This window comes from Pedobacter sp. Bi27 (genome assembly GCF_918698255.1).
Lineage (GTDB): Bacteria > Bacteroidota > Bacteroidia > Sphingobacteriales > Sphingobacteriaceae > Pedobacter.
Genome location: NZ_CAKKMW010000005.1, coordinates 461370 through 505133, shown reverse-complemented (window position 1 = coordinate 505133; position 43764 = coordinate 461370). Strand labels below are relative to the sequence as shown.

Below are 43764 nucleotides of genomic sequence, written 5' to 3'. Positions count from 1 at the left end.
TTACCGCGAGTACCCGCACGCATACCGCAAACGGAACGGCAACAACAATAGGCAACCGTTACGAATACGACCATATGGGCCGTAAAATCGCTACTTTTGAAAACATCAACAGCCAGGGAGAGGTGGCGCTGAACCACCTGGAATACAACGAGATCGGGCAGCTGAACAAAAAGAACCTGCATAACGATACCCAGGCGACTACTTTTGCTTATAATGAGCGCGGCTGGATGAAGAACAGTACATCCGATCAGTTCAATATGGAACTGAAATATAACGATGGCACTTTACCACAGTTCAATGGCAATATTTCCGGTCAGAGTTATACCAACGGTGCATCAAATGCTTTCAGTTATAGCTACGATAAGCTGAACAGACTGACAAATGCTACAGCAGGAAATAATCTCGGAGAAGCTATTGCTTATGATGTAATGGGCAATATTACCAGTTTGACCCGAGATAATTTTGGCACGAATAATTATACGGTTTACGAAGGCAACAGGCTTAAAACGATCAGCGGTTTTACCAATAGCAATTATGATTATGATGCCAACGGCAACCTGAAGAGTGACAGTCAAAAGAATATTACTTTAGGTTACAATTTCCTCAACCTGCCACAAACAGTAAGCGGAAGCCAGAACCTGAATTATACCTACAGTGCAGCTGGTGCAAAACTGAAAAAACAGAATGGAGCAACTACTACTGATTATGTTGGGGGCATCCAGTACACCAATGGAAATATAGATTTTATCCAGACGGAAGAGGGGATTGCGCGCAATAGCACAGGAAGTTACAGTTATGAATATAACCTGAGCGACCATCTGGGCAATGTGAGGGCTACTTTCTATAAAAACCCCAATACTGGACAATTAGAGGTACTGCAACGCGACGACTACTATGCATTTGGACTGAGAAAAGACCCAGTTGCAAAAGCGGGGCTTAACAAGTATCTTTATAATGGCAAGGAGTTGCAGGAGGAGTTAGGGCAGTACGATTACGGCGCTAGGTTCTATGATCCGGTAATAGGTAGGTGGAATGTGGTGGATCCTTTGGCGGAGAAGATGCGGAGACATTCCCCTTATAATTATGGTTTCAACAACCCCATAAGGTTTGTGGACCCTGATGGAATGATGGCAGTACCGCCATCTGATTTTTACGATGAAAAATTTAACCTTATTAAACGTGTTGAAGATGGATCAAACGCTATTTATCAGATTGCAGGAACAGGAACAGGAAAATATTATGAGTTTATAGGTGTCAATGGCTCTGAAAATGATCCAGATGCTTCCCCAAATTTGCAGACATTGATTCAAGAAGGACAAAACCTAAATAATTCTAATTCTGCGTTAGAGCCTGGCCCTAATTCAAAACCTACTTACTGTAATTTTGCGACACAAAATATTATGAAATCTGTTGCTTCGGCAACAGACCCTGGGTTTAGTATAAAAATGAACAATGATCAGTTAATAACTGGCAGAGCTAATGATATGGCACCGAAATTAGATGCTTCAGGTGCTTATGTAGCAACAGATAAATCATTTGCAATGGACGTAGCTAAAAATGGAGGGTTGGCTGTTATCTCTTATATAAATCCCAAAGCGGGGCATAGTGGACATGTGGTAACGCTAAGTGTAGGGGATAATTTGGCTAAAGGAGAGGTTGCAAATGTTGGTGTGAGTAATGGGTTTAAATCCATTAAAGAAGTTTTTGGAAATAAGCCAGTAAAATATTTTATCTTAAATCCAAATATCCAACCACAACTGAAAAATCAGAATCAGTTTGGGACATGGCCACCAAGTGGATTTTAATTATTAACAGATGAAAAAAAATATTTTTTATGTAGTATTATCGTTTTTTAGTGTTTTTGTTAGCGATGCTTTTTCGCAAAAAATTACTAACAAGACAATAATTGGCGTTTGGCAAGTTTCAACGCCTAAAACAGGATCAGCTTTGTTGGCTAATTATAATTTTTTTTCCAATGGAAAGTTTATTTATAAATTTGATGGATACGACGATAGGACGAGGATATTAAGTGTCGAGGGTACTTATAAATTATTAGGGAATAGGCTATATCTATACATACAATCTAGAACAGAAATTATTGGAGGTAGTTTGGTTCAAGGGGCTATGGGCTTTCAAAAAGAGGAACTTGTACTGGAGGGGGGGAAGAGTATTAAAGTTCCTCAAACTTCAAAAGAGCCTGTTGAAATAACAATTGAAAAATGTAAAGCAAGCGGTGCCATAGAATGTATGAAACTTCAAAACAATACATATTATCGGGTTTCTAAAGTTCCGGAATAACCTTCGTTATAGTAAAGCAAAGCCCGGCAATTTTTACATTGTAAAAATTGCCGGGCTTTGCTATTTCTTGAGTAGTCCAAGTTTGAGAAGTCTATCTTTAATGGCTCCATAAGTCCGTTAATGTAGTTTGGCAAGTTGTGTAATCTTGATGCCATCGTTGAAACGTTGCGCCAGCAATGCATCTTCTTCTACACTCCAGGCTAAACCCTGGTTTCCTTTTTTGGCTAGGGCTTCGAGTTGATCAATGGCGAAGAATAATGCCCTGATGATTTCGGGCTGGTTGTATGGGCTATCTGCAGAAAACACTTTTCCCGTTATAGGGTCGGTGCCGGCGGCTAAAGCCTGGAGAATCCTACCTGGTTTTATCGTCTCACTAAGACCAAATTTATATGATATCTTGCCGCAGATCAATGGCAAGTGACCACATATTGAATAATCTCAACCATAATGGGGTTGAAAGCAATAAGCGGTTTTACCAATAGCAGTTATGATTATGATGCCAATGGCAACCTGAAAAGTGACAGTCAAAAGAATATTACCTTAGGTTACAATTTCCTCAACCTGCCACAAACAGTAAGTGGAAGCCAGAATCTGAGCTATACTTACAGTGCAGTAGGAAAAAACAGAGCGGAGGAACTGCTACCGATTATGTGGATGGTATTCAATATACCAATGGAAGCATCGATTTTATCCAGACAGAAGAGGGAATTGCGCGTAACAGTAATGGCAGTTACAGCTACGAATATAACCTTAGTGATCATTTAGGCAATGTGCGGGCTACTTTTTATAAAAACCCAACAACAAACCAGTTGGAGGTACTGCAACGTGATGACTATTATGCATTTGGGCTCCGTAAAACAGGACTTGCAGGGGCAAACAATAATAAACATCTTTACAACGGCAGGGAGTTGCAGGAACAACTGGGAAAATACGATTGCGCGGCAAGGTTCTATGATCCTGAAATTGCCAGGTGGACAAGTGTTGATCCGCTGGCGGAGAAGTATCAACTTTTATCACCATACGCTTACGTTGCGAATAATCCATTAAGGTTCATTGATGAAGATGGGCGCGAAATTGTTATTCCAACGATGAAAGGTGATTTGACTTACAGAAATGGTCAGTTGTATCAAGAAAATGGTAAAGTATACAAAGGAAAAGATGCGTTTGTTACAAAAACATTAAGTGCATTACAGACATTAAGCAAGTTGAAAGATCCTACAGTGAAGTCGGTCTTAAAGACGCTTGAAACAAGTAAAGAGAAGGTTTCCTTTGAAGCGGGGTATGATGGGGGTATAACATATCCCGAAGATCCTTCAGCTGTAAACGAAGGTAAAAGCACAGGGTCAATTATTTCTTTAGATTATACTGTTAAAGGAGAAGATGGAAAGACTGTAGAATCCGAAATTCTTGTAGGCCACGAGTTGTCTCATGCATATGATAATTTAAAAGGAAATAATAAAGGTGAGGCGAATACAAAGTCTTCCGCTTCAAAAAAAGGAGAAATACGAGCTGTTAAATTTGAAAATAAGATAAGGAAGGAAGAGGGTAAAAAAGAAAGAACCACTTATGGCGGAGTGCCAATAAAAAACAAATAAATGAAATATTTACTTCTATTTTCATGGCTTATATGCAATGTTCATACTCAAAACCCTTCAAAGGAAAGTTTCGTTAAAGCATTGTATGCTAATCCTAAGGCTCGATTTTATATAGTAATACCTACTCAAAAAAATCAAAATCCTTACGATTATTATTTAGCTACAAATAATGAACTGTATCGATATTACTTAAAAAATAAAAATGCTTTAAGCTATAGGGATTTTATTTATAAGCTAATTGAAAAGAAAATATCATATAGTAATTTGACTTCAAAAGATTATAGCTCTTTTATTAAGGGAAACGTACTCATAATGAAAGAATATCAAAAATATGGACTTAGTCACATTAAGCGGAAATACCTAAAGCGAATAGGCAACGAGTGGAGGAATACCACATCCGACCCAAGTGTGAATAATACTGTGATTAAAATAATGGTTGACAACTATTACATAGCTTATTATTCAGGATACTCAGGATTCTATTCCTTTAAAGAACAAATTGAGTAGAGTGTTAGTGTCACCTCCCGGCTAAGCATTCCGCTTGGCCGAAATAAGGGAATTACTGTAGAAAGCAAAGCCTGGCCATGCGCCGGGCTTTTGTTGTTTAATGAGCGTAAGCCTTACCGGTTTTAGCATCGCGGATAATGGCGTTAGCCAGGAAAATGAGTTTATCTTTAACAGCGGGTTCGAGTTCCTCGATCTCATCAATCAGTTTTAAGGTCTGTTTGTCAAAAGCGGTCTTATCACTACCCCCAGCGAAGTAATCCAAAGATACTTCTAAAGCATCAGCGATCTTTTTAGCCACATCAACAGACGGTGAAACCGCGTTGCGCTCATAGCGCCCGATAATCTCGCGGGAAACGCTCGCCTCCTTAGCCAGGTCTGCTTGTGATATCTTTTTTGCCTTACGTATTTAGGTTTAGGAAATGACTCTTTAACAATGTATTTTACGGGAACAAATTGGAGCGCAACCACATTGAGTGCAACTGCTGCAGTCGCGAGCGTATCACTGAGGCATATACAATGGATTATTATACAAATGAATTCTTAAAACCAAAGAAATAATATGATTTACGAATCTAATATTGCATTAAATAGCTTGATTTTAGATGAGAAAAAAAGATTAAAACGCGGATTGTTCTTTGGTATAATCTTATTTTTGATAAGCGCAATTTATGGCTTTTTAGTAGCTGGGAAAGTTTTTGATCTAGTTTTTGTTTTTTGCGAAATAATTATCCTGATTATTCTGTTATGCTTACAATATTCTCAAATAGTACCTAACGGAAATCTGATCAACATTACTGCCAAAAATATAATGTTTGGAGAGAAGGAAATTGTTGTAGAAACATTTCCTTTTTATGTCCCTTTTTGGATTAATAGAGATTCTAAGAGATTTTCTTTTAGTATGAACGATTTTAAAATTAATAAGACATCATATCCAGTGACCAAAATTTTTGACCTTAAAAATAGAGCTATCAAATTAAGTGATGGTGAAAAGTATGTCCTTATTATAGTTGATTATTTTGAAAAAGAGATTGCTGATAGATTAACCAACTTGTCTTAACGTCTTAAATTTATAAATTAGACACTATCCCCTCGCTGGCGCATGTCTGTGGTGTGAGAAATGAATAAAATTGTAGCAAAGCCAAGTAGAAATGTTGGGCTTTGCTTATTTAGGATGCTCCATCCAATAGGCGCAACAGCTTGATTTCGGAGAATAATAAATACCCCTAATTTGGCCTTAGCGTCTTGCTAAGGCCAAATTATAAATTAAACACTTTCCCTTCCACAAGCAGAGATCAGCTGAATTTGCATATGACATATCGAAACAAACTATTATAACTAATGAATGGACAATAGAATAAATTTGTTCAATCAATTATAAACGCTACAATTGGGGGCAGATAAGATGTAATGGGAATATTTAAACAGCAATTTTGGCAATAATAATTTGTTTAGTTTTTCCTTATGGATTATCAACATTTACTCATGAAAATATTAATTTCTTTTATTGGATTGGAGCACGCATATTCATAATTGTTGCCCTTCCTGCTATATTTGTTCACTTGAATTGCTAGGGGTATCTATAGATTTTAAAGCTATTGTTAGGAAAAGTGTGAATGCTGGTTCAGTTTTTAAAGGCCATTTTAGTTCCGTATTGCTCAATAATTAGACACCAACAGCAAAGAGAAGCTTGGCCGGCAGATATATGAATGATCAATATCCCATTACCTCTGGTCTGGTTAATTACCTTTTAAAATAACGCTATGAAAAACATAATCTATTTTTTAGCAGGACTAATATTTGTATCAATCGGATTGTTTTATTTTAATTGGAATAGAAATAGGTTAAATAGATTAGCTTTTGAAAACTTGAATTTGCAAGTCATAGGGGTTGTATATAAAATTGATAAGGTTAAAGGTTATAATGGTTTTGGTGTTGCAAATTTGAGGGTGTTAAAATCTAACGTTAAAATGTATGACCCACGCTCAAAAAATGAATATTATTATTGTATGCTTAAGAATGATAGGGCCGAAATATATGACATTCACGTCCGCGCTATGTCATTGGGAGATACTATAAAAATTGATACCAAAAAGAAAGTAATTTTTTATGTTAATGAGGGCAGAACAGAAGAAGGGACTATTATTGTCAATACCGACGATAGTTTTTATAATTATATAAAAAAGCATCACCAAAAACTTTAGTATCTGTTGTTTTAGATATCTCACAGGCCCTCGCTGGTGCGCATATGAGCGCATGAAGAATGATAGAATTGTGGCAAAGTCCGGCAAAGATCTTGGAGTTGAAATGGTATTAAAAACTATTGTTTCGTATATGTATTTAATAATAGCATTGCAGCTAAAAAGTATTATGAAAAAAGGTGTGTTATTCGGGAATTCGGATTATAAAACCAGCCCGGATATTGAATAAATGCAGGTTTTTGAACCAAGTTCGAATCCCAGCGATCACAGAAATCCAAAACCATCTTTATTTAGCATAGAGGTGGTTTTCTGTTATACTGTAATTCTGCTATGCTTATAATTAAATAAAAAAACATTTCCTGTTAGAATCCTTTCGTGTCAAACCTATCGAACACATGGTGGCGGTTTCGATAAAACGACCAAAAGGTTTGAAAGATTGTAGAAGAATTCTCCACCTCTATTGCCAAGGTGCTGTTATAGGGCGTTATTAATATTTAAGTTCAAGTTCGTTAACTTCCTTGTTTATCTTTATCCACTCAACTCTTTTTTCTATGTCGTTTGGAACCTCACTTACAATCATAAAGAATGGTGTCAAATAGAGAACTTCAACGGTCCGCTTGTTGTAACCAAAAGATCCAACGTCTAGCATTTGAAATTCTACAGTCTTAAAACCTAGATGCCTATTTTGATATAAGACTGTCTGCGTTCGCCAAGCACTAGCTGGTAGAGATATAAATTTCATGGGACCAACAATCATAATTAAGATAAAAATAGTTGCCGGAAATATCGTTCCAATAATTTTTTGAACTTTGGTCTTAAGGAAAAGGGAGTTTCCTACTAATACCAAAGGTGTTCCAACTAAAAGTCCAAGATAAATGAACGACTTTATGGCTTGACTTTTAATGTCAAAACTGGTCAATTCGTCCAACAGAAAAACAGCAACTATTAATCCGTAGATTATGTTTGATATTTTGATTTTTCTTGTCAAGTTGTTGTTGTTTTATGATGCCCTAAACATTCTTATATCAACCATAAACATTCTCCAATGAAGCTATAAGTTTTGTATAGGAGCTATAGATTTGCTGGTTTTGCATTGCTAATATATTAAATTGTAGATCATCGTAAGGATTTTTTTATTTATTCATAATTTTGGTACTCGTGTGCCAATTTTTGTCGTTTTGCTACCGCTAGTCCTTAACAATATTGTGTATTCCGCAAATAAGTTCCACTTTCCAATAAATGTGTAGCGTAGTTTAGATAATTACGGACACTCTGGCTAGTAAATCAAATGATTGTATGTTTTTTGCTTGTAGAAAAAGCCAAATTTGCACTAATCCGTTTGCCGATTATATCAAATGAAGAAGAATTGAAGTCTTATAAACAATTATTTTGACAGACTGTTGAAAGGCTGGCGCATCAAGGCAAAGCTTTATTTATCCTTTTATCAACGCTTTTAAAAACGTTTGCATCGCTTCAGACCTTCCGAGCGGTTCTAAAAGGAAAATGAATAAATTCACCCCTACGGCGAGCCAGGTAGCTGGATGTTTAAGTTTTTCATACTTCCAGGCGCCCAATAACAGCATACCGATGATTAATATTTGGGTATAATAAATGGGAGTCATGATATTTATATTGGGCCATTCCTTCATATGAATACCAATATATACGCCTTGTATTCCACGCCCAAGGGCGGGCATCATGATGAGGAATACGGTAGTTATTAGCCACCAAGCATGGTTTTCGATATCTTTTCTATGAATAATGCTTTTAATAATCGCAAAGGCGAATGCAGTCATCATTACAATTTCAACCGCTGCTACTCCAAAGAAGAACCATTGTTGAAATGGTCCAAATCGTTCCGGTAATGCCAATGCTTTTTCTGTCGTTACTATATCCCTGTTCATCATACTTAAGGCAGTTAAACATACACCACCAGCGATGAACATACCTATGATTCCGTTTGTTCTATGCCTGCTGATTTGTCCATGCGTTGCATAATACGGTTGGAGTATTAAATAAAGATACCAGATGGTGCCTGTCCAATAATGGATGTGAACTGACCAGGCATTGTCTGAGAAATCGCCCCAGTAGTCTTTAAAAATACCAAGTTGCATGAAAATCATTGGTATAAGCATCCATAGGTATAAGGATTTATACTTATTAATTGCAGTAGCCATGTATTAATAAAGGTTAGTTTGGTTTATTTAGATGGTCATTAAAGCTTTATTGCTTGGCAAATGGGAGGGCACTTATTAAAGGTATCGAAAAAAAAGAAAAAAAGCATGATGTTGATTTATGCAGGATAAGCTTTTTAACCTTTTATATTGGATAATTTATAAGTATATATCAATTAATTAATCATCAGGTAGCAAGAGCGTATTACCTGATGATTTTACATTACCATTTCCTTGTTGTACCGATTTCGATATTCCAATGGAGAAACTCCTGTAATTTTGCGAAATACCTCTCTAAAAGCTTTTACATCCGCATAACCCACCTCATACATTACTTCATTAACGGTTTTTCTGGTGCTTTCTAAAGCCTTTTTAGCCGATTCTATTTTAGCGCGTTGCAAATATTCTATTGGTGTATTTCCCGTTGCCTTGATAAATCTTCTATCAAAACTTCTCCTGCCAACCGCAAACTTGGTAGATAAGTCTTCTACAGATATTTTTTGTTGCAGGTGGTTTTCGATATAATATTGTGCTTCTTTTACCATTTCATCGCCATGCAGTTTTTGCCCTTTAAAAATAATAAAGGTCGATTGGCTTTGCCTGTCCATCTCAATTTGGAAAACCTTTGAACAGAAAATGGCTGTTTGTCTGTCGAAGTATTTTTCAACCAGATAAAGAAGGAGGTTTAAGAAAGAATATGCTCCTCCATTGGTATAAATGCCATTTTCATCAGTAATCAGTTTATCAGGCTGTAAATTTACCTTTGGAAACATTTTACTAAAATTATCAGCTACAATCCAATGAGTAGAACAGGTTTTTCCGTCTAATAAACCAGTTGATGCCAATAGGTATGCACCGGTGCAAACGCTCGCTATTTCGGCGCCGTTTTTATACTGCGCGGCAATCCATCCGATTAGTTCTTTGTTTCCTTCCATTGCCTGTTGGTAGTTGTGATTTAAAGAGGGGATAATCACAAGGTCGGTTTTGGTTATAGTTGAAATATGTCTGTGCGGTTTCACCGAAAACAAACCATCATAAAAATCGACGGCTTTGGAAATACCTGCCAACTCAATTTTGAATAACTGTGTTTTGCCGTTTTCCTGCCAATAGGCATTAGCCCTGCTTAGTATTTTGTACGAACCAACAATACTACTTAAGTTGTTCGGGCCGTCGGGTACAAGGATGGTAATGTGTTTCATCTTAATCGTTTTAAATCAATCTATTTTTCTTATAAAGATAAAACTTAAAGCTGTCCAAATCAACCCGCTACAATGTCTATTTTACACCCTGTTTGCAATGCATATTGCAGTTAACTTTGTTTTATATTAATCAATCTTAAATTAAACAATAGCAGAACCATGGAAAAGCAAGATTTTACAGCCACCATTTTGGTAGATCAAAGTCCGAATGAAGCATTTAATGCAATTACCAATGTTAGCGGATGGTGGTCGGAAGCCATTGAAGGAGCTACCGATATCATTAACGCCGAATCCGTTTATCATTATAGAGATATTCATTACTGTAAAATGAAATTAATAGAAATTATTCCAGATCAAAAAGTAGTATGGCTGATATTGGATAACTATTTTAAGTTTACAACCGATAAAAGCGAATGGATTGGTACGAAGTTGGTTTTTGATATTACTAAAAGAGGCGAACAAACCGCTGTAACATTTACACACGAGGGCTTGGTACCGCAGTACGAATGTTATGAAATTTGCAGGGAAGCCTGGACTAACTACATAAAAGAAAGCTTGTATAAGTTGATTACTACAGGAAAGGGAGAGCCAAATCCTAAGGAAAATGACGGATTTAATACCGAATTGGCAAAAAAGTGGAAACTGGAAGCCTGATAATAACTTCTGCCAGTTCATCAAAACTGAACTGGCAGAAGTTAAAAGCTAAATTAAATTTATTGTTAGTGTTTCCGAAGATTTTCTAGTGTGCCAATAATCTTCTTTTGGCTTTTAATGGTTTCTTCGTAAAGTTCGAGCAATTTATTTTTTTCTTTGATTAAATTTTTAAGCTCATTAAGCTCCTCATCACTTTGGGCAAGGATATCGATTTCAAATTGAGCCAGGTCTTCATCTTTGCGGTAGTATTCGAAAAAATTAATACCAAGCGCAATAGAGGTCCTTGTTAATAAATTGGTATCTACCGAGGTCGATTTAAGTAAAGTATCTACCCGGTGTTTGCTAACACTTATTTTTTCGGCAAGTTGGTCTCTACTCATCGATTTTGCTTTCATCTCTTTCCAGACCAGTAACCCAATATTTATGCCCATGGTTAAATTTATTAGGGTTTCTTTTTAGAAGCAAAACCGTACAAGCCATTTTGGTAGAGGTACGATGCCATCTGGTAATTGGATATAGCCTCATTAATCAATTTCTGATCTGCTGGTATGGCTACAGCATTTCCGTTAGTAAAATCGGGTTTGTAAGTAGTTGCTTTTTTATTCGGATCGAGAATAACCAGTTTATTATTTTTAATGTAGCCTAAACTCTGGTAGGTGCTTATAAATGCCCTTTCTTCGCTATCTCTCATTTTAAATACATCCTGACCGAAAAACTTACTGTCGTAACTGAAATTCAGGTAACCCAAAATGGTTGGGCCGATATCAATCTGTGCGGTAAGTTTTTCAAATTTGCCTGGTGCAATATGCCCTGGGCTATAAAAAATCATTGGGATATGATATTTATCTACCGGTAACTGTACTTTACCGGCACTCGAAGCACAATGATCAGCAACAATAACAAATAAGGTGTTCGAAAACCAAGGTTTCTGTTTTGCTTCCCGTATAAACTTACCAATAGCGTAATCGGTATATTTAACTGCGCCTTCTCTGCCGGTGTGTGATGGAATATCAATCCTCCCCTCGGGGTAAGTGTACGGACGGTGGTTCGAAACCGTCATAATCTGTGCGAAGAAGGTTTTTTTGTCTTTATAATCTTTATCCAGTTCGCGTAACGAAAGTGTAAATAAATCTTCATCAGCAACACCCCAGATATTTGAATAATGGATTTCTGAATCCTGAAGGGAGCTCCTGTCCGTTACCTGGTAACCGTTGTTGGAAAAGAACTCGTTCATATTATCGAAATACCCATAACCGCCATAAATAAACCTGCTATTGTAGCCTTTCGAACGAAATATGCTACCTAAAGTGAATAAGTTTTTATTATCCGGACGTTTAACGATCGATTGCCCAGGGGTAGGTGGGATGCAAAGTGAAAGTGCTTCTAAACCGCGCACCGTACGCGTTCCCGAAGCGTATAAATTGTTAAAGAGCAAGCCTTCTTTTGCAAGCGAATCGAGTTGGGGCGTAATATGCTGTGTATTGCCAAATGCAGATAAGAATTCAGCGCTTAAGCTCTCTACGCTAATCAGCACAACATTCATTTTGTTTTCAATGCCTGCATTATTGATGGTTCTGGATGTATTTTTAAATGCTCCGTTTTTGGCAGTAGAATCTTGTTGAAGCAAATTGCTCAGAATAGATTCGGCATTTTTAATCGGGAGGATTTTGTAAAAAGTATTGTAATCGAGCTGATTGTTCCAAAATGCAAATCCAAAATCGTACATGCCATTGCCCGAAAGCTCATTTACATATTGATTTTTACTGTGGTATTTCCATCTATGGCTCACCCCAAAATAAGTAAGAACAGGCAGGCACAAAAGAATCAAGGCAATTATGGTTCGTTTGCCGAAACTGATTTTATTGGCGGCAGATGTTGTGATAGGTTTTCTTAAAAGATAAACGATTAATGCTGTGATGATGACCAAGCCTACCATAATGCTGTTGATCGGGTACGATTGGCGAATATTTCCAATAACTTCTGTGGTATACACCAGGTAGTCGACAGCTATAAAGTTATAACGCACTGAAAATTCTTCCCAGAAGAACCATTCTGAAATGGCATTGAAAATCAGCGTGAAAACAACAAAGAAAAAATAAATGAACAATAATACTTTATTGAATTTGCTGGCATACCATTTAGAAGGAAGCAACCATAGGTAAATTACAATCGGAATTACCGCAAAAGATGCAGCAGCAAGGTCATAAAACAGACCAATAACCAGGATTTTAAGGAGATTCAGTATCGACCAATCAACACCAGATGCGCTATAAATTAATAAAGCAAGTCTCGTAATCAACGATATGCTGCACAATAGCGCAGTGACTAAAAGAACTGTTCCAAATCTATGACGGAGTAATTTATTTGTTTTTTCTTTAATGCTCATATTAATGATGATTCCAGAGTTTGAAATTAACTTGCCAAACTTTGTAGTTGGCGAATGTAGGTTTCAATTCTGAAGGAATTCTGAAGGTTTGGTTAGTGCCTAAAGGTATCATTTAAGTATTACAGTTAACAATTTATTAATATAATGGAAATAAACAGGTTTCCAGGTCTTGGTAACAGAAATTCATGCTACAGTTTTTCTTCAGAATTGATAAATACCATTGTACTATTTATAAGATTGATAAATGGAAAGAGAGCAGGAAATATTGCTAAAAAAGGTTGAAGCCTTTGTTAAAGAACTTTTTGAAAAGGAGCTGCCAAAAAGCATGTACTTTCATAGCTTTGAGCATACCTTGTTAGTGGTAAAGGGCGTTAAAATTATTGGTAAGCAAAATGGTGTGAGTGAAAATGAATTGCTGACGCTTATTTTGGCTGCCTTTTTACATGATGTGGGCTATACTAAACAATATACCGGCCATGAACTGGCCAGTGTCAAAATTGCTTATGAATTTTTACTGGAAAGTGGTCTTAAACGCGATCAGATAGAAGTGGTAAGCAACTGTATTCTCGCTACAAAATATCCCCAACTACCAAACAACGATTTGGAGAAAATTATATGCGATGCCGATTTCTATCATTTTTCCCTTCCAAACTATATCGCTTTTGCCGCCAGGTTGAAAAGAGAATGGGAAGAAAACCTTCGTTTGGTATATAGTGACATGGAATGGGATGCCATCAATCTCAAAATGCTTGTAGGGCATGAATACTTTACCACCTTTGGTAAACAGACATTGCAGAAGAAAAAAAATCTGAACATAGAAAAATTGATACAGCGGTTTTACCTAACTGGTTTGGAAAGGCATTTTTAATTTTCCGGTTTTAATGATTACTTTATGTCCAACTAAATAACAAAATGATTAAGCAATGAAAATTTTAGTCATTGAAGATGAACAGGCTTTACTAGAGAGTATACTTGCCTATTTTACTGGAGAAGGCAACATTTGCGAGCATGTTTCAGATTTTGCTGCTGCCAACGAGAAAATATCACTTTATAGTTACGATTGTATTCTATTAGATTTGGGCTTGCCTGGTGGCGAAGGACTGGAATTATTAACCAAGCTTAAACAACTGAAAAAAAGAGATGGTGTACTCATTATTTCCGCGCGCCATTCTTTAGATGACAAACTTGCAGGGCTCGATCTTGGTGCTGACGATTATTTGGTTAAGCCTTTTCATTTGTCAGAACTTAAAGCACGTGTAAGTGCTATTATCCGCAGGAAAAATTTTGATGGTGACAATGTTATTCATTTCAACGAGATCACTGTAGATGTTTCAGCAATGAAAATTAATGTAAAAGGCAATCAGGTAATACTCACCAAAAAAGAGTTCGATCTGCTGGTATATTTTCTTTCTAACCGCAATAAAGTGGTTACTAAAAATGCTATGGCCGAGCATCTCTGGGGTGATGAAATGGATTTATCGGATGATTTTGATTTTATTTATACTCATGTAAAGAATCTCCGTAAAAAACTACTCGAAGCTGGATCAGCTGACTATCTTCGTTCTGTTTATGGAATTGGCTATAAATTTGGCGATATATGAAACTCTCCAACCGTTACAACAAGGCAAATATTTTGACCTCTATTGTTGTATTAATCATTACAGGGATTATTTATTATGTCGTAATCCATTTTATTTTAACCGAAAAATTAGATCGCGATTTAGCTGTTGAAGAAAATGAAATTAACCAGTATGTAAACACTTTTCATAAACTTCCGCTGCCTGCAAGTTATCTCGATCAACAGATATCTTATAAAACACTAAGTGGGATTATTTCTGAAAGAGAATTTCTAAATACAATTTATTTTAACCCAAAAGAACGTGAAAACGAACCTGGGAGAAGTCTGATTACGGTTGTACACTTAGGGGGTAAGACCATTGAGGTAACCATAACTAAATCGAGGGTAGAATCAGAAGACCTTATTAGAATCATTCTTTTGATAACACTCGGAATTACGGTTGTTTTACTTTTATCCTTATTGCTGATTAACCGATTTGTACTGAGCAGCCTTTGGCGTCCCTTTTATTCTATTTTGAATCGGATGAAAGCTTTCGAAGTAAGCCGAATGGATACTATTGAACAAGAGCCAACTAAAATTGATGAGTTTAACGAGCTTAATAAGTCTGTAAATGCAATGGCCGAAAGGGTACGGCAAGACTATAAGGAACTTAAAAGCTTTACCGATAACGCCTCGCACGAAATGATGACTCCATTAGCTGTAATTAATTCTAAATTAGATTCTTTGCTGCAAACAGAGTCGTTTACCGAGCAGCAGGGTGCATTATTGGAAGATATTTATCATGCTACAGGCAGACTATCAAGATTGCATCAATCACTGTTATTGTTGGCCAAAATTGAAAACAACCTGATTCCCGATTTTCAGAACATCGAACTCAAAGAAATGGTAGAGGCAAAGACTCGCCAGTTTCAGGAATTATTGGAAAAAGACAGACTGATCCTGACAAAAGATCTTGCCCCGGTTGAGGTTAAAATGAGTCGATACCTTGCTGATGTTTTGCTAAACAATCTCTTTAGCAATGCCGTACGGCACAATGTAAGTGGTGGGCACATTCTTATTAAACTCAATCAGCAGGGCTTAACCATTTCCAATTCAGGAAACCCTGGTCATCTGCAAACCAAAATATTCGATCGTTTTTCAAAATCTGTGGAGTCTGAAGGCATGGGGCTTGGGTTAGCCATAACCAAACAGATCTGTAACCTTTATGGCTTTTGTATTGATTATCACGAAGAAAGTGATGAACATGTTTTTACTGTTTATTTTGGTGATTAACCAGCTCATTTTTTTTGCATCGTCATATTGAAATTGTTTCACTGTGTTAATGGGTGTTACCACCTGTCACTATCGATTACCCATACAGAAAGTCATTACTGAAGAAAGGGGATAAGATAAAGGAGGTGAAGCAATCCTACAGCGCCTAACATTTTCTGCGTAGATCAGCGCTATCTGCGGGAGGCTTAAGATGAAGCATTTTGTCATATTTTTTTATTGCCCGCAGATTTGAGAAGATTCCCGAAGACCTTTAGGTGTGATGCGTATTACCACCTTTCGCTATTGATTACTTCATACAAGCATCCATTTTAAAAAAAATAATTTCATTCACTCATAACTTCAGGATTCCTCCACAATTCGATTATAGTTTTGATTAAAATTTAAACTATGAAAAGGTTTTTAGGGGTGCTGTTGATAATGGGTAGTTACAAAAGTCAAACTTATGCTGCTACAGATATTAAGTACACTCAAAATATAGATTCGGTTAAAAATATCCCTACAGATTCTCTAGGGCGATGGTACACTGGTCATCCGATTCCAAAAAGAAAGTTTCAGGCGGCGGCATTTATTGCACCAGTTTTACTTGCTGGTTATGGTTTTGCCGCTGTTTACGATCATGGTGCATTAAAACAACTTGATGTAAGTACCAAAGCAGAATTACAGGAAGACCATCCTTTATTTGCAGCTCATGTTGATGACTATATCCAATTTGCACCTGCTGCTGCAGTATACGCACTTAATTTGTCGGGTATAAAAGGCAAGCATAACTTATTTGATGCTTCGATGTTATATGTCACCTCCGCTGCAATTATGGGTGTTTCTACTCATTTTGTAAAACAGGGCGTAGGTAGAGCGCGACCAAATGGAAATGGAGAAAATTCTTTTCCCTCCGGGCATACCGCATCTGCATTTATGGCGGCAGAATTTCTACACCAGGAGTATAAAGAGGTTAACCCATGGATTGGCTATGCCGGTTATTTTGTCGCCACCGCCACCGGAACATTGCGGATGTACAACAACAAACACTGGTTTAGTGATGTGGTGGCAGGTGCTGGATTTGGGATTGCTTCTACAAAGATATCCTACCTTGTTTATCCATATATCAAAAGCCTTTTTACCACAAAAAAAGATGGGAATTTTACGTTTATGCCTTTCCATCAACAAGGTAGCACGGGTTTAATGCTTTCGGGCAGATTTTAGTATTGTGCCATATTTTTTGAGTTGAAATCATCCAAAAATGAATATAAAGTTTAAATACCTGATTTTATGCCTGTTTACTTTTTGGGTAATGGGAGCAGCAGCCCAAGTCCCGTCAAAAAGTCTCGATTATTATTTAAAACAGGCTGAATTTACAAGTCCGGTACTTAAAGATTTTCAGAACCAACAACGTTCTGCAGGGATAGATAGTTTGATTGTTCGGGCTACCGGAGGGCCGCAGGTTACAGCCAGTTCTACGGGGATGTATGCGCCAATTGTGCATGGTTATGGTTACGATGAAGTGCTTACCAATGGACAGGCGCTGGAGGCTTTGCTAAACGTAAATTACGACCTGTTGAACAGAAAACGGATCAATAACCAGCTCGAGGGGATTAAAATCCAAAGCGATTCCATTAAATATGCAGGGCAACTTTCACTATATGATTTGCAAAGATCTATTGCCGATCAATATATTCTAGCCTATGCCAGTCAAGAGCAGGTAGATTTTAATCGGGAAGTGGTTACGCTGCTCCAACAAGAAGAAGCACTGCTTAAAAAATTAACCAGAAGCAATATTTACAAACAATCAGAGTATTTAACTTTTCTGGTTACCTTACAACAACAGCAACTGGTAGTAAAACAGGCCGAACTGCAGTTTAAAAATGATTATGCCACGTTAAACTATTTAGCAGGCATTGCCGATACCACACAGGTTAAGTTAGCCGATCCCCAATTACAGACCGCTAGCACCTCAATGGATCGAGGCTTTTTTAACAAACGTTTTGATATCGATAGTTTAAAAAACAGCAATCAAAAAAACGCGATCAACTTCAACTATAAGCCCAAACTTGGGGTGTACGCAAATGGGGGTTATAATTCTTCATTTGTATTGCAGCCATATAAAAATTTTGGGGCAAGTATTGGCTTTACTTTTTCTGTTCCGATTTACGATGGCCATCAGAAAAAAATGCAGTATAATAAACTCAGTCTTTCTGCTAAAACCATATCCGGTTATCGCGATTTTTTTGTCCGCCAGCAACAACAACAGCTAAACCTGATCCGTCAGCAGATTAACCAGACTGAGGCACTCTTTCCAAAAATTGATGAGCAGATCCGTTTTAGCAAGGGTTTGATCGAGGTAGACAGTAAATTGATGCATACCGGCGATTTAAAAGTGGCCGATTTTGTTATTGCAATCAATAACTATATGGCAGCTCAAAATTTATTGCGCCAAACCAATATTAACCGTTTAAAACTGATCAACCAATTTAATTACTGGAACCGATAATCATGAATAGCTATCTAAAATTAATGTGTAGTGGTATTGCCACGCTGTTTGTTTTTTCGGGATGTAATCATTCGGCCCCTGCAGAAACTGTAGATGAGCCTTCGCCAATTACACCTGTTCAGGTGACTACTGTTCGAGATAGTTCTCTTTCAGAATTTGTGGAACTTTCGGCGGTTTCGGCCTATCTGGAGAAAAGTTTTGTAAAGGCAAATATCAACGGTTATGTAGAAAGTACCCAGGCCATATTGGGCAAGCAGGTGGGGAGCCATCAACTGTTGTTTAGTTTAATCACCAAAGAAGCAAAATCGATTGGCAATAGCGTAAATAAGCTAGATGCCGGGTTTAAATTTTCTGGTATATCCAATATCAGGGCAGATCAGGCCGGAACAATTATCCAGGTAAATCATCAGAAAGGAGATTATGTGCAGGATGGGGAAGCTTTGGCTACCATCAGCAACGGCAATAGTCTTGTTTTTCTGCTCGATCTGCCTTACGAATACAATCAGCTGATTAATCAGAATAGAAGCCTGGTTATCCTCCTACCGGATGGAACCAAAATGACCGGAACAGTTTCAGGAACAATGCCTGCTGTAGATTCATCTGCACAGACCCAACGTTATATCCTTAAAGTGGGAGCAGGTAAAGATATTCCTGAAGGTTTGATTGCGAAAGTGAGGTTAACGAAAGTAAACCATGCACGGGCCCAAATATTGCCAAAATCGGCGGTATTGGCCAACGAGACCGAAGATGAGTTTTGGGTAATGAAGCTGATCAACGATTCAACAGCGGTAAGGATAAAAGTGAAAAAAGGCATCGAAAACCAAAATACAATTGAAGTGCTCGATCCTAAATTTTCGAAAACCGACCGGATTATTACGGCTGGCAATTATGGAATAGCCGATACCGCCAAAGTTAAAATCCAGAAGTAGCCATGAACAAGTTTTTCATTTCTCATAAAAACCCAATCCTAGCGGTATTGCTCATTATAATGGTTGGCGGAGTATATGCTTTCAGTCAGCTAAAAACAGGGCTTTTTCCAGAAATTACTTTTCCAAAGATCAAAATTATTGCCGATGCAGAATTACAGCCGGTTGATAAGATGGTGGTTACGGTAACGCGGCCTTTAGAAAATGCGGTAAAACAGGTACCCGATCTTCAATTGGTTAGAAGTACTACCAGTAGGGGCAGTTGCGAGCTTTCAGCATTTATGAACCCCGGTGCCGATATCGATCTGAGTCAGCAGCGCATAGAATCGCAGATTGCCAAAATTAGTGCTTCGTTGCCGACTGGGGTTAATATTTCGGTAGAGAAGATGAATCCGTCTATCCTTCCGGTAAGTGGCTACAGTTTAGAAAGCCACAATTACTCATCTGCTGAACTGAAAAAAATTGCAACCTATACCGTAAAACCCTTTCTTTCGCAGGTTGATGGCGTTTCTGAGATTCGCGTAATTGGCGGTAAGAGCAAAGAGTACTGGCTGGAGTTAGATGTACAGAAAATGCAGGCGCTGGGCATTACCCCAGATCAGATAAGCAATGCACTCAGCCAAACCAATTTTATAAAATCTAACGGCTACCTCACCGATCACAATTACCTGTACCTATCTGTAACCGATGCTACTGTAAAAAACAAAAACGATCTGGAAAATCTGGTGTTGAGCAGAAAGGGTAACCGGATTATTAAGGTAATGGATGTTGCTAAGGTAAATATTCAGCAGAGTGTAGAATATACGCGCATCAATGCCAACGGGAAAGATGGAATCCTGATTGCAGTAATTAAACAGCCCAATGCCAATCTGGTTGATCTTTCTAACGAGATGTTTATCAAAGTAGAACAATTGAAACGCATCCTACCAGCAGGCGTGAGCGTTAAACCTTATTACGTACAGGCCGATTTTGTAAACGAATCGGTAAAAAGTGTACGCGACAGTTTATTAATCGGTTTGGCATTGGCCATTTTGGTGGCTATTGTTTTTCTGAGATCGTTCAAAGCAAGTGTTACCATTTTAATCACCATCCCGGTTACGCTTTGTTTAACCATAATTGCACTATATTTTATTGGGTATTCGCTCAATATCATGACCCTTGGCGCCATTGCAGCAGCCATAGGTTTAATTATAGATGATGCTATAGTGGTGGTAGAGCAGATCCATCGCACACACGAAGAACACCCCGAAGAATTGACCATGAGGTTATTGAGCAAGGCGGTGAGTTATCTTTTTCCGGCCATGTTAGGTTCCTCCATCAGTACCATCGTGATATTCGTCCCCTTTGTACTGATGACGGGTGTTGCAGGTTCTTATTTTCAGGTGATGACCAATACCATGATCATTACCCTGGTCTGTTCCTTCTTTGTTACCTGGATAGGTTTACCTGTGATTTATCTTTTGCTTACCCGTAAAGGGGGCAGTCATGCAGCAACCAGCAAAAAAGTAGTCGTACATGAGGTTAAACCGCAAAACTGGGTGCGTTATTTTATACAACGACCTTATATCTCGATCATATTTATGCTCGGGCTGATCGCATCGATTCTGCTCGTTTTCCCACGTTTAGAAACCGGATTTCTCCCTGAAATGGATGAAGGTAGTATTGTTTTGGATTATGCTTCACCTCCAGGTACGTCGCTTGAAGAAACCGACAGGATGCTTAAACAGGTAGAAAAGGAGATTGTTAAAATTCCAGATGTTCAGGCGTATTCGCGAAGAACGGGAACACAGATGGGTTTTTTTATTACCGAACCAAATACTGGCGATTACCTGATCCAGCTAAAGCATAATAGGACAAAAAGTACAGAAGAAGTGATCTCGGAGATCCGCACGCATATCGAAAATACGCAACCTGCATTGGTAATCGACTTCGGGCAGGTAATTGGTGATATGTTAGGCGATCTAATGAGTTCCACACAACCCGTCGAGGTGAAAATTTTTGGCAATGATCAGGAAAAACTGCAGGTTTTATCTAAAAAGGTAGCTGATCTGGTCTCGCACGTAGGTGGTACAGCAGATGTGTTTGATGGTATTGTACGCTCCGGGCCAACGGTAAATATTCAACCCAATTTTACTATGCTGGCGCAATATGGTGTTAGTCCGGTATCTTTTCAATCGCAGGTCCAAACCGCAATGCAGGGAACTTTAATTGGCGATTTATACGATAAACAACAGCTTTCACCCATCCGCATGGTTTACCCCGGAAGCAGAACTTTCAGCGTGGCCGATATCAACAAGCTTAAAATTTTCTTGCCTGATGGAACAGCGGTGCCCATTCAGCAAATGGCCAGGGTTGATCTTAAAGCAGGAATTGCCGAAGTAGCAAGAGAAAACCTGCAAACCATTGGGGTAGTTACTGCAAGGCTCGATAACCGCGATCTTGGTAGTGTAATGAAAGACCTTCAGAAAACCGTAAATACCAACGTAAACCTGCCTTCGGGTTATCATATCGAATATGGCGGTGCATATAAAGAACAGCAACAATCGTTCTCCGAACTGCTCACCATTCTTATTGCATCGAGTTTGTTGGTGTTTAGTGTAATCTTATTTCTATTCAAAGATTTTAAAATTGCCTTTCTCATTTTATTGATCTCGGTGCTGGGCATTTCAGGGAGTTATTTAGCCTTGTTTTTAACCCATACACCACTCAATGTGGGCAGTTACACCGGGTTAATCATGATTGTGGGTATTATCGGCGAGAATGCCATATTTACTTTTTTACAGTTTAAAAAATCCCTTGCCAAACAAAGTGTTGATGACGCCATAACCTTTGCTATTTCCACCCGCTTACGGCCAAAATTAATGACTGCTCTTGGGGCAATTATCGCCTTAATGCCTTTGGCTTTAGGTATAGGAGCTGGTGCACAATTGCATCAACCGTTAGCCATTGCTGTTATTGGTGGTTTTATAGTGGCCATGCCTTTACTGCTCATTGCTTTACCAAGTTTGATCAGGAGAATTTATAAATAGTAAAGAGAAGCATTGACTATTGGTTAAGCTTTTTGATAATTAATCTTTACTTATATCTATGGAGGGGATAATTGATTTATTAATCTATAAATTCTATAGGATTTATAGAATTAAATATTATATTTGCCTGCCACCTGCAAATAACGATATGAATAAATTTTACTTTCTTTCATTTTCTACCTACGCTATCCATTGTTCGAATGACCATGAATCAATGCGAATGCGTTGTTGTTGCGCGTAATTATAACTCAATGGCTTTCTAAATGGCCAAACGCTCAACAATAAAGCTTTGACTTAACTAGTCAAAAACCAAATTTACACCCTTATTATGAACCTTGCCTTATTTTACAGGACATCTCTTGTAATCATTGCTTTATCTGGTTTTTCAAGCCAGATCCGATATTACTTAACAGATACGCAGTACAAAATTCATTTGGAAAGAAATGAGCAGGCATGGTATTGATAAAGGAAAAACAAACCATTAAACAATAGGAGGATAGCATATAAGAATTTTATAAACTATATAAAAACGGGGAAACACAAATGTATCTCCCCTGGATTAAATCATCGAAACAGGTCTTCAATTGGCGTTGGCACCTGAATCAATTTACCACTTAACCCTAAACAAAAGTATGCAAAAATTTGAAGAAGTCAGGTGGCCCTATGGGTCGGCTTCGCAAGTCTCGTTACCAGTTTTCGGACAGGAAAAGCCTGTTCGGCCCAGATTATCAGTCCGTTCCTTACGCGCCTTGGGCCATTTAGGAATGTTGATTATTGCTCAATTTATTTTTTCAATTGCGGTTAAAGCACAAACCGTACCGCTCATTAACTCTACCCTCAGCGGTTTGGTTACCGATTCGAAAACTAAAGAGCCCATCCCAGGTGTAGTGGTCCGCATTAACGGAACTACCCACTCTGCTGCAACCGATAATGAGGGTAAATTTAGGTTCGTAACCGGACAGAAGTTTCCTTACACCTTAACCGTAAGTTACATTGGTTATAAAACCATCGAAATCATAGCAAGCGGAAGTCCGATTGAAATTAAACTAGAAGAAGCTGCCAACCAACTCGATAATGTGGTGGTAGTGGGTTATGGCACGCAGAAGCGAAGCGACATTACAGGTTCTGTTTCTTCCATTTCTAAATCGGCATTGAAACAACCCTTAAGTTCAATAGATCAATTGTTAAAAGGTGCTGCTGCAGGTGTGCAGGTTACCCAAACATCTGGTCAGCCGGGTGGTGGTGTAAGTATCCGTGTAAGGGGCGGAAGTTCTGTACAAGGTGGAAATGAGCCTTTATATGTGCTTGATGGATTTCCTTTGTACAACAGTTCGGCTTCGGCAGGTACCTTGAGTGGTACGCCACTTAATCCATTAGCCAGTATCAACCCTTCCGATATTGAAACGGTTGATATTCTAAAAGATGCTTCTGCAACGGCGATTTATGGATCGAGGGGAGCCAATGGCGTCGTGATCATCACCACTAAAAAAGGAAAAGCAGATCGTAGTGCGGTTACCTATGAAGGAAGTTATGGCACGCAATCGTTAAGAAAGAAGTTAGACCTCCTAAATGCACACGATTTTGCTTTGCTCCGGAACGATGCTTTGTACGATACCGATCCAGCCAAAGGCCGTTTCCAGTATTTGAGTCAGGCACAGATTGGCCAGTTAGGAGCAGGAACAGACTGGCAGGCTGAAGCATTCGAACGTGCACCAACGCAGAACCATCAACTCACCATAAGTGGTGGTAACCCAAAAACACGTTACCTCATTTCGGGGAACTACTTTGATCAGGATGGTATTTTAAAGAACACCGATTATTCGAGGATCAGTATCAGGGCCAATGTAGATGCCCAGCCTTTCGAAAAATTTAAAGTAAGTGCAAGTATTACCGGAAGCAAGGCCGATGCCAATGTATCTCCCTCGGGGATCATTAATGGCCTGTTGATTATGCCAGCTACCGCTTCTATTTACGATGCTTCTGGTGCTTATACGCTTCGTAATCCTTTCGAAAATATATTTGCCAACCCAATTGCCTCATTAAAAGAGCAGATCAATAAATCAACCACCAATAAATTTTTGGGAACGGCCTTTGGAGAATACACTATTATTGAAGGACTGAATTTAAAAGTATTGCTTGGTGCTGATGTAAACAGTGTGAATGAAAAGAATTATATTCCATCAACCATTTATGAAGGAAGTACCATTGGTGGTTCTGCCGGAAAGGGAACTTATAATTCTTATTCCTGGTTAAATGAGAATACCCTTTCGTACAATAAAGCTTTTGGTAAACATGCTTTGGATGCTGTAATCGGTTTTACACAACAGGAGTTTTCCAGTGAAACCACCAGGGCAAATGCCCAGAAGTTTGTAACCGACGATTTAACCTTTAACAGCCTGCAAAGCGGTGCAACTTTGGTAGCGCCTTATTCTGATGCCACCAGATGGGTGTTACACTCTTACCTGGCCAGGGTAAATTACAGTTTCGATAACCGTTATTTCCTAACCTCGAGTATCCGTGCCGATGGTTCTTCCCGTTTTGGGAAAGGAAACAAATGGGGGTACTTCCCTTCGGCAGCGGCTTCATGGAAAATCAGTAACGAGAAATTTTTCGAGTCCGTACAAAAAACAATCAATGAGTTAAAGGTACGTGCCAGTTTCGGTACAACAGGAAACCTGGAGATTGGTCAATACCAGTCTTTGGCAACCCTGTACAGTCTCAACTATGTTTTTGGAGGCACTACCGCCACGGGTTTTGCACCTAACCGCATTGCGAACGATAAACTGGGCTGGGAAACTACCCATCAATACGATGCTGGCTTAGATGTTGGCTTTTTTAACAACCGCATCCAATTAACGTTAGATGGTTATTACAAGAAGACCAAAGATTTATTGTTAAATGTAGAGATCCCCTGGACAACAGGTTATGGTACATCGCTACAGAATTATGGATCGGTATTAAATAAAGGATTCGAAATTGGCCTGAATACCCGCAACCTCACCGGCGCATTTATCTGGAATACCAATTTAAACTTTTCTGTTAACCGGAATGAAGTGTTGAGCATTGGTAACGGCGCGCAATCGTATATCAGCGGAAACTACATTGTAAAAGTTGGCGAACCCTTAGGCAGCTTTTATGGCAATGTAACCGATGGAATTTTACAAACCGGGGAAGAAGCGACTAAAGGTAAATATACGGGGAGTGCCGTGCCAAAACCTGGCGATAGATTGTACAAGGATATTAATGGAGATGGTTTATTTACCACAGCTGCAGATAAAGCCATTATCGGCAATGCACAACCCGATTTTATTTTTGGCATAACCAACAATTTCGAGTACAAAGGTTTCGATCTGTTAATATTTATACAAGGCTCGTATGGCAACAGTATTTTGAACTCGAATATGCAAACCCTGGAGCTGTTTACCGGGCAGCAAAATGCCTCGGCTACCGCTTTAAACCGGTGGACACCAAGTAATCCCAGTCAGACCATTCCAAGGGCCAAATTAGATCCTGCACCTGTATTTTCCGATCGTTTTATCGAAAGCGGTTCTTTCTTAAGGTTAAAAGATGTATCACTGGGTTACACTTTGCCAAAAAAGATCGCTGCTAAGGCAAAGTTATCAAATGTATATTTCTATGTAGCCGGGCAGAATTTGCTTACCTGGACAAATTATTCAGGCTTCGATCCCGAAATTACCTCTGGAAGTAATGTATCGCCAGGAACTGATGCCGGGATTTATCCCATCGCCAGATCGGTTAGGGCTGGTTTAAGGTTAACATTTTAATCTATATCGCAATGAAAAAGATAAACTTAATATATGCATCCATTTTAGCCGTAGCACTCTCGGCCTGCTCCAAGCTAGAAGAAGATCCCGATGCTGTGCTTGTTACTGCACAGTTTTACCAAAACGAAGGTCAGGCGGTTTCTGCTGTTACAGCCAATTACCGTAAACTTTACGAAAGTGGCCAATCGCTTTACAACAGTTTGATGCAGATTGGGGTAGAAATGGCTACCGACGATTATGAAGCAGGCCCAAGGGCCAGAAATGCACACGTTAGGGCCATATCTGGCTTAACCCACGACTCATCTAACGATAGGATGGAGCAGCTGTGGAAACAAAGTTACGATGCCATTAACGCTTCGAATATTGCCATCGATAAAATTGCTTTGATTGATGAGGGCAAGATTGGGTCGGCCATTAGAAAACGTTTAATCAACGAATCGAAGTTTTTAAGGGCTTTACATTACTTTAATCTGGTACGCTGGTTTGGCGATGTACCCATTGTACTGCACGAAAATACTTCTTTAGCGCCCGACGATCTATATGTACCCAACGCGCCCGAGGCTGCGGTATATGCACAGATCATTCAGGATTTAAAAGATGCAGAATCGCTACCTGCACCTGCAGAATATAGCAGCAAAGATTTAGGAAGGGCAACTTCAGGCGCAGCCAAAAGTCTGTTGGCAAAAGTATACCTTACCCATAAAGAATGGGCAAATGCAGTACAAAAAAGTAAAGAGGTAATCGATAGCAAATACTATTCGCTGTTTGCAAACTTTGCCGATGTGTTTAATGTAGCCACCAAAAATGGTAAAGAACATATCTTCTCGGCACAGTTTGTAGGTAACGCTGGCTTTCAGGGCAATAGTTTGGCCAGCCGTTCGGCCCCGGCAGATGTACCCGGCATTAATGGCGATTATGCTGATGCCCTGCATACCGCTGGCGGTTTGTATAACAGTTTTGCCGATAACGATACCCGAAAGGCCATCACCTTTGTTACGCAGATGGTGAGCCCTACAAATGGTCAGTTATACACCTTTTCGCCACAGTTTAATAAATATTACGATCCGGCCGTGGTAGGGAATCAATCGCAGTCTTCTAAAAATTTACCCATTATCCGTTATGCAGAAGTGCTTTTGATTTATGCTGAAGCCTTAAACGAAGTAAATAATGGGCCAAATGCAGCGGCCTATGCCACAATAGATGAAGTACGCCAGCGTGCGGGCATAGCCAAACTGGCCGATATTTCTCCGGCATTAACTGTAGATCAGTTTAGGGATGCTGTTTTTCAGGAGCGCAGAAAGGAATTGGTTTTCGAATACCAGCGCTGGTTCGACTTGGCCAGAAGAGGAGCAGATTATTATGTGGCTACACTCAAAGCAGCCGGAAAAACTTTAGCGGCTAAGCGCCACATTCATTTCCCTATTCCGCAACGCGAGCTTAACCTTAACCCTAAATTAAAACAGAACCCAGATTGGGTAAACTATTAATCATCTTACTCGGATAATAAATTTAATCGCATGAATTTTAAACAAAAACATTCCACTTTGCCCATAGCAAAAGCATGCCTGTTGGCTTTTGGCTTATTGGCTGTGCAGGTTGCTTCGGCGCAGAAAAAGCAAAAGCCCAATATCGTGCTGGTATTGGTAGATGATCTTGGCTTTTCAGATACCGGTCCTTACGGCGCAACTGAAATAGAAACACCCAATTTAGATAAACTGGCTGCAGGTGGTTTAAGGCTGAAAGAATTTTACAACAATTCGATCTGTGCACCAACCAGGGCATCGCTACTTACCGGGCAGTACCAGCATAAGGCGGGTGTTGGCTTTTTTAACAATAACCTTGGGCTGGCGGCCTATCAGGGTTTTCTGAACCGCGAATCGCTCACCCTGGCCGAGGTGCTTAAATCAGGTGGTTATACCACACTCATGGCAGGTAAATGGCATGTGGGCGACGATCGGAACCAATGGCCAAACCAACGCGGTTTCGATCATTTCTTTGGCTTTATTGGTGGCGCCAGCAATTATTACGAAATCGGAGGAAAAGGAACTGAAACTGTACCCTTGGTTAAAGATAACGAACCATATTTTCTGGAACCAGGTAAATATTTAACCGAAGAAATTACCAATAATGCATTGGGTTTCTTAGACGATCAGCAAAAAGCTAAAAAGCCTTTCTTTTTATACCTGGCCTATAATGCACCGCATTGGCCACTTCAGGCACTTCCTGCCGATATTGCCAAATATAAGGGCAAATATAAATTGGGCTGGGATTCGCTACGTGTACAGCGTTACCGCAATGCCATTAAAAAAGGCCTTATCGGTAGTGATCAGAAAATTGGCGTGCACGATGACCAGGTAAAACCCTGGAACAAGTTAACTTATGATGAACAGGAATATTGGCAAAGCCGCCAGGAAGTTTACGCCGCCATGATCGATCATGTAGATCAGGGTGTTGGCCGTTTGCTTGCTAAATTAAAGGAACTTAAACAGGACGAAAATACCCTCATCATTTTTATTTCAGATAATGGTGCTCAGGGCGGCAATGGCACCAGACCTTATACGCAACGCACCACAGGGCCTGTTGGTACAGCCGGATCTTACGAAACACAGAACAGCAATTGGTCGCAAACAGGTAACTCACCGCTCCGTAATTATAAAGGCGCTCCGTACGAGGGTGGCATTAGTGCACCCTTTATCGCCTGGTTTCCGAATAAAATTAAAGCGGGAACAATTGCCAAAGGCACAGGTCACCTGATCGACCTTGCCCCAACTTTTTACGAATTGGCGGGTATTAATTATCCAAAACAGTTAAACGGCATAACCAGTAATGCCCTCGCTGGTAAAAGTTTGTTGCCATTGCTTAGCGGCTCAACAGATACCGTTCAGCGCGCTGTACCTTTGTTTTGGGAACGTGGTGGTAACAAAGCCGTACGCTGGGGCAAATGGAAACTCGTTTCTCCGGCAGGTTTAACCGAAAAATATGAGCTTTTCGATATCGAAAAAGATAGGGCCGAAAATGCCGATGTGGCCGCTCAACACCCCGAAATAGTGGCGCAGTTAAAAGCCGCTTATGTAAAGTGGGCTGCAGAAAATGGGGTAGTAGATTACGAATTGCTTAAAACCGCACCCGCCCGGCCGGCACAAGGAAATAATAGGGACAATCAGAATTTTTAGTATTAAATAAAGAAAAAGATGAACAAAGTTATATTAACATGCGTAGGTGCATTATTTGCCTTCCAGGGTTTTGCGCAAAATGCCAGGCCGGCAAAGCCTAATATTATCCTTATCCTGGCTGATGATCTGGGTTATTCAGATCTTGGCGCCTACGGCTCAGAAATTAAAACACCTAATTTAGATCGCCTCGCCAACGAGGGCCTTCGGCTAAAAGAATTTTATAATAATTCCATTTGTGCGCCAACCCGTGCCTCCTTATTAACCGGGCAGTACCAGCATACAGCAGGGGTGGGGTATTTCGCCAACGATCTGGGGCTTCCGGCCTATCAGGGTTACCTTAATAAAGAATCGCTTACCCTGGCCGAGGTTTTAAAAACCCAGGGTTACAATACTTTAATGTCGGGCAAATGGCATGTTGCAGGTAAAGATGTGAGTTTTCCCTGGCAACGTGGTTTCGATCACGTAATGATGTCAGAAAATGGAAGTTATTTCGATCAGGGCGATTACGAAGGAGGTAAAAAGCGTGCATATACCATCGATGGAAAACCTTACCCGTTAGAAGCGGGTAAATTTTACCAAACCGATGTAATTACCCAGAATGCCGTAAACTTTTTAGATCAGAGTGCTAAAGACAAACCCTTTTTCCTGTATTTAGCCTATACCGCGCCGCACTGGCCCCTGCATGCACTGCCAGAAGATATTGCCAAATACAAAGGCCGCTACGATAAAGGCTGGGATGTACTCCGGGCCGAAAGAATTAAAAAACAAAAAGAACTGGGTATTATTGATGGCAATTCTACCATCTCCGAAAAAGATGCCGATATCTACAACTGGAACAAACTATCGTTCGATCAGCGCAGCCAGTGGGCCAAAAAGATGGAGATTTTTGCAGCCATGGTCGATCGTTTAGATCAGGGCATTGGCCAGGTTTTAAATAAGTTAAAAGCAACCGGAGCCGATAAAAATACCATCATCCTGTTTATTTCTGATAACGGTGCCCCTGCAGAAGATCTGGTAAAATGGTACAAAGGTGCCGTGCGCAATTCGGGCCCTGTAGGTACCATCGGTTCGTACGAATCGCAAAGTAAAAACTGGTCGTACGCTTCAAATTCGCCATTAAAAGCCTTTAAAGATTATATGTACGAAGGCGGCATCAGCTCGCCGTTTATTGCCTGGTATCCAGCTAAAATTAAACCCGGTACCGTTAAAAAAGGCACTGGGCATATTATCGACATTGCCCCAACTTTTTACGATCTGGCCGGGGCTGCCTATCCAAAAAGCTATCAGGGCATTACGCCGAATGCATTGGCCGGTAAAAGCTTGTTGCCGGTATTGTTTGGTAGCGACAACGAACTGAAACGCGATGAACCGCTATTTTGGGAACGTGCAGGCAACCGCGCAGTGCGTGCTGGCAAATGGAAACTGGTATCTACCTGGCCAGGCTACAATTGGGAGCTATACAATTTAGAAACCGACCGCGGCGAAACCACCAACGTAGCCAGGCAAAACCACGATGTGGTGAGCAGGCTATCGGTAGCCTATTTCGATTGGGCAAAAAGAACAGGTGTGGTAGATTTTGCCACGCTTGAGGCCAAAGAACCACAATCGATGAAAGAGTTCAGGAAAAGTAAGGTACAGGAAGTTGTATCAGAGGGTTTTGGCTTTTAGTTGGTTTTTTAAAAAATGTTAGCCTAAGCTTGTCGAAGACCTTATTTGTAGCCTCCAACTCACTCCTAATTTTGGGGTTGGGGGTTGCAATTAGAAGGAACAAAAAACATTGTTATCCTGAAGGGTATTTATTGTATAAACATCAAAATAGATGACAAATGCATTCTTTGTGGCGATTGGATGCGAAGAATCGTCATGGCGAGAAGGCTTTTTCAGCCGACGAAGCAATCTTACAACGATCGCTACCTGCGAGCGCATTAAGATTATTCATTTTTGTAGTTGTTTTTAAAGGCATTCATGAGCTCAATTCGTTTGGTTATCCTCGTTCCTCGCAATGACGACCATTCTTTGGAACCTATCATTGATAGCTTGTCGAAGGATAAACGTTTTTTGTTTCGACTATTAAAAATACCTTCTATTACATGTTCCGATTTTCATCGGCAGGTTTGGGCTAGTCTACAATTAGTTCGTGGATTTTCATTTGAAAACGAACATGCATACCTCCGTGGGTGCTGCAGCCCCGTTATTCACTCCAATCTTTTTATTGCAGATTTTACGCAACCAGCAGCAAGAATAGGAGGGATGGCTCTTATGCAATAAAAAGGATTTCCGTTGCTACCGGGTTTATTGATGAATGGGGCTGTGGTGCTTGGCCAAATAACCCGCCTTGTTAATAAATTATCTGCAGCCAAAATGTGTATTGAATTAAATATTTTGGCTGCAGATAATTTCGGACTTATACAAATAAATATTCCTCAACTCGGAGTTTGTTGATATTTGAGCTTAAAAACAGTCATTTTAGCTATTATTGGGGCAGGTTTTTGTATGTAAGCTTCTGTTTGTAGTTAGATGCTTTATGGAGGTATATTCGTCTATGCTCGACACAATTAGGTGTAAGAAGCATAAAAAAGAATAAACTCATAAACATGCATATGGATATTCTCGTTAATAATTTACCTATTCCGGGTCGGCACCTGTAGGTGGTGCTTCTTCCTGTAGTTTTGCCATAATCTCTTTCATTTTAGGTAAGCCAAAATAATTGTGCGCTTCTATTATTTTAATCACCTCGGGGTGCGAAACCGAAAGATTATATAATGAAGAACCAGCATTATTCCATACTAGTGATGATTCTGGAGATTTATATTTTTCTATAGCTGGGTTTTCGATATTGGCAATGTTGGCTACTATTTCTGCTTTTTCTATAGAAGTGAATTTTTTGGAGGGTTCTTTTAAGAAGATTTTATCTAAATCATCAGAATATAGTAAACTCATAAAACTACCCAAAGCATAAATAAAATGATTATCTGCGGCACTCGTATGCTCTTCTATATATTTTAATAAGTCTTTTCTGATCTGTAATTTGTTAAAACTATCCTTTATAAAAATCAAATTTGCAATTAACTCTCCACGTTGAGGATTTCGATTGTATATGGAGTCCAACATCATTTTATTTATTTTTGGCTCTTTATCATATCCATATCTTTCTAAGAGCATACTTAAAAAATGTTTGTCATTATTAAAAAGCCAGGCTAAACTTACCTTGTCATTATTAAATAAATATTTATTTCTATGGATAAGATAAGGTTCAATTGTAACCTTATAAGTATTATCTTTATTGATTTTGATTAAGTAATCCAACGTTTGAAATTCGAAAAACAGATGTTCCTTTCTCAATAAGAAGTAGTTTTCAGTATCAGCAAACCCCCCAAATTCATTTCTTACTAAGAATTTATAATCCTCTTTTTGTTGACCAAAAAGTGTAATATGATTGTCTGCAACATGGATTTTATAATGAGGATTTTTAAAATCATCAATCGCAAATACTTCCTTAATTCTATTATTAAATAACTCATCACTAATAGTTTTAAATCCATGATTTTTTAATCCTTCTAAGATTATTATAGAAGCAAGTTTCAGATCTCTTGCAGTTAAATGATATGGATTGTCAAAGGACCCTTCTTCACCGTCCACCCTTTTTTGATCTTCCAAATGCTGTTTTATTTCTTCTATTATTTTTATAGGTATCATTGGTTTTTGTATTTCTTGATTTGCTATTGAACTATTTTGCTTCGTTTTGTTTTTACAGCTGCTTAATGCTAGTAACATAATGCAAAAAAACAATATCCTATTTCTTTTCATTTTTTGTATTTATTGATTTAATTCGATTTATTTTCTTTTTTTGGTGCTGGTTTAATACCATATTTTTTGTTTACTGCTGCAGAACTTTCATAGATATCACTATCTTTTAATTTGTCAGCATCTTTAACTTCATAATCACTAGGAATATAAAAGCCTTTAAATGTTTTAGTAATCCCTTCGTAAGTGAATGATTTTCCATAACCGCTGAAGCGAATAGAGTCTCCCTGGTTTCCGCCTAGAAGAATAAACCAACCTTCTCTGGTTTTGCCATACAAAAACCCGGTATGTCCTTTTCCTGAACCATTGGTAGCTTCGTAGACAACTAAACATCCGTAAATAGCTTCCGGTATATTTTTGTATTCCTCATGATTAACAGGAGCAAGGGATCCTGCCGAATTAAGATGACTATATGGCTCATTTTTATTCTTAGCGTTTTTTGTCTTACTAATACACCAGTTCATGTAGGCGGCACACCAAGGTCCCTTAAATCCGTCTGTTGGTTTAGCGTTATTATTACAATAAACTAAGTATGATTTAGCTTTAGTGTACATTGGTTCTTCTCCTTCATCACAACCTTTCATTGCTTTAGCTTCTGCTAGTGCAGTTTCCATCCAAGGTGCTCTGTTTCCAATTATTTTAATCTCAATTTCCTTCCAGTCACATTTGCTTGTTTTAAATATTTTTGAAGTGAAGTAGTTAAATGCTTTTTGTTTTTCAGCATGGCTATCTCCAACATTGTTGCCTACTTTTTCAGATATTAATTTATTTCTAAGTGCGCCATTTGATTTTGCAATCAACCCATTCCATTTATAAAACGCCATTGAAGTTAATACCGCAATTTTAATGTCCTTAGCTACAATATCTGAATTTTTAAGGATATCCACCTGCTCATATTTTAAAGTATAAGTGTTTGCTTTACAATAATTTTCTCTTCCTGTTAGTTGTATCAAGCCCTTCCCCCTAAAATTCCAGCCGTCTCCTCCCTGTGTATTACCAATTCTATTGTTTACATTTCTATTTTTATCCGCATAAGCCAGATTCGCAATCATTTGCGGATTTGCTTCATGATCTTTGGTTCTTCCATATTTATAGGCATCTTCTTTATGTTTGGCGAAATATGAAAATGGTGGACTATCCCGATTGCCTGTTTTTTTATTTAAGTTACCGTTGATCAGCGTATCTGCACTGTAATTCATGTTTTCTCCGCTTTTTACATGCAGTTTAGTTCCTGATTCTACCCTGATTTGGGCAAAAAAATGTGCTTTAACCCAGCAGGTATTCATGCCAAGATCTGCCATATATTTGTTGTAGGTGCTGGCAACTGTTTTGAGCATAGCACCATCAGCATCTTTAAATATTTGTTTTAGTTCTGCAGCAGTAATGTCTTTATTACATCTGGGGCAATCACTATGACTATTGCCTTCCTGATTCCCCACGCCCACCAATGATTTTCCTCCATTTGCTGGTACATCATTCTTAAAGGCTACTAAAGTATTGCTTGTGCCTAAAAATTCCATTTCTTCTATTATGGCATAAAAACGATGCAGTTTTTCACTATAACTTTTCTCCCAGCTTTTGGCCAATATAAAATCAAACTCAATCATGCCATTATCATTTAAAGGGTATTGTTTATGATGTACAAGTGTATCTTTCCTTAAATTGTCTAGCCCAAGGCGGCTTTCTTTTCGGTAAATTTTAACAGATACATTTTTTGCGCTTAGGTTACGCGTGCGGATGCGGCATTTCATTTTGCTGCCGTATAGTGCTTGAATAACTGGTTTGTTGTCGGTTAAAAATTCGATGCTTACAATTTCTTCTTTGCTAACTAGTTTTAGTTTTTGCAGCGGTTGAGGAATATTTCCATTTAAGATTTCATAGTTTTTATCAGTCGAGTATACTTTGAAGTAAAATTCCGTTCCTTCTTTTAGCAGTTTTTTATACTTATCTGCATTGGGGATGAAATTGTATTTCTCTAAATCTAATATTTGATTTTGAGAGACTCTGAAGCCTGTAATCAAATGGATGGCTCTCGATTTGCCGCTGTGATCTAAATAACCATATTCTAAATCTACAATTAAACCTTCTGCCGCTTTAAATTTAATGTAGGCATGGTTTGGTTCACCCCAGCCCGTTTTTGTTTTTCTACCACCTTCGGGATATTCCCATTGTGCCAATATAATTTCAGGCTGGGCAACTGTTATTTTAACCGCTACTTTTGCGCTTGGTTGTACCATATATGCCTGTACGGTATACTCACCAGGTTCGTCAAATTGATGGGTTATGGTTTTACCTATTTTTGATTTAAAAGCTTCAACTGGTTTACCATCAATATCTTTGCATATCCATTTTACAGAAGCAATTTCCTGCGGTAACGTGGGCAATATTTTAAAATGGTCTTTTACGCTAAAAGTTATCTCTTCTTTTATTCTTGTGCTATCGCTGGAAGCGGTAACTGAAGTAATCCCATTTCTTAAAGCTTGTATCTGTTTTGATTGTTTTGGAATACCATTAAAACATGCTGACACCACATAGCTGCATTCTTCGCTACAGAATACCTGAGTGATGTTCCCTGTCTGGGTTAATAGCGTAGGGATGCCAATTCCTCCTGTTTTGGTTACCTCCCAGGTAATAGTACTGATGTCGCCTGGTAGGGCCGCGGATTGAAAAAGGCTTTGGAGCCTAAAGGTGACAGGTACATTTATTCTTACTTTTGTGCTTCCGTCGACTGTGGTCACGGTTTCAATCTCGTTTTTTTTAATGGTATAAGGCCTGGTTATTCTTTTATCACCATTGGTTTTGCCATAAGCTTCAATTAAATAGGTGCCGACTTTTTTAAAGGTAATGGTGAGGGTTTCGCCTGCATCGTTTCGCAATTGCAAGGGAATACCATTTGTATCATAGACTATCCAGTTTACGCCTTGCTTATCTGCATCGGTTGCTTTGCCAGCAAAATCGGCTTTAAAAGTAATAGGCGTGTCGAGCGGTTGTTGATCGCCGTAAGATAAAGGTATTATCGATTTTACTGTTGCTCCATCTTCATCTTCATTTTTTGCCGCTTGTTCGGTATGAATCAGTTCTTCGGTAAGCAGTGGACCATCAGCGGCCCAACTGCCAGCTTTGGCATTTTCTAATTCTTGTGCAGTAATATTTGCTTGCTGGCCATGTTGAACTATTTTTACATTTCCACCTTTCGCAGTACAAATAGCTGTGCTTTTGTTTGTCAATACATAAGCACCGTTTGGCAATTCTACTTTTTCATAATAATCTTTCCATTGCAATTTGGCAGTACAGGGTACAGGCCTACTTGGGGCCGGTACTTTGCATTGCCCAAAGTTTAGGTTAAACACTTTGTTTTCTAAGGTGGTTGCAATAAATTTACTTTCACCACTATCGTTAATCACATATTTGTTATGGCTAAGTACGTTCAACTTTTTCGGAGCGGGATCTACCGCTTGATCGCAGGTGCATTTAGCCCCATGACATATCAATAGTTCCATAACTTTTACATTTTGTTTAGGTTCATCTATTACTTGCCTGTCTGATGCTATGGATACAGTTAGGTTATCTGTAATCTTATCATCCGTTAGGTTTTCTTCGTTATTTGTTGGTTCAGCATCAGTACTCCAATCCATTTTGGCTAATTTAATTGGTTGTTAAAATAATCTTTAGTGTTTTTAAATAGCTACTATTTGCTATTAATGAATAAGTGCTTTGTAAGGCGTTGCACCAACCAGTAATTGGATCTATCTGATAAAACCCTTCGACACTTACTTCTGTCATATCATTATCTGTCTTCGTTTTTAACCAGCTATCAAATCTTGGTTGATCAACATTCTTGGTCCAGTTCCCAGAAAATTTAATCAGTTTTTGATTCTCTGATGTTTGAAGTGTCCACTTTTCATTAAACCAGATCGGGAACGGACATAAACCGTACACTTCTCTTTTTCGACTAAAATTGTTTTCTACAAAATTTGCATCATAAACTCCTCTGAAATATTCATTAAGAAATAAGTCTTGCTTGATATATTCGGTTAATGTTTCACTAGGTAACATTTTTTTGTCAACCGCTATTAAGGTCGAATCGATCCAATCTCCAGTGTAAGTATTAGTCAAATTTTCTCTAATGACCAACCATTTTTGCCATAGCTCATTTTGTTTTTCAACACTTACTGGCATTCCGTTAAAACCTATTTTTAAGGTCAATTGATGTAATGCTGTAGAAATCTGCTGTACGAATAAATCAACATCGTTATCAGGTAACGCATCGATCAAACTTTGTTTGCGTAGAATTTCGATATTCTGATGGCCAGACCAAAACGATGTTTTATCTGGTAAAATGTCTATATCAAAAAGTTTAAAGGTATACTCATCTTTGAATGCTGTTTTTTCAGCGATTTCTACCTTGAAAAGCATATTTAAAGGCTTTTCCAAAGATTTATAATCAATTTTATTCATGGGTATACATTGTTCTTAATTAATACAGCAAGATCGGTTTACCCTGTTTGTTTTGAAGGCACATATCGATCATACTTTATCTTGTATCTACTTTGCAGAATTACTTCTTTTGTCGCATTGAAATTTATAGCTCCTTGGGTAGAAAACCATTTAGCACTTCTTATATTTTCGGTAATGGTTTTGCTGATGTATTTAATTGTTCCCATCTTAAAATAATTTAACCTTGCTACCACTCTTATTTACAATCTCTTTGGCACTATGAAATTCAATATTCTCTTGGGTACTATTCAAATTAATCTGTTCTGCTGTTTTTTCGATATGTATAGCAGTTTTATTAATACTATCATTAGCTATCATTGTAATATTTTCGGCCATTAATGAATGATTTTCACCAGCATTGCTGCTTATATTTCCACCTGCGTTATTATAGATATGTTCTCCAGCAGATATCGATATATTTTGTTCTGCATTGATATCTATGTTTTTAGCCCGGATACTGATATTCTCGGGAGCAGAAATCTCAATACTCGATGTACTCGTATCAAAGCGTATAATATTTCGGTTTTTATCTGTAATGGTAATTGTTTCAGCACCAGCGGCATCATTAAATTCTAGTAAATGACCACTTCTGGTTGCAATAGCTTTTAAATGATTATTCTCGTAACCACCGGCGCCGTTAATGCCATGGAAAACACTTCCTAATACAATTGGTCTGGCGATATTTCCTTCTTCAAAAGTTACGGCAACCTGATCTCCAACCTCAGGTATAAAAACAAAACCCCTGTTTGTATTTACTTGCTCACTACTTCCCGCATCTGGGGCAATTACCCTCAGCCATTCGGTGATATCATTCGTTAGGCATTCCCATTTAAACTTTACTTTGATCCGGCCTTGCCCTTCGGGGTCATTGTTGTCCATTACATCTGCTAACAGTATATCTGGATTTGGCTTTTTATAATTCTCTACCAAAATGCGTTCGGTGGCGGCTGTCAAGCCTGTAAAGGTATTTTGGTATTTTCCTGCAACATCTATATGGTGATGAATGTTGGTAATGAGGAATTTACCTATGCTTTCGGTTATAAAAGCATTTCCCTGCCTAACACTCATAGTAATTTCAGCAATATTGCCAATACTTAATTCGGCATTATCTCCTGTAGCACTGATTTTTAGAAGTTCTGATATGGTGGCTTTTTCTTCATTCTCTACATGGCTTTTAATGTCGTTACTGTTTTCTACGCGGATGAGCGAAGGCTGGTTAAATGTTTTACTATAAGTGCGGTTCGAAGCCTGTATAGCATGAGCAAGATCGAGTATGTCGTTTGTTATGCCTGTACTTTCGCTGTGTAGCATTTCATCCTCTTTAGGGTTATATGCAAAGCGTTTATGCTTGATCGGTGAAATTTCCATGGCGTACTGAAGATTCTGTACATCTCGGCCATAAAAAAGCACAACTTCTTTCTGCTCATCTGGTTTGCCAAAGTTGAGCTGTTTGCCATCGTAGAAAAACCATTCATGATATTCGCCTGATAAGCGGTTCAGGAATTCAAAATCACTTTCTTTGTATTGAATAAGATAATCGACAGTTTTTTTCCTGCTGGCATTGCATATAATTTTAAGATCGTTTGCAGAGGTATCTTTTGTGGCTAGGGCTACAATTTCGTTTAGATCTTTATCTAAGTAAGAACCCAAATCTGGACCACGGTCTATTAAAATGGTAGGACTATAGCCACTTACAATTAAAATGCCATGGTAGCCATGGTTCTGTGCGAGTTCTATCTTGGTAACCAAACCAGCAAATTCTTGTAGTCCATTAACCTGATATCCGAATGAGGCTGTAAGTGTTTTACCAACAAAATCGCGGCTATCATCAAGGTTGATCAAACTGGGCAGGCCAAAATGATTCTGCTTAAACCGAAGTTCGAAATAATGATGCCCGTTAAATTGTTGCTCCAGATCGAATGAATCAAAGTGTGGTATGGCTTTGTCTTCTATATTGATTTCGGTGATGAGTTTTCTTTCCATATGAGGGCTATTAGAAAAACAATAACTTATCACGAATGCTCATCTTGTTTTTATTGCTGATGGTACCCGTTCACAACTTGTTAGGCAAAAGTTTAACCAAATTTTAACGTTGAGTTAATGTTTGACGGGGAAGCGCTTGTTGCTCCACCATTTTTATATGGAAAAGGCCATTTTGAGTAGTTTTGACACTTGTTTTTAAGCAATATGCTTTGTTGAAAAAAAATAAGTATACTTTTTATAGCGTAAACGGAACCAGTTTGGTTTGAGCTGTTTCCCCATTTTGCGCTGCCTGTGTGGAAATACTTCCTCATATTTTTTTATTATTTCTACAGTATGGCCTTTAAAATGTAAAGCCTTTAAAACAGCGGTAAAGGGGGGAGGCGAAAAGCTTTAATTACCATTTGCCTTGGCAATGGGCAATTGTTGCAAAGGCATTGCAGCATAGCTTAAAATAAGCGAAGTAAATAGATCATTTGCTTTGGGCCTAAATAATTGGTATTGCAAAAATTAGTCAATCGTTTGCGCTGATATTTATGTTGTAATGCTCATTTGCTTGTTCTACTTTTAAAGAATACAAAGCAACAAAACCGTAAAGAACCAGCACAAATGCCTATCCATTTGCTTACAAAACCACTTGTTTCAGGGCTGTTAATAAGCTTATCTATTAATAGCTGGGCCCAAAAAGAAAACACCTATGCAATAGGTGCCAAATTTTTTAAGCTTAATGGCAAGCCACATATAATACGCTGTGGCGAAATGGATTTTGCCCATATGCCAAAAGGCGATGGGAAACATCGTTCGCAATTGGCCAAAGCAAAGGTCTTAAACACGGTTTGTGCTTACTTATTTGGAATATGCAAGAAAAACAGCCGATCAGTTTATCTGGGGCAAAAACTTTTTAAAAATATTTAGCCCATTAATGCGCTGTAAGTAAGCGGGTTTTGATGTGTAAAAGTGCGAAAGAATAGCTAGTAAAACGTTTGTTCAGTATTAACCGGATCAATTAAAAAACTAAACAATAAATATTAAATAACACAAATGGAACGTAGAGATTTTATCAAAAATGGTGCATTTACGGCTGCTGGTTTAACCATCCTGCCAACCGGAAGTTTATTTGCATCATCAGACAGTGGAAAAGTAAGAGTAGGTTATATCGGTGTGGGTGCACGTGGTATGAGCCATATTTCTGAAGGTGCCTTAAGAGACGATGTAGAAATTGTTGCAATTTGCGATACCCAGGAAAGTTCACTTAAAATCTGTCGTAATTTTATTGCCAAAAAAGGCAGACCAGCAGCAACAGAGTACACTGGTGGCTTAGATGCTTATAAAAAACTTTTAGACCGTAAAGATATTGATGCCGTAATTATTGCAACACCATGGCAGTTTCACCGCGACCAGGCAGTTGATGCCATGAAAGCTGGTAAATATGTAGGCTGCGAGGTAATTGCAGGTTTAAGTGTTCAAGATCACTGGGATATTGTAAACACTTCAGAAAAAACAGGCATGCCTTACATGACCTTAGAAAACGTTTGTTACCGTAGAGATGTAATGGCGGCTTTAAACATGGTTAGACAGGGCCTTTTTGGCGAACTGGTGCACCTTGAAGGTGGTTACCAGCATAACTTGCGAAACGTACTTTTTAACAACGGTAAAGATTATTACGGTGGTGGGGTAGAGTACGGGCCAAAAGCATTAAGTGAGGCACAATGGCGTACGCAGTTCAACATCGATCAGGATGGCGATTTATATCCAACCCATGGTGTTGGCCCTTTAATGCAATATGCTAACATTAACAGGGGAAACAGCTTTACCAGCCTGGTATCGTTCAGTTCTAAAGCCAGAGGTTTGGCCGCTTATGTAGAAGAGGTTTCTCCAGGCCACCCTAATGCTAAAATTAACTATAAAAATGGCGATGTTACCACTACAATGATCAACTGTGCAAATGGCGAAACGGTACTGTTAAGTCACGATACCCACTTGCCTAGACCATATTCTATCGGTTTCAGGGTGCAGGGAACAAAGGGGCTTTGGATGGATGTAAACAAATCAGTGCACATTGAGCATAAATCGAAAGATCATGCCTGGGATAAAGCTGACGAATGGTTTGCTAAATACGATCACCCGCTTTGGAAAAAATATGAAGCAGAAGCTGTGGGCGCAGGTCACGGTGGTATGGATTGGTTTGTATTTAATGGATTTATCCAGGCGGTAAAACAGAAGAAACAAACACCTATTGACGTTTATGATTCAGTTACAATGAGTGTAATTATGCCACTTTCTACCAAATCGTTAAAAGAAGGAAATATGCCACAAAAATTCCCTGATTTTACAAAAGGAAAATGGAAAGATCGAAAAAATACTTTCGCTTTAGACGATAGCGGCTTTTAGTCTCGTTTGCGGGTAATGCCATATTGGCTTACCCGCATAATTTAATAAGCAACTTTATTCAGGTTGATCAAATGGTTTGCCTGGAACAATTTTTATTCAAATATATATTACCATCTTATGTTTCAAGCAGTATTAGGTGCTTATGGACTTAACGCAGAAAAATTTAAAATTGAACCTTTCGGCTCGGGCTTAATTAACCATACCTGGAAAGTTTATAGTGAAAAATTAGCCTATATCTTGCAAGAGGTGAATACGGAGGTTTTTCGCCAGCCTCAAAATATTGCTCAGAATATTGAGACAATAAAAAAATATCTTGATCAAACAGCCCCTAAATATTTATTTGTTGCACCAATTACGGCCACAAATGGAGATGATTTCGTGGTTATTGACGATCATTTTTACAGGATTTTTCCATTTGTAGAAAATTCTTGCTCTGTTGATTTCGTACAGGAGCCTGAGCAGGCTTATCACGCTGCTAAGCAGTTTGGTAAATTTACCAGGATGCTTTGTGCCTTCAACGTACAAAAATTAAAGCCCACTATAGAAGATTTTCATAACCTGCCTTTACGTGTAGAGCAGTTTAAAAAGGCTTTAGAACAAGCCAGCGATGAAAGGATTGGTGAGGCAAAGTTCGCTATTGAAGAGATTATCAGACATTACGATATAGAAGAGCAGTATGTACATATGGTAGATAGCGGTGCACTTAATTTACGCGTTGTACACCACGATACCAAAATTAGCAATGTACTGTTACAGGCCGAAACTGGCGTGGGTTTATGTGTAATCGATTTAGATACCGTAATGCCCGGATACTTTATCAGCGATGTGGGCGATATGATGCGTACTTATCTCTCAGAAGCCAATGAAGAGGAAAAGGATTTCAGTAAAATAGCGATTAGAGAAGACGTTTTTGCTGCAATACATAAAGGTTATATGGAAGAAATGGACCAGGTTTTGGCCTTTACCGAAAAACAGTTCTTTATTTATTCGGGTAAATTTATGATTTACATGCAAGCGGTAAGATTTATAGCCGATTTCTTAAACGGCGATATTTACTATAAAACAAATTATCCCGAGCACAACTTGGTGAGGGGCTTAAATCAGATCGATTTATTGAATAAGTACGTCGCCAAAGAATCGAAATTTGAAGAGATTATCAAGAAAATTAATGAAAGTAGAATAAATGACGCAAAAACAATATTAAATTAATAAGGTAGAGACAAGGTGTTCAGTTTTTATGCTTCATCGTTTGGGCTGGACATCCTTTTTACCTTTGGTAAGCGCCAATGGTATGATGTAATAAGTGGTCATCTTTCCAGCGCAAATCTATCATGTGGACACATCTTTTAAGAATAGTTTTAGGCGTTTTGCTAGCTTCCTTTAATAAACCACTTCTTATACCGAAGAACGCCGTCAATCCCAAGTGGCTGGAAATCAAAAAAACAGGTGCAGAAAAGAACAAATAGTACTACCAAGCCTTAACGCAGTGGTTTTGTGTTCATTCGCGTTGAATTAAAGCTTTTAAGGGTATTGAACACAAACCCTGAAGGGCTCAATCAGCCCAAAGAAAACACAGACAAAAACTGATTAAACAAAGTGCTGCTGTTTTTTTGATAAGCGTGGGTGGTGAGAAGCCACCTTGCCGGATTGACAAAGCGTTTTGGGTACTTTGGCGCTCCAAAATGCGCCAGCATTCTTGAGCACAAATAAAAATACATGACCTGCGAAAAACTACAATGCCTCCGCGGCATAGAGCGGGAAAAATAATTTCGAACTAATTGCTCAAAATATTATTTCATAACAAATAAAGCGCAAACGTTTGATGGGTTAAA

Annotated in this window: 33 protein-coding genes; 21 read left to right on the top strand and 12 right to left on the bottom strand. The window is 38.7% G+C overall.

Features of this window, described 5'->3' with window-relative positions; translation table 11 throughout:
- Positions 1 to 1805: RHS repeat domain-containing protein (locus LQ227_RS19200; RefSeq protein WP_230150571.1), on the top strand; the 1805-nt coding region annotated here is incomplete at its 5' end.
- A gap of 10 nt (positions 1806 to 1815) precedes the next feature.
- Positions 1816 to 2298 carry a hypothetical protein gene (locus tag LQ227_RS19195; protein WP_230139822.1) on the top strand — a complete coding sequence of 161 codons (483 nt, stop codon included), beginning with the start codon at positions 1816 to 1818 and terminating at the stop codon, positions 2296 to 2298.
- A 117-nt stretch (positions 2299 to 2415) separates the two neighbouring features.
- On the opposite strand, the gene LQ227_RS19190 is transcribed toward LQ227_RS19195, so the two are convergent.
- Entirely contained in the window at positions 2416 to 2715 is a 300-nt protein-coding gene (locus tag LQ227_RS19190) for a hypothetical protein (RefSeq protein ID WP_230150569.1), read from the bottom strand.
- A gap of 36 nt (positions 2716 to 2751) precedes the next feature.
- Here LQ227_RS19190 and LQ227_RS19185 point away from each other — a divergent pair, with 36 nt between their 5' ends.
- From LQ227_RS19185 to LQ227_RS19175, 3 genes are read left to right on the top strand one after another with little or no spacing between them, the layout of a single operon-like run.
- Positions 2752 to 3063 (top strand): hypothetical protein, encoded by a 312-nt coding sequence (locus tag LQ227_RS19185; RefSeq protein WP_230146610.1) that lies wholly within the window; start codon positions 2752 to 2754, stop codon positions 3061 to 3063.
- Between the two features lie 44 nt (positions 3064 to 3107).
- Positions 3108 to 3893, top strand: coding sequence for an RHS repeat-associated core domain-containing protein (locus tag LQ227_RS19180; RefSeq protein ID WP_230139827.1), 786 nt, complete (start codon positions 3108 to 3110; stop codon positions 3891 to 3893).
- Complete coding sequence (locus LQ227_RS19175; RefSeq protein WP_230139829.1) at positions 3894 to 4400, top strand: hypothetical protein; 507 nt, start codon at positions 3894 to 3896, stop codon at positions 4398 to 4400. It abuts the gene before it with no gap.
- Positions 4401 to 4497: 97 nt separating this feature from the next.
- On the opposite strand, the gene LQ227_RS19170 is transcribed toward LQ227_RS19175, so the two are convergent.
- On the bottom strand, positions 4498 to 4806 hold the full coding sequence (locus LQ227_RS19170) for a helix-turn-helix domain-containing protein (RefSeq protein ID WP_256449174.1): 309 nt from the start codon (positions 4804 to 4806) through the stop codon (positions 4498 to 4500).
- A gap of 153 nt (positions 4807 to 4959) precedes the next feature.
- Here LQ227_RS19170 and LQ227_RS19165 point away from each other — a divergent pair, with 153 nt between their 5' ends.
- Positions 4960 to 5457 (top strand): hypothetical protein, encoded by a 498-nt coding sequence (locus LQ227_RS19165; protein WP_230139831.1) that lies wholly within the window; start codon positions 4960 to 4962, stop codon positions 5455 to 5457.
- A 703-nt stretch (positions 5458 to 6160) separates the two neighbouring features.
- On the top strand, positions 6161 to 6601 hold the full coding sequence (locus LQ227_RS19160) for a hypothetical protein (protein WP_230139839.1): 441 nt from the start codon (positions 6161 to 6163) through the stop codon (positions 6599 to 6601).
- A gap of 484 nt (positions 6602 to 7085) precedes the next feature.
- Here the strand turns inward: LQ227_RS19160 and LQ227_RS19155 are convergent, their stop codons facing one another.
- The 3 genes from LQ227_RS19155 to LQ227_RS19145 form a co-directional block, all read right to left on the bottom strand.
- A complete protein-coding gene (locus tag LQ227_RS19155; RefSeq protein ID WP_230139843.1) occupies positions 7086 to 7586 on the bottom strand; it encodes a hypothetical protein in 501 nt (166 codons plus the stop codon).
- 445 nt (positions 7587 to 8031) lie between these two features.
- Positions 8032 to 8775: a hypothetical protein gene (locus tag LQ227_RS19150; protein WP_230139845.1), complete on the bottom strand. Its 744-nt coding sequence runs from the start codon at positions 8773 to 8775 to the stop codon at positions 8032 to 8034.
- A 215-nt stretch (positions 8776 to 8990) separates the two neighbouring features.
- Positions 8991 to 9971 carry a GlxA family transcriptional regulator gene (locus LQ227_RS19145; protein ID WP_230139846.1) on the bottom strand — a complete coding sequence of 327 codons (981 nt, stop codon included), beginning with the start codon at positions 9969 to 9971 and terminating at the stop codon, positions 8991 to 8993.
- Positions 9972 to 10130: 159 nt separating this feature from the next.
- On the opposite strand from LQ227_RS19145, the gene LQ227_RS19140 reads away from it, so the two are divergent.
- The gene (locus LQ227_RS19140) at positions 10131 to 10625 is read left to right on the top strand and encodes an SRPBCC domain-containing protein (RefSeq protein WP_230139848.1); all 495 of its coding nucleotides are present in this window, start codon (positions 10131 to 10133) and stop codon (positions 10623 to 10625) included.
- A 65-nt stretch (positions 10626 to 10690) separates the two neighbouring features.
- Here the strand turns inward: LQ227_RS19140 and LQ227_RS19135 are convergent, their stop codons facing one another.
- Together LQ227_RS19135 and LQ227_RS19130 are read right to left on the bottom strand one after the other, a co-directional pair.
- A complete protein-coding gene (locus tag LQ227_RS19135; protein WP_230150567.1) occupies positions 10691 to 11056 on the bottom strand; it encodes a hypothetical protein in 366 nt (121 codons plus the stop codon).
- An 11-nt stretch (positions 11057 to 11067) separates the two neighbouring features.
- The gene (locus LQ227_RS19130) at positions 11068 to 13011 is read right to left on the bottom strand and encodes an LTA synthase family protein (RefSeq protein ID WP_230150565.1); all 1944 of its coding nucleotides are present in this window, start codon (positions 13009 to 13011) and stop codon (positions 11068 to 11070) included.
- 244 nt (positions 13012 to 13255) lie between these two features.
- Here LQ227_RS19130 and LQ227_RS19125 point away from each other — a divergent pair, with 244 nt between their 5' ends.
- From LQ227_RS19125 to LQ227_RS19075, 11 genes are all read left to right on the top strand, one after another.
- Positions 13256 to 13879, top strand: a complete 624-nt coding sequence (locus tag LQ227_RS19125; protein WP_230139860.1) for an HD domain-containing protein — start codon at positions 13256 to 13258, stop codon at positions 13877 to 13879.
- 55 nt (positions 13880 to 13934) lie between these two features.
- Positions 13935 to 14612: a response regulator transcription factor gene (locus tag LQ227_RS19120; protein ID WP_230139862.1), complete on the top strand. Its 678-nt coding sequence runs from the start codon at positions 13935 to 13937 to the stop codon at positions 14610 to 14612.
- Entirely contained in the window at positions 14609 to 15862 is a 1254-nt protein-coding gene (locus LQ227_RS19115) for a HAMP domain-containing sensor histidine kinase (RefSeq protein ID WP_230139864.1), read from the top strand. The genes LQ227_RS19120 and LQ227_RS19115 overlap by 4 nt, the downstream gene beginning before the upstream one ends.
- A gap of 387 nt (positions 15863 to 16249) precedes the next feature.
- Positions 16250 to 17062 carry a phosphatase PAP2 family protein gene (locus LQ227_RS19110; protein ID WP_230139866.1) on the top strand — a complete coding sequence of 271 codons (813 nt, stop codon included), beginning with the start codon at positions 16250 to 16252 and terminating at the stop codon, positions 17060 to 17062.
- Positions 17063 to 17099: 37 nt separating this feature from the next.
- Positions 17100 to 18347 (top strand): TolC family protein, encoded by a 1248-nt coding sequence (locus tag LQ227_RS19105; protein ID WP_230150562.1) that lies wholly within the window; start codon positions 17100 to 17102, stop codon positions 18345 to 18347.
- A 2-nt stretch (positions 18348 to 18349) separates the two neighbouring features.
- Complete coding sequence (locus LQ227_RS19100) at positions 18350 to 19276, top strand: efflux RND transporter periplasmic adaptor subunit (RefSeq protein ID WP_230139870.1); 927 nt, start codon at positions 18350 to 18352, stop codon at positions 19274 to 19276.
- Between the two features lie 2 nt (positions 19277 to 19278).
- A complete protein-coding gene (locus LQ227_RS19095; protein ID WP_230139876.1) occupies positions 19279 to 22302 on the top strand; it encodes an efflux RND transporter permease subunit in 3024 nt (1007 codons plus the stop codon).
- Between the two features lie 632 nt (positions 22303 to 22934).
- A complete protein-coding gene (locus LQ227_RS19090) occupies positions 22935 to 26087 on the top strand; it encodes a TonB-dependent receptor (RefSeq protein WP_230139878.1) in 3153 nt (1050 codons plus the stop codon).
- Between the two features lie 11 nt (positions 26088 to 26098).
- A complete protein-coding gene (locus tag LQ227_RS19085; RefSeq protein ID WP_230139880.1) occupies positions 26099 to 27574 on the top strand; it encodes a RagB/SusD family nutrient uptake outer membrane protein in 1476 nt (491 codons plus the stop codon).
- A gap of 30 nt (positions 27575 to 27604) precedes the next feature.
- Positions 27605 to 29260, top strand: a complete 1656-nt coding sequence (locus LQ227_RS19080) for an arylsulfatase (RefSeq protein WP_230139882.1) — start codon at positions 27605 to 27607, stop codon at positions 29258 to 29260.
- An 18-nt stretch (positions 29261 to 29278) separates the two neighbouring features.
- On the top strand, positions 29279 to 30928 hold the full coding sequence (locus LQ227_RS19075) for an arylsulfatase (RefSeq protein WP_230139884.1): 1650 nt from the start codon (positions 29279 to 29281) through the stop codon (positions 30926 to 30928).
- Between the two features lie 957 nt (positions 30929 to 31885).
- Here LQ227_RS19075 and LQ227_RS19070 read toward each other — a convergent pair.
- From LQ227_RS19070 to LQ227_RS19050, 5 genes are read right to left on the bottom strand one after another with little or no spacing between them, the layout of a single operon-like run.
- Complete coding sequence (locus LQ227_RS19070) at positions 31886 to 33067, bottom strand: hypothetical protein (RefSeq protein ID WP_230139886.1); 1182 nt, start codon at positions 33065 to 33067, stop codon at positions 31886 to 31888.
- Positions 33068 to 33084: 17 nt separating this feature from the next.
- Complete coding sequence (locus LQ227_RS19065; RefSeq protein ID WP_230150556.1) at positions 33085 to 36699, bottom strand: PAAR-like protein; 3615 nt, start codon at positions 36697 to 36699, stop codon at positions 33085 to 33087.
- 10 nt (positions 36700 to 36709) lie between these two features.
- The gene (locus LQ227_RS19060) at positions 36710 to 37522 is read right to left on the bottom strand and encodes a hypothetical protein (protein WP_230139890.1); all 813 of its coding nucleotides are present in this window, start codon (positions 37520 to 37522) and stop codon (positions 36710 to 36712) included.
- 38 nt (positions 37523 to 37560) lie between these two features.
- Positions 37561 to 37728 (bottom strand): hypothetical protein, encoded by a 168-nt coding sequence (locus LQ227_RS19055; RefSeq protein WP_230139892.1) that lies wholly within the window; start codon positions 37726 to 37728, stop codon positions 37561 to 37563.
- A 1-nt stretch (position 37729) separates the two neighbouring features.
- Positions 37730 to 39544 (bottom strand): type VI secretion system Vgr family protein, encoded by a 1815-nt coding sequence (locus LQ227_RS19050; protein ID WP_230139893.1) that lies wholly within the window; start codon positions 39542 to 39544, stop codon positions 37730 to 37732.
- A gap of 1038 nt (positions 39545 to 40582) precedes the next feature.
- On the opposite strand from LQ227_RS19050, the gene LQ227_RS19045 reads away from it, so the two are divergent.
- Together LQ227_RS19045 and LQ227_RS19040 are read left to right on the top strand one after the other, a co-directional pair.
- Positions 40583 to 41932, top strand: coding sequence for a Gfo/Idh/MocA family protein (locus tag LQ227_RS19045; RefSeq protein WP_230150555.1), 1350 nt, complete (start codon positions 40583 to 40585; stop codon positions 41930 to 41932).
- A gap of 117 nt (positions 41933 to 42049) precedes the next feature.
- Positions 42050 to 43141: a phosphotransferase enzyme family protein gene (locus tag LQ227_RS19040; protein ID WP_230150554.1), complete on the top strand. Its 1092-nt coding sequence runs from the start codon at positions 42050 to 42052 to the stop codon at positions 43139 to 43141.
- Positions 43142 to 43764: the final 623 nt, after the last annotated feature.

Bases quoted from the DNA above. Each gene is read 5' to 3' on its own strand.
- LQ227_RS19195 (WP_230139822.1), top strand. From the start codon at position 1,816: ATGAAAAAAAATATTTTTTATGTAGTATTATCGTTTTTTAGTGTTTTT.
- LQ227_RS19175 (WP_230139829.1), top strand. From the start codon at position 3,894: ATGAAATATTTACTTCTATTTTCATGGCTTATATGCAATGTTCATACT.
- LQ227_RS19165 (WP_230139831.1), top strand. From the start codon at position 4,960: ATGATTTACGAATCTAATATTGCATTAAATAGCTTGATTTTAGATGAG.
- LQ227_RS19160 (WP_230139839.1), top strand. From the start codon at position 6,161: ATGAAAAACATAATCTATTTTTTAGCAGGACTAATATTTGTATCAATC.
- LQ227_RS19150 (WP_230139845.1), bottom strand. From the start codon at position 8,775: ATGGCTACTGCAATTAATAAGTATAAATCCTTATACCTATGGATGCTT.
- LQ227_RS19145 (WP_230139846.1), bottom strand. From the start codon at position 9,971: ATGAAACACATTACCATCCTTGTACCCGACGGCCCGAACAACTTAAGT.
- LQ227_RS19140 (WP_230139848.1), top strand. From the start codon at position 10,131: ATGGAAAAGCAAGATTTTACAGCCACCATTTTGGTAGATCAAAGTCCG.
- LQ227_RS19135 (WP_230150567.1), bottom strand. From the start codon at position 11,056: ATGGGCATAAATATTGGGTTACTGGTCTGGAAAGAGATGAAAGCAAAA.
- LQ227_RS19130 (WP_230150565.1), bottom strand. From the start codon at position 13,011: ATGAGCATTAAAGAAAAAACAAATAAATTACTCCGTCATAGATTTGGA.
- LQ227_RS19125 (WP_230139860.1), top strand. From the start codon at position 13,256: ATGGAAAGAGAGCAGGAAATATTGCTAAAAAAGGTTGAAGCCTTTGTT.
- LQ227_RS19120 (WP_230139862.1), top strand. From the start codon at position 13,935: ATGAAAATTTTAGTCATTGAAGATGAACAGGCTTTACTAGAGAGTATA.
- LQ227_RS19115 (WP_230139864.1), top strand. From the start codon at position 14,609: ATGAAACTCTCCAACCGTTACAACAAGGCAAATATTTTGACCTCTATT.
- LQ227_RS19110 (WP_230139866.1), top strand. From the start codon at position 16,250: ATGAAAAGGTTTTTAGGGGTGCTGTTGATAATGGGTAGTTACAAAAGT.
- LQ227_RS19105 (WP_230150562.1), top strand. From the start codon at position 17,100: ATGAATATAAAGTTTAAATACCTGATTTTATGCCTGTTTACTTTTTGG.
- LQ227_RS19100 (WP_230139870.1), top strand. From the start codon at position 18,350: ATGAATAGCTATCTAAAATTAATGTGTAGTGGTATTGCCACGCTGTTT.
- LQ227_RS19095 (WP_230139876.1), top strand. From the start codon at position 19,279: ATGAACAAGTTTTTCATTTCTCATAAAAACCCAATCCTAGCGGTATTG.
- LQ227_RS19090 (WP_230139878.1), top strand. From the start codon at position 22,935: ATGCAAAAATTTGAAGAAGTCAGGTGGCCCTATGGGTCGGCTTCGCAA.
- LQ227_RS19085 (WP_230139880.1), top strand. From the start codon at position 26,099: ATGAAAAAGATAAACTTAATATATGCATCCATTTTAGCCGTAGCACTC.
- LQ227_RS19080 (WP_230139882.1), top strand. From the start codon at position 27,605: ATGAATTTTAAACAAAAACATTCCACTTTGCCCATAGCAAAAGCATGC.
- LQ227_RS19075 (WP_230139884.1), top strand. From the start codon at position 29,279: ATGAACAAAGTTATATTAACATGCGTAGGTGCATTATTTGCCTTCCAG.
- LQ227_RS19070 (WP_230139886.1), bottom strand. From the start codon at position 33,067: ATGAAAAGAAATAGGATATTGTTTTTTTGCATTATGTTACTAGCATTA.
- LQ227_RS19065 (WP_230150556.1), bottom strand. From the start codon at position 36,699: ATGGATTGGAGTACTGATGCTGAACCAACAAATAACGAAGAAAACCTA.
- LQ227_RS19060 (WP_230139890.1), bottom strand. From the start codon at position 37,522: ATGAATAAAATTGATTATAAATCTTTGGAAAAGCCTTTAAATATGCTT.
- LQ227_RS19055 (WP_230139892.1), bottom strand. From the start codon at position 37,728: ATGGGAACAATTAAATACATCAGCAAAACCATTACCGAAAATATAAGA.
- LQ227_RS19050 (WP_230139893.1), bottom strand. From the start codon at position 39,544: ATGGAAAGAAAACTCATCACCGAAATCAATATAGAAGACAAAGCCATA.
- LQ227_RS19045 (WP_230150555.1), top strand. From the start codon at position 40,583: ATGGAACGTAGAGATTTTATCAAAAATGGTGCATTTACGGCTGCTGGT.
- LQ227_RS19040 (WP_230150554.1), top strand. From the start codon at position 42,050: ATGTTTCAAGCAGTATTAGGTGCTTATGGACTTAACGCAGAAAAATTT.